The 44569-nt window shown below is 36.9% G+C and carries 39 protein-coding genes; 15 read left to right on the top strand and 24 right to left on the bottom strand.

Going from position 1 to position 44569, the window contains the following annotated elements:
• Positions 1 to 425: 425 nt before the first annotated feature.
• Both CUN59_RS16540 and CUN59_RS16535 read right to left on the bottom strand, forming a co-directional pair.
• Positions 426 to 1646: a HetZ-related protein gene (locus CUN59_RS16540; RefSeq protein WP_104388874.1), complete on the bottom strand. Its 1221-nt coding sequence runs from the start codon at positions 1644 to 1646 to the stop codon at positions 426 to 428.
• A 383-nt stretch (positions 1647 to 2029) separates the two neighbouring features.
• Complete coding sequence (locus CUN59_RS16535; RefSeq protein ID WP_104388871.1) at positions 2030 to 2689, bottom strand: L-threonylcarbamoyladenylate synthase; 660 nt, start codon at positions 2687 to 2689, stop codon at positions 2030 to 2032.
• Between the two features lie 65 nt (positions 2690 to 2754).
• Here CUN59_RS16535 and larC point away from each other — a divergent pair, with 65 nt between their 5' ends.
• Positions 2755 to 4035, top strand: a complete 1281-nt coding sequence (gene larC / locus CUN59_RS16530; protein WP_104388870.1) for a nickel pincer cofactor biosynthesis protein LarC — start codon at positions 2755 to 2757, stop codon at positions 4033 to 4035.
• Positions 4036 to 4091: 56 nt separating this feature from the next.
• A complete protein-coding gene (locus tag CUN59_RS16525; RefSeq protein ID WP_104388869.1) occupies positions 4092 to 5000 on the top strand; it encodes a lysylphosphatidylglycerol synthase domain-containing protein in 909 nt (302 codons plus the stop codon).
• A gap of 208 nt (positions 5001 to 5208) precedes the next feature.
• Here the strand turns inward: CUN59_RS16525 and CUN59_RS16520 are convergent, their stop codons facing one another.
• Positions 5209 to 5643 (bottom strand): hypothetical protein, encoded by a 435-nt coding sequence (locus tag CUN59_RS16520; RefSeq protein ID WP_104388868.1) that lies wholly within the window; start codon positions 5641 to 5643, stop codon positions 5209 to 5211.
• An 80-nt stretch (positions 5644 to 5723) separates the two neighbouring features.
• Here CUN59_RS16520 and CUN59_RS16515 point away from each other — a divergent pair, with 80 nt between their 5' ends.
• Positions 5724 to 5954 carry a hypothetical protein gene (locus tag CUN59_RS16515; RefSeq protein WP_104388867.1) on the top strand — a complete coding sequence of 77 codons (231 nt, stop codon included), beginning with the start codon at positions 5724 to 5726 and terminating at the stop codon, positions 5952 to 5954.
• A 63-nt stretch (positions 5955 to 6017) separates the two neighbouring features.
• On the opposite strand, the gene CUN59_RS16510 is transcribed toward CUN59_RS16515, so the two are convergent.
• The 3 genes from CUN59_RS16510 to CUN59_RS16500 form a co-directional block, all read right to left on the bottom strand.
• Entirely contained in the window at positions 6018 to 6353 is a 336-nt protein-coding gene (locus CUN59_RS16510; protein WP_104388866.1) for a DUF5615 family PIN-like protein, read from the bottom strand.
• Positions 6337 to 6663 carry a DUF433 domain-containing protein gene (locus CUN59_RS16505; RefSeq protein WP_104388865.1) on the bottom strand — a complete coding sequence of 109 codons (327 nt, stop codon included), beginning with the start codon at positions 6661 to 6663 and terminating at the stop codon, positions 6337 to 6339. The genes CUN59_RS16510 and CUN59_RS16505 overlap by 17 nt, the downstream gene beginning before the upstream one ends.
• Before the next feature lie 163 nt (positions 6664 to 6826).
• A complete protein-coding gene (locus CUN59_RS16500) occupies positions 6827 to 8299 on the bottom strand; it encodes a leucyl aminopeptidase (protein WP_104388864.1) in 1473 nt (490 codons plus the stop codon).
• Between the two features lie 176 nt (positions 8300 to 8475).
• Between CUN59_RS16500 and CUN59_RS16495 the strand changes: the two genes are divergently transcribed.
• Complete coding sequence (locus CUN59_RS16495) at positions 8476 to 8976, top strand: acyl-CoA thioesterase (RefSeq protein ID WP_104388863.1); 501 nt, start codon at positions 8476 to 8478, stop codon at positions 8974 to 8976.
• Positions 8977 to 9720: 744 nt separating this feature from the next.
• Here the strand turns inward: CUN59_RS16495 and CUN59_RS16490 are convergent.
• The 9 genes from CUN59_RS16490 to leuS all read right to left on the bottom strand — a co-directional run bounded on the left by CUN59_RS16490 (position 9721) and on the right by leuS (position 17424).
• Entirely contained in the window at positions 9721 to 10122 is a 402-nt protein-coding gene (locus CUN59_RS16490; RefSeq protein ID WP_104388862.1) for an HNH endonuclease, read from the bottom strand.
• A complete protein-coding gene (locus CUN59_RS16485; RefSeq protein WP_104388861.1) occupies positions 10119 to 10481 on the bottom strand; it encodes a hypothetical protein in 363 nt (120 codons plus the stop codon). Before CUN59_RS16485 ends, CUN59_RS16490 begins: the two co-directional genes overlap by 4 nt.
• A gap of 123 nt (positions 10482 to 10604) precedes the next feature.
• Positions 10605 to 11174, bottom strand: coding sequence for a PIN domain-containing protein (locus CUN59_RS16480; RefSeq protein ID WP_104388860.1), 570 nt, complete (start codon positions 11172 to 11174; stop codon positions 10605 to 10607).
• Positions 11175 to 11429: an excisionase family DNA-binding protein gene (locus tag CUN59_RS16475; protein ID WP_104388859.1), complete on the bottom strand. Its 255-nt coding sequence runs from the start codon at positions 11427 to 11429 to the stop codon at positions 11175 to 11177.
• 21 nt (positions 11430 to 11450) lie between these two features.
• Positions 11451 to 12119 carry an MAE_28990/MAE_18760 family HEPN-like nuclease gene (locus CUN59_RS16470; protein WP_104388858.1) on the bottom strand — a complete coding sequence of 223 codons (669 nt, stop codon included), beginning with the start codon at positions 12117 to 12119 and terminating at the stop codon, positions 11451 to 11453.
• Positions 12119 to 13198 carry a GmrSD restriction endonuclease domain-containing protein gene (locus CUN59_RS16465; protein ID WP_104388857.1) on the bottom strand — a complete coding sequence of 360 codons (1080 nt, stop codon included), beginning with the start codon at positions 13196 to 13198 and terminating at the stop codon, positions 12119 to 12121. The genes CUN59_RS16470 and CUN59_RS16465 overlap by 1 nt, the downstream gene beginning before the upstream one ends.
• 136 nt (positions 13199 to 13334) lie before the next feature.
• Positions 13335 to 14132 (bottom strand): hypothetical protein, encoded by a 798-nt coding sequence (locus tag CUN59_RS16460; protein WP_104388856.1) that lies wholly within the window; start codon positions 14130 to 14132, stop codon positions 13335 to 13337.
• 21 nt (positions 14133 to 14153) lie between these two features.
• Positions 14154 to 14678 (bottom strand): hypothetical protein, encoded by a 525-nt coding sequence (locus CUN59_RS16455; protein ID WP_104388855.1) that lies wholly within the window; start codon positions 14676 to 14678, stop codon positions 14154 to 14156.
• A gap of 166 nt (positions 14679 to 14844) precedes the next feature.
• Positions 14845 to 17424: a leucine--tRNA ligase gene (leuS, locus tag CUN59_RS16450; RefSeq protein WP_104388854.1), complete on the bottom strand. Its 2580-nt coding sequence runs from the start codon at positions 17422 to 17424 to the stop codon at positions 14845 to 14847.
• A 583-nt stretch (positions 17425 to 18007) separates the two neighbouring features.
• On the opposite strand from leuS, the gene CUN59_RS16445 reads away from it, so the two are divergent.
• A complete protein-coding gene (locus tag CUN59_RS16445; RefSeq protein WP_104388853.1) occupies positions 18008 to 19243 on the top strand; it encodes an LL-diaminopimelate aminotransferase in 1236 nt (411 codons plus the stop codon).
• Positions 19244 to 19428: 185 nt separating this feature from the next.
• On the opposite strand, the gene CUN59_RS16440 is transcribed toward CUN59_RS16445, so the two are convergent.
• Positions 19429 to 20175: an ABC transporter permease gene (locus CUN59_RS16440; RefSeq protein ID WP_306460521.1), complete on the bottom strand. Its 747-nt coding sequence runs from the start codon at positions 20173 to 20175 to the stop codon at positions 19429 to 19431.
• A gap of 352 nt (positions 20176 to 20527) precedes the next feature.
• On the opposite strand from CUN59_RS16440, the gene CUN59_RS16435 reads away from it, so the two are divergent.
• Both CUN59_RS16435 and CUN59_RS16430 read left to right on the top strand, forming a co-directional pair.
• Complete coding sequence (locus CUN59_RS16435; protein WP_104388851.1) at positions 20528 to 21601, top strand: glycosyltransferase family 4 protein; 1074 nt, start codon at positions 20528 to 20530, stop codon at positions 21599 to 21601.
• Between the two features lie 374 nt (positions 21602 to 21975).
• Positions 21976 to 22671 (top strand): response regulator transcription factor, encoded by a 696-nt coding sequence (locus CUN59_RS16430; RefSeq protein ID WP_104388850.1) that lies wholly within the window; start codon positions 21976 to 21978, stop codon positions 22669 to 22671.
• Between the two features lie 198 nt (positions 22672 to 22869).
• Here the strand turns inward: CUN59_RS16430 and CUN59_RS16425 are convergent, their stop codons facing one another.
• The gene (locus CUN59_RS16425) at positions 22870 to 23151 is read right to left on the bottom strand and encodes an Npun_R1517 family heterocyst differentiation transcriptional regulator (RefSeq protein ID WP_104388849.1); all 282 of its coding nucleotides are present in this window, start codon (positions 23149 to 23151) and stop codon (positions 22870 to 22872) included.
• A 642-nt stretch (positions 23152 to 23793) separates the two neighbouring features.
• Here CUN59_RS16425 and CUN59_RS16420 point away from each other — a divergent pair.
• The 4 genes from CUN59_RS16420 (at position 23794) to CUN59_RS16405 (ending at position 29205) form a co-directional block, all read left to right on the top strand.
• A complete protein-coding gene (locus CUN59_RS16420) occupies positions 23794 to 24147 on the top strand; it encodes an NAD(P)H-quinone oxidoreductase subunit M (protein ID WP_104388848.1) in 354 nt (117 codons plus the stop codon).
• Positions 24148 to 24428: 281 nt separating this feature from the next.
• A complete protein-coding gene (locus CUN59_RS16415) occupies positions 24429 to 26594 on the top strand; it encodes a PP2C family protein-serine/threonine phosphatase (RefSeq protein ID WP_104388873.1) in 2166 nt (721 codons plus the stop codon).
• A 162-nt stretch (positions 26595 to 26756) separates the two neighbouring features.
• On the top strand, positions 26757 to 28370 hold the full coding sequence (locus tag CUN59_RS16410) for a CHAT domain-containing protein (RefSeq protein WP_104388847.1): 1614 nt from the start codon (positions 26757 to 26759) through the stop codon (positions 28368 to 28370).
• A 196-nt stretch (positions 28371 to 28566) separates the two neighbouring features.
• Entirely contained in the window at positions 28567 to 29205 is a 639-nt protein-coding gene (locus tag CUN59_RS16405; protein ID WP_104388846.1) for a hypothetical protein, read from the top strand.
• 216 nt (positions 29206 to 29421) lie between these two features.
• On the opposite strand, the gene CUN59_RS16400 is transcribed toward CUN59_RS16405, so the two are convergent.
• Positions 29422 to 30771: a PrsW family glutamic-type intramembrane protease gene (locus CUN59_RS16400; RefSeq protein ID WP_104388845.1), complete on the bottom strand. Its 1350-nt coding sequence runs from the start codon at positions 30769 to 30771 to the stop codon at positions 29422 to 29424.
• Positions 30772 to 30922: 151 nt separating this feature from the next.
• Between CUN59_RS16400 and CUN59_RS16395 the strand changes: the two genes are divergently transcribed.
• The gene (locus CUN59_RS16395) at positions 30923 to 31183 is read left to right on the top strand and encodes a hypothetical protein (RefSeq protein ID WP_104388844.1); all 261 of its coding nucleotides are present in this window, start codon (positions 30923 to 30925) and stop codon (positions 31181 to 31183) included.
• A 72-nt stretch (positions 31184 to 31255) separates the two neighbouring features.
• Here the strand turns inward: CUN59_RS16395 and cysH are convergent, their stop codons facing one another.
• Complete coding sequence (gene cysH, locus CUN59_RS16390) at positions 31256 to 31960, bottom strand: phosphoadenosine phosphosulfate reductase (protein WP_104388843.1); 705 nt, start codon at positions 31958 to 31960, stop codon at positions 31256 to 31258.
• 156 nt (positions 31961 to 32116) lie between these two features.
• On the opposite strand from cysH, the gene psb32 reads away from it, so the two are divergent.
• Positions 32117 to 32857, top strand: coding sequence for a photosystem II repair protein Psb32 (gene psb32 / locus CUN59_RS16385; protein ID WP_104388842.1), 741 nt, complete (start codon positions 32117 to 32119; stop codon positions 32855 to 32857).
• 140 nt (positions 32858 to 32997) lie between these two features.
• Here the strand turns inward: psb32 and CUN59_RS16380 are convergent, their stop codons facing one another.
• The 4 genes from CUN59_RS16380 to CUN59_RS16365 form a co-directional block, all read right to left on the bottom strand.
• Positions 32998 to 37959: a response regulator gene (locus CUN59_RS16380; RefSeq protein ID WP_104388841.1), complete on the bottom strand. Its 4962-nt coding sequence runs from the start codon at positions 37957 to 37959 to the stop codon at positions 32998 to 33000.
• A 286-nt stretch (positions 37960 to 38245) separates the two neighbouring features.
• Positions 38246 to 38629, bottom strand: coding sequence for a DUF4346 domain-containing protein (locus tag CUN59_RS16375; protein ID WP_104388840.1), 384 nt, complete (start codon positions 38627 to 38629; stop codon positions 38246 to 38248).
• A 100-nt stretch (positions 38630 to 38729) separates the two neighbouring features.
• Entirely contained in the window at positions 38730 to 39905 is a 1176-nt protein-coding gene (locus CUN59_RS16370; protein ID WP_438501825.1) for a GNAT family N-acetyltransferase, read from the bottom strand.
• Between the two features lie 14 nt (positions 39906 to 39919).
• The gene (locus CUN59_RS16365) at positions 39920 to 40603 is read right to left on the bottom strand and encodes a RibD family protein (RefSeq protein ID WP_104388839.1); all 684 of its coding nucleotides are present in this window, start codon (positions 40601 to 40603) and stop codon (positions 39920 to 39922) included.
• 443 nt (positions 40604 to 41046) lie between these two features.
• Here CUN59_RS16365 and CUN59_RS16360 point away from each other — a divergent pair, with 443 nt between their 5' ends.
• Positions 41047 to 42957, top strand: coding sequence for a sensor histidine kinase (locus CUN59_RS16360; RefSeq protein WP_104388838.1), 1911 nt, complete (start codon positions 41047 to 41049; stop codon positions 42955 to 42957).
• A gap of 209 nt (positions 42958 to 43166) precedes the next feature.
• The gene (locus CUN59_RS16355; RefSeq protein WP_104388837.1) at positions 43167 to 44027 is read left to right on the top strand and encodes a DUF8832 domain-containing protein; all 861 of its coding nucleotides are present in this window, start codon (positions 43167 to 43169) and stop codon (positions 44025 to 44027) included.
• Positions 44028 to 44103: 76 nt separating this feature from the next.
• On the opposite strand, the gene CUN59_RS16350 is transcribed toward CUN59_RS16355, so the two are convergent.
• Positions 44104 to 44481, bottom strand: a complete 378-nt coding sequence (locus CUN59_RS16350) for a hypothetical protein (protein ID WP_104388836.1) — start codon at positions 44479 to 44481, stop codon at positions 44104 to 44106.
• Positions 44482 to 44569 lie beyond the last annotated feature (88 nt).

Here is a 44569-nt window from a genome sequence, read left to right as displayed (position 1 = left end):
TTGAGGATATCCAGATAGTTGAAACTGTTCCCTGCGATGCACTGAGCTTGTCGAAGTGTTCCCTATTCCCTATTCCCTATTCCCTGTTCCCTGTTCCCTATTCCCTATTCCCTGTTCCCTATTCCCTCTCCTCACAGACAACTTTTTCAGCAAACCCCAAATAGAGTTTGATTTTCCCCATTAGACGCAGTGGCAAGAGATAAGTTTTCAACAATGATAGGAACAGATAAACAACTGTGAATTACAAACGGTAAACTTCTGACAATCTAGAAACAAAATGGTATTATTGTAACTCTTCAGCTATGGCAACCTTTAACACCTAGATCCCCGACTTCTGGTGATCAATTTATAATTTATGGACACAATAAATAAAAGAAGTCGGGGATTTTATCACCTGATCTGAACTCTTAGGTATTATTTTATGTCTAACTGTTCTTAGATCCACCATGACCGTTGCGAATATCCCAGGCTAATTCTAACATTTGTGTCCAGCGTTTTTGTAGTTGTTTCGGGGTACATTGCACAGCTTTAGAAATTAGTACATCACTTTGACAAGCAGTTTTTAACTCAAAAATTTGCTGTTGTTGTGGTGTGAGTTGATTCCAGAAAATATCCCATTGTTGGGAAGATAAACCTAACTTATGTTCTAAACCAGCACCTAACCATTGATGAACTAATTGCCATTGATGCTGTTTGGCAAATTTCTCAACGTGATATTTAAATCTTTGTTGTAAATAATCTCTTTGACGACTGGTTAAACCGAGAATTTGGTCAATTTCTGGGGCAGAAAGGTCTTGAAGTTTGAGAGTCAAGTAATCCATGCAATCAGATTGTCCTTGGGACTCTAAATATTTCATCAATTCGGTAATCACACGATTGCGTTCTGATTCCTCCGAGGGGTCAAAACCTGGTTTAGCAATCATTTGTGAGCGAATTTGCTGCACTGCCACATTGCGTTGATAGGATTCGGCTTCTTCTGTTTTGGCAGAATCTACCGCCATTTCAATATCTACAGTCGTTTCTTGGGGTTGACGACGGGCAAAACCTTGAGCGCGGAGAACGATTAATTGCTGATTAGCACCACCAGGTAAATTAATCCGGCGTTTGGCATATTGTTCTGTAAACGCCATATACTCAGCTACTTGTAACTGAGTCCGGGGAGTGTAATCTTCTGGTAATTCGGTTTCTCGACGGAAAGCTTTAATGGCTTCGATATAAAAAGCCTGTAAAAAATCTTCAATCAGATTATAACGAGCCTCAAAGCCCAAATCTGAGCCGGCAACTGTCACGTGACGATAAACAATTGCCCCCAAACTGCTGTGTAACTCCACCCGACCTTGTTTAGAACCAAGTTGGTAGTAACGCAAACACTTTTGTAAACGATGTCTTCCTAAAGTAATTTGCCAAGACTGAATTTGTCCTGAATTTTGGATGCGGGAGCTTTTATCACATATCCGTTCTACTTCTTTGGCTATGCGCTGGGCTACAGCTTGTACATCCCCAGATGTAGCTTTAACTTGAGATTGCATCTCATGGGATAAAAGTTGCACCAATGTGTCGGTATTGGCGGTAGATAATTCTTCCAGAGAAATATAGCTATTAAAAGCAGATGTAGAATTAGGCAGATTGGCGATGTTAGCTTTCATGACTTTTCTATCAAATTGGTATTGCACCTTAACTCAAACGCAGATACAGCATTTAAGAGCTGTCATATCAGTGAGCATCTTTAGGAATTTATGCCTCAAGACTCATAATTCTGACTGCTGATATGTAAACACTGTAGGAAATTTCCAAAGTTAAGGGCTTGTTACTTATGTCGCTTTTTTTTTAGCAACTAAATCAACGATGACATAATAAATATTTACTCTCAAGGCAAAATGCCAAAACCTAACCATGACAACGTTTGCGCCAGTTTCATGATTGAGGATGACAACACCTGTGACTATGACAATTTCAAAATTGACGTAGGGTAATCAAAATTAGTACAACCGAGTCCAAAATCAAGGGTTGCACTTGTAAAGCTTTATTCTTAAACCCAAGCAGTTAGAGCTTCCCAACCTAAACCCCTCCGTATAATGACTGGTTCTTCATCTGTTAGATCTAAAATGGTAGACACTTGATATGTAGGTTCTTCATCGGTGTCAATGATGATATCTACCAGCTTGTCAAAATGGTCATATAAATCTACTTGTGACAACATTGGTTGTTGTCCGTCCTCAACTATTTCCTCATCTTCGTCATTGACTCTGACATGAGCGGAAGTGGAAATAATTGGGTTTCCTAACGCTTCGAGTAATGCCAAGCAAACGTGATGATTGGGGACTCGAATACCTGTGGTTTTACGTTTGGGATTTTGGACTAGTCGCGGTACTAATTTGGTCGCAGGAAGCAAAAATGTGTAGGGTCCTGGTATTAGCCGCTTCATTATCCGGTAGGCTGTATCACTTACGAAAGCATAAGTTGCCACATTGGAAAGTGAGGGACATAAAAATGTCAGAGGTTTATCGTTTGCTAACTGCTTGATTTGCCGGACTCTTTCTACCGCTGATTTGGCATTTAAGTCACAACCAATTGCATACACTGTATCAGTAGGGTAGAGCATGATAGCGCCACTTAATAGCGCTGACTTTACTTCCTCTATTCGGCGGCTTTGAGGATTATCAGGATGAATAGTGAAAATTTTGGCCATAATGATGATTGGTAATGGGTAATGGGTAATTGGGTAATGACAACCGACAATTAACAAATAAATTTATGAATAAAATCGCTTATCTTCAATGTCCAACAGGAATTTCTGGTGATATGTGTCTAGGGGCGTTAGTTAGTCTAGGCGTGCCTGTGGAATATTTGACAGAAAAACTCAATGGTTTGGGAATTGAGAAAGAATACCGCTTGCGGGCAGAGTTTGTCCATCGTCAAACGCAACAAGCAACTAAGGTTCATGTGGATTTGGTTGAACATCACCATCACCATCACCATGAACATGATCACTACCATGGCCGTCATTTGCCAGAAATAGAGGCGATGATTCTTCAGGGGAATTTGCCAAAACAGGCGGAAGCTTGGAGTTTAGCTGTTTTCCGACGGTTGGCGGTAGCAGAGGGGGCTGTTCATGGCATCGCACCGGAAAAAGTTCATTTTCATGAGGTGGGGGCTGTAGATGCGATTGTGGATGTTGTGGGTACTTGTTTAGGTTTGGATTGGTTGGGTATTGACAGCGATCGCTCAGGGTTGCCTTTGCTATACTGTTCTGCATTTCCCACTGGAGGTGGTACTGTTCATGCTGCACACGGAAGAATGGCAGTACCAGTACCGGCGGTGTTAAAGTTGTGGGAAATGCGGGGTTGTCCAGTTTATAGTAATGGTATTGACAGAGAATTGGTAACACCAACGGGGGCAGCGATCGCTACTACCTTAGTTCAAGACTTTGGTTCACCACCACCAATGACTATCAAACAAGTAGGATTAGGAGCGGGTTCTCTAGATTTACCCATTCCTAATATACTACGGTTATGGCTAGGTGAAAGCGAATCTTTACAGACTGATAACTCTAATTTAGGGGCATATTCCCCAAATTTAGAATCCATTACTGTATTAGAAACTCAAATAGATGACTTAAATCCCCAAGTATTCGGTTATGTATTTGAGGCGTTATTCGCTGCGGGTGCGGTGGATGTGTTTACCCAACCCATAGGGATGAAAAAGTCTCGTCCTGGAGTTTTATTAACTGTGATTTGTCATCCTGAAAAGTTGGCTAGTTGTGAAGGGGTGTTATTTCGAGAAACTAGCACTTTAGGCATTCGTCGCACTACTCAACAACGATCAATTCTACAACGGGAAATGCAAAAAGTAGACACTATTTATGGAACAGTAGCGGTAAAGGTCGCATGGACAGGAACAGCTACGGAAAAGATAATTACTAATATTCAACCTGAATATGAAGATTGTGCAGAATTAGCGCGGAAAAATAATATCCCTTGGCGAGAAATTCACAGATTGGCCTTAGAAAGTTGGTATTTACAATTTCACAGTTAACAAGATCCCCGACTTCTTAAAGAAGTCGGGGATCTGAATATTTACAATATTCAAAAATGAAGAAAATTTTGCGGTGGTTGATTTTAGGTGGAACGCTGTTTTTTTTGCTGAAGGCATTAAAAGATAATTGGTTGGGAGTTAGTGCTATTCGGATTAATATTACCGGATGGCTAATATTAGCAACTGCTACAATTGTAACTTTATTGGCTCATATTTGGGCGGGTTGGATTTGGGCTTGGGTACTCAGGGAGTTAAATCAATCTGTATCTGCTATTGAGTTTATTCAAGTTTATTTAAAAACGAATATTGCTAAATATTTACCTGGGAATGTATGGCATTATTATGGGAGAATTATGGCGGCTAAAAATGCTAACATTCCCACTCATGTTGCTACATTAAGTGTTTTATTAGAACCGCTATTAATGTTAGCAGCAGCTTTAATTATCATTGTTTTATTTGGTAGTCAACTTATTGTTAATAATCTGAATTTTAATTTAATTATTCTGCAATTTTTAGCTTTAATAATTGTTTTAGGTGTGCTTGATCCCCGATTTTTAAACCCAGTAATTCAACTTTTAGATCGGTGGAAAAATAAAAAATCTAATGGAGAAAATCAGTTAACTGATATTTTTATAATTAAACGCTATCCGGTAAAACCCTTATTAGGAGAATTAGTATTTTTAGGGTTGCGTGCTTCTGGATTTATTTTAACTATGTTGGCTGTAAATTCTTTAAATTGGGAGCAAATACCCTTATTAGTGGGGGCTTTTAGTTGTGCTTGGGTATTGGGGTTAGTTGTTCCTGGTGCGCCTGGTGGTTTGGGCGTGTTTGAAACCACAGCCATTTTACTCTTACAATATCATTTTCCGGCGGCTTTAGTGATTAGTGCGATCGCTCTTTATCGTCTCATTAGTATCTTAGCAGAAACCGCCGGAGCAGCCTTAGCTTGGTTATTAGAAAAGTAGGGGCGAACGGCCGTTAGCCCCTACTCCTCTGTAGTTCGTTATTCCCCAACTTGTGCGTACGTTCTAAAAAAATCCCAGTGCTGCTGTAGCCATTTTCCTTATAGTCATTCCTATTCAAGTGAGGTACAAGTAGTAATAATTGAACGCAGATGGACGCAGATAAACGCAGATAATTTTGTAGTTCATTAGACTGGGAAACGCTATATTTTCAAGAAAGAAGTTTTAAATATTCTCTCCATACAGATGAAAGATGAAATGATTTTTGATGATGTTCTAATTTGATTAATAAATATCTTCTAGTTAATGATTGTAACCCGTTAATTATTTCCATTGATGATAGGGATAAAGATTCTTTTATCTCATCTCTTGATAGAGGTTGCTGATTTTGAACTATTTTCAATAAAATTTGTTTTTCTACATCAGTTAATTTATTCCAAGTTAAATCAAATTGACTTTTAATATTTTCTGTTAAAATCAAACAATTTTCTTGCATAAATTCAGAAGTTTCACCATGAAATATATCTTTAATTAAAATACTGATATGTTGTAAATATCTAGGATGTGTTTCGTATAGGTTTATTAGGTCTAACCAAACTTCCTCATGTATGTCAGAGGAAGATTTTGCTAAATTTGCAAATAACAAAGAAGCATTTTTAGCCTGGTTAAAACAAAAAGAAAATAACTAACTAATCTATTTAGGATATAATTAGGAGATGGATAATTATGGATGATTCCCAGGAAATAGCTAAAATTAGAGCTAAACTAATCGCAGAAATAGAAGCTATGGACGCTGCTGAACTAAAAATTAAAGCTAAATCGGAAAAAAGTCTAAAGAAACTGATTTCTGATTTATTAGTTTCGGCTGCTAAAGGTTTTGGCTATATGTTAACAAAAGCTGCTGCTGACAAGTTAATTGAAGTTATCTTCAACTGGGTTGTTGCAGGTTTTTGTTAGTAAGTAGGTTGGGTTGAGGTAACGAAACCCAACAAATATTTTCTGACAATATTGATAGGGGTTTTACAAAAATTCAATATTATTGTACATATATTCAGGTTCTAAACATTCCCAAATTAAAACTAAATCACTAATAACTTTTCCAATTGACTGACGTTTTTGGCGAGCATAAATAATACCACAATGTTCAATTCCTGTAGCAGTTAAACTTAGAAAATCATCATCAAAGGTAAAAATGACTCGTTTTTGAGAAACAGCAAAAGCTAATTGTTGTTCATCAGATTCACCAATTAACTCTTCTTCTGGGGAAGTTGTCACATCAACTCCTCTCATTCTTAAACCGTTTGCTATAGCATTACCAACATTTTCATCAAGGTGAAACTTAATCTTGTTTGACATTTTCACCCTTTAATATTTTTTCAACTAAAGAAGGTTTATTACCTTGTAATTGTTTAGCAAAAGCTTCTCCCTCTTCAATGTGCTGTCTAATTTCTTCTCTGTGATCATGATAATAAGCCAAAGCTGCATAAACATCTGCGAGAGAAATACTAGGATATTGATAAACAATTTCATCAGGTGACATTCCCATCCTTTCATGCCAAATGACAATATCTTGAACCTTAATTCGATGTCCAGCAATACGCGGTTTTCCTCCACATACTCTCGGAGTAATAACTATGTGTTCTTTGCTAACAGATAGAGTAGTCATAAACTGTGATTTTCATGAGTTGGTAAAATTATCTCATATTTTATTATATAAAAATTAATATTTTCGCTGCAATTATTCAACAGAAATTACCTGAACTAAAAAAAGGTTCTACCTTGGATATCACCCAAAGCAGAACCTTGAAGAATTTATAAACCCGAAAAAACTAACTCAATACCCAGCTAACCAAAGTTCTCACACCATAACCAGTCGCCCCAGCACTGTTATAGCCACTTTCCTTATCAGCCCAAACAGGTCCGGCAATATCTAAATGCGCCCAAGGGGTATCCTTAACGAACTGCTTCAGGAATAAAGCCGCAGTAATAGAACCGCCATAACGGGGTCCAGTATTTTTCATGTCGGCAATACCTGATTTCATCCCTTCAAAATACTTCTCTTCCATCGGCATCCGCCAAATTTTCTCACCTGCGGCTTCTGAGGCTGTTTGCAGTTGGGAAGCTACAGTATCATCAGGTGTAAATAAACCGGCGATATCATCACCCAAGGCCACCACACAAGCACCTGTAAGAGTTGCTAAATCAACGATCGCATCTACACCCAATTTATCAGCATAGACTAAGGCATCAGCCAAGGTTAAACGCCCTTCAGCATCGGTGTTATTAACTTCGATGGTTTTGCCATTTGATGCGGTTAAGATGTCTCCTGGGTGCATAGCCTTACCGCTAATCATGTTTTCGGTAACAGCAGAGATAAAGTGAACCTCTACATCTGGCTTTAATTGGCCGATAGCTTTAGCAGCGCCTAAAGTAGCCGCAGCACCACCCATATCTATTTTCATGGTTTCAATGCCGCTACCAGCACCTTTAATATTCAAACCACCGGAATCAAAAGTTAAACCTTTACCAATAATTGCTAGTTTCCGTCTAGGTGTGGTAGCTGGTTTATAGATGAGATGAATGAATTTAGGTGGTAATTCTGAAGCTTGGGCAACTCCTAAAAATGCCCCCATGCCTAGTTTTTCACATTCTTCCTGTTCTAAAATTTCCAGTTCTAAACCGTGTTCGTGAGCGATCGCTTGGGCGGTTTCTGCCATAGTGATGGGTGTAACCGCATTTGCTGGTGCTGCTACTAACTCCCTCGCCAAAATCACACCGGAAACAATTTGATTAGCGCGGGTAATAGCGGTTTCTTGTCCTGCTAAACCGAGTAAATCAATAGTTTCAATTTGGGGATTTTTATCTTCTGGTTCGGATTTAAAGCGAATATCTTGGTAAAGTGCTAATTTCACACCTTCAGTAATAGCTTGGGCTGTAGCGGCTGGGTCATTATCCCACAGTGGTAAACTGATGGCTAGAGTTTTAGTTTTTTGCTTTTTAGCAGTTCGGGCGACAGTGGCCGCAACACGGCGTAAACTTTCTAATTTCAGCGCGTCCGGTTTTCCTAAACCGACTAAAATCACCTTGCGTACTGGATGGGTCGCGCCTACACGAATGACGACGGTGCTATTTGCCTTACCTGTAAATTCTTCTTCGGCAATAATTTCTTTGAAAATTCCCGCACATTTATCATCTAAGGTGGCCAGATCACCCGTTAACTCTACTGCGTCTTCAAACACGCCGACGGCTAAGGTGTCACCAGTCCAATCTAATAATGCTGTATTTGTAGGTTGAATCGTCATTTTTGTAAGTTATGTCTATCGTCCTTCTTGTACCAGTATTGCTTAAATTTTCACAAATCATGGGCTTTTTATGCAACGTCTTGACAATCTGGTAAGATCACAGAATAGTTGATAAATGTTCAATTTACAAAGTTTTATCAGTTTCTTGCTAGTCTGTTGCCCAAAAAATTATTATTATGCCTAAAGAAATTAATCAACCCCAACTACCACCCACCAGCGCCATTGAAGCTGTAACTAATGTTGCCTTTGAAAATTGGTTTGAATATCCCGTCAGAGCCCAACCTCATCATACTGACTATGCGGGTATAGTTTGGCATGGTACATATCTGACCTGGATGGAGGAAGCACGGGTAGAATGTTTGCGTTCTATTGGCATTGAATTTGCTGATTTAGTGGCTTTAGGCTGTGATTTGCCTGTTGTGGAGTTATCAGTCCGTTATCATCGGTCGGTGCAGTTAGGAATGTCAGTCTTAGTAAGAACACGGATGTCTGAGGTGACAGGAGTGCGGATGAATTGGGATTATAAAATTATTTCTCCTGATACTCAGGATTTATATTTAACTGCTCAGGTGACGTTAGTGGCGCTAGATCGGGAAAAGGGTAAAATTATGCGTCAGTTACCACCTGCGGTTCAAGATGCTTTAGCGAAGATTTCCGGTTCTCGCAAGATGGGGTAAAAAATACAGGACTTACTGTTGTAGGTTAGTAGGACTTACGCAAGATATGGTTGAAACCCCGATTTTTCCGTAGGGGTAATTCATGAATTACCCCTACTTTCGTTGTGTTTTGCGTAAGTCCTGGTTAGGTTGACGGAAGGAAACCCAACATTAACTAATAATAAATGTGTTGGGTTGCATTTTATTTAACCTAACCTACAAACTAAAACAAAGGTTATGCTTGTCTTAGGTCTGTGATCCTACATATATTGCAAACGAGAGCGTTCCTAACCCAATTACCATAACAACAGGATTTCCTGAAAAAATTCCAGCAAGACCGATGATACCGAAAACAACAAGAATACCAATTATAACTTTCTCAATAGCCAATCTCCCTGAGAGATAAGATGAAATTATATAGCCATTCCCATGCTAGTGAGGTACAAAGTTTTTTCGTTGTAGGAAGAAGGATCAGGGAACAGTGAATAAATTGGTGTGTACTTCATTAGACTGGGAAACACTATATACGATATAATACAAGATTTTTGCAAGGATTTACATAATTTTGTAACTCAATAACAGACTTTTTGGTGTTTAAGTATATACAACGGCTTTCAATGTAATACTAAAATATAAATTTTTTATTTTACCTCAATATATCTACTTAAAATAGGTGAATAAGAATACAAAATTTGTAGGTTAGGTTAAGTTGCATTTCATTTAAGCTAACCTACAACTTAAAATGAGTTTATATAATTGCCAAGTTTACGGAAATAATCCCAACCGAATCCATAATTTTCTTGCTATCACTTGTGATTGACTATTTAAATCTAAACTGTTTACAGTTACTCTTCCGATAGGTGTTATACCTATAATCAAACCCGTTTCAGAATAAACTTGAAAATGCTCTTCCCATATATCTTCTCTAGGATGAAAAAGACATACTTCTGTATTAGATTCGGGATCTATTTCACTAAGACGAGAACCTTTACGCAAATTACAAGAACGACAAGCAAGGGCTAAATTACTTTCAACATTAGCACCTCCACGAGAAGTAGGAATAATATGTTCAACTTCAAAGGGAAAATTAAATACTAATTCCGGTGCATGACAATATTCACAACGATGAAAAGCGCGATCTGCTACCAGATGATAAAATGGATTCATTGACTCAACTTTTGTGCTAAAGATGCAGTTCTGGCTGTAGCAGCATTGAGTTCAGCATCAACAAGATTATCTAATTCAAGTTGGATTTCTGGGGGAAGAGTTTGTCCTTCATCTCTTGCTGTTCTCCACATACTCATTAAGTCGGATAAACGTTGTTTTTGCTCATTAGTGAAAAATTGATCAGGATGAAAGTTATCTATAATTAATAATGCTCGAAATTCAACTTCACCTAACTGTATAGTCAAAGCATCTAAAGCTTGACCGGCAGTTTTGCCAACAGACTGTTTATTTCCAGCAATAGCGCGATAAGACCTTTCTCCATTGGCATTTGATATAGGTACAATAGCAACTGTAGTCATAATGCTAATTAAGGATATCTGTTATTTATCAATTATACTATTAAGTAGGTTGGGTTGACGCAAGGAAACCCAACATCAACCAAAAATAATAAATATGTTGGGTTGCATTTCATTTAACCTAACCTACAAGAGTAATTCTTGCAAAATCGCCATAGATTTAGTAAGTTGTTGTTTAATTAAAATATCTAATAATTGATCTGATGTCATTGGCGGATTTTTTAAAGTATTCAATTGATTTTTAAATGCTTGACAAAAAAGCTCAGAATTAAGATTAATTAAATTCAAAATAAAATCATCTGGATGTTGTGCTTTAATACCATATCTTCCAATATATTCAGATGGAAAATCTTTCAAATTAAAAGTAACAATTACTTCAGCATCACTTTTAATAGCTGCTGCTAAAACATGACGATCATCTGCATCTGGAAGTTCTAATTCAGCAATTAATTGTTCATATCCTGTTACTAAACAATCCCGAACATTTTGATTCATTAACTGTTTCGTTCTTTCTAACTGTTTATAAGTCAGATCAGGACGATTTTTTAAAACATTATTCATCCATTCCTCATGGATTTTATCAGTCCATTTCGCCTGAAATAAATCAGTTAAAGCTAACCACATCAAAAAATCTCTGAGGGGTGCAGGATATAAAACACAAGCATCATAAACAACGATTAAACCAATTGCTTGCATTTAATATCCCATATTTAATTCTTGAGCTTGCTTTGCTAATTCTGCTAAAGTTTCCTGACGTTTAGCATCAATTATATTTTTATAATCTATTAAATCTTGATAGAATATTCTGCGAGTATTTCCTACTTTATGATCAGGAATTTCACCAGATTCTAATAATTGGGTCAGATAAGCATGGGAAACATTGAGAATTTTAGCTGCTTCTTGTATAGTTAATTGATCGGAAGTAATAAGATTCACTTTTCTGGTTTGCATTTTATTAACCCAACTTACAAACTATTTAAGATATGACCGATTGATAAACCCAGTTTTAATTCTATCAAACACTAAATCCATAAGTTTATCAACCAGTTTAATTGCTCTTTCTAAATCTTCTCTCTTGACTACTATAGAACTTTGTTGTCCATGAGCAACTGTATTTCTAATTTTGAGGAGAAATTTATCGAGTTCTTCTTCTAATGAATATCTAGGTTCTGGATATTCTGGAATTTTATCTAAATTGAAATCAGTTAGTATTCTATTTAAAACCTTAAAACCAACATTGCTTTCTGTATTTATATTTGGATTAATTTCCAGTGGATTAGTTTTATAAAACACCCCCAACTTATTAAAGAAATTTACTTTTTTCTTAAATTTCTCTGCATCTGGATATTGTTTAAATTGGGGAAATTTAGATTCAATATGATATATTATTATTGAGTCACACACTTGATCAATAGTAAGTTCTAATTTATTTAATTCTCGAACATATATTTGAAAAGAGGTTTGAATAAAACCTTCCCAAGTAGCATAAACTATGGGTATTGAATAATAAAGAAATAATTCCTCATCTGTGTTTGAAAATCCATATCTAGCGCACAGCAATTTTAACCATGACATTAACTCTCTTCTTTCCTCAATGTCTGACATTATTTCTTGTTCTAAAAGAGTGATCTGATTAGTCATTATTTATTGATGTTTCCAAATATTCTCTTTGCTTCTGTCAGACGATTGATAATTCTGTCTTTTTGATTATTTCCTCCTCTTCGGGAAAACTTGATTAAAACAGAGTCTTTATCAACTTCTTTAAGTTTATTCCGTATTATTTCTAAATCTTGAGATTTGTAATAATCATAATTTTCACCTACACCAATCGTAATCACATCATAAAGAGCAGTGGCAAAATTTCCATCTTTTTGACGAAAAATTTCTCTTCCTAACGGTTTCAGCAATGCAAATACTTGAGTAAATATCTTTCTGTAACCTTCATAATCAAAATTCTCATTTTCTAAAGCATCTTTCATAAATTTAGTCATGTGTTGTGAAATACTGGTGCGGACTTTTTTGATATTTTTGTAAAGAGAAATAAATCTCAAAGCCAATTCTTCATCATATAATTGCTCATATTGCTCATGACTTAAATCAATTAATGTCCGAAAATCTTGATTAGCTGCAAGTTCTTTAAGAAAATCATTAAACTTAGGTGAAATATCCCTGTAAATACAATTTCTAATCTCCTGAGTAGTCAACGGAGAACCACCAGTATTCAATCTATTAAAAAGTTCAAAACGCATATCATAATTACTATTGGTTCTGAGAATTTCTACTCTACAATTAGCTCTTTTTAAATTTAATCGAAATTTATTTGGTATACTTTCATAAGTGAATCCTTCCAAAGATTCAACTTTTTCACCTGCTGTTAACATCCAATTGTTATTTTTCCTAATACCTTCATCTTCGCTTTTCAAAACTCCAAAAAAGGAAAGTACAGTAGAAATTCTTTGCAAACCGTCCACTAATTCCCATACTCCTTCACTGTCTTCAGCTACAAATATGGGAGGAATGGGAATACCTAAAAGTATAGATTCAATAAAGCGTGTTCTCTGTTCTATATCCCAACGAAAATATCTTTGAAATGCAGGTTTAATAACTATTTCCTGGCGTTCATACATACCCATTATTTCACCGAAAGATACATCAAGTCTATCGGTGTGTAATAAATTTCTCTGTTCTTCGATTTGTATTGTTAGTTTTTCAGTATCCATGTTATTTACCGTTAACTATGGGTAATTGTCATTATTTGATTATATCAATCTGTAGGTTGGGTTGAGGAACGAAACCCAACATCAACTAATAATTATAAATGTGTTGGGTTGCATTTCATTTAACTTAACCTACAAACTAAAAAATTTGATCCTCTTTATCTTGGATTTCTTTCAAAGACTCAAAATAGTCAACAATCGGACTTTTAATTGATCGATCTAATTTTCGAGTATCTCTAATTGATTCAATCATTCTGTAAGCATTTCTAATATTTTTTCTAAATTTATTAATTTGATATTGACGCATAACAGAGTCAGTTATAGCAAAGATATCTTCCACTCCAACAAAAGCACCGACTGTATGAACAATAACTTCATCATCCAAGAAAAAACTTTCAGAATCCGCCAATTTAGCAATTTCTAAACCGACCTTAAAAGCTATTGCTTCCTTATTTTCATTTGATAACTCTTCTATCTCAAAAAGATCGATAATGATGCTAGAAGCTTTTTTTACAGCATAAAATAACTTCTGATAAGCTTCTATCTTTTTCTCAAATAGATGATCTGAAACAACTACTTTAGTAGATTTACCTTCAATTTCAAGTTTTGCTTCAGCTTCAGCTTCTTGCTTCCAGCGATTTAGCTCTTCTATAGTGTAGCGATCTCGATCATTGTCCACAAGTGTGGAGCAGGTTCCACATAACCAAACTCCATTATTTATTGATTTGCGCTGTTCACAAGACAATGATTTATCATAACGGGGACCTTTAGGTGATGCTGCTGTGATGTGTGCAGCAACTCCAACATTGACTGCCTTTTCTGAATCTTTGTGAGGACCACTGGTAAGCTTACGGCAGGAGGGGTTAGAACAGCGATAACCAACACGTTTCGCAAGCAAATCTTTAATTCTTTTAGGAAAATCGTCGCGTGAATCCATTTATTTAACACAATTTACAAACTACTTGATTGCTCCATCCTTCTTAGCTCTGCCAATAGCAATTTCCAGAATAAATTTGTGATGAGCGTCATTTTTGCCGAGTAGTCCAATAATTTCATCAATAGTAGCCAATATATTTTCATCACTATCAGTATATCCATTACTAACTAACATTTCTGCTATATTGTCTTTTGTCCAAACTGACATCGCTATAATTTCATCAGACTTCTTTAATAATTCAATCTGTTCCAAATAATTTACAGTTTTATTCATTTCTTTTTCAGCATTATTTTCTAGTCCATATTGAATTAACATCTCCGCAGATGGAAAGAATTTTTCACCACAGGCATGATTATTTATACACTTAGTTACAGCTATTTGCAGAGATTTATCATCCATTTCTTGACACTGACTAATCCTTTCTCGGTATACGTTTATAGCAAAGTTAGTTAACTTTTTCTCGTAGTAATCCTCTAATTCCGCAATATATTTCTGAAATTCTATTTCTGTAACAAGCGAATTACCAATTGTTTGTATATTTTCCATTTTTAAACTCTACTTCATGATATTGTTTATACCTTGTTGTACGTAGGTTGGGTTGACGTAAGGAAACCCAACATTAACAATAATAACAAATAGATTGGGTTAAATGAAATGCAACCCAACCTTGTATATTAGAGAAAGTGGTAGTCCATCCCAACCTACAAAAAACCTAACCCAAAACGAAATTCACCAACTTACCAGGAACAACAATCGCCTTCTTAATTTCCTTCCCTTCAATATAACGCTTCGCCACCTCAGACTCCCTTGCATACTTCTCCAACTCAGCCTTATCTAACTGGGAAGGAACTTGAATAGAACCGCGAGTTTTACCCATAATTTGAATTACCAAAGTAATCTCATCAGCTATCAAAGCCACAGGATCAAAACTCGGCCAAACTTGTGTATGTACCGTCCCCTTATTCCCCAACAAATGCCATAATTCATCAGCAATATGGGGAGCAAAAGGTGCTAACATAATCACCAAAGTTAGAATCCCTTCCGCATAAATTGGGGAATTATTACACTTAGCATCAGTCAGGGCATTACTTAACTTCATTAATTCCGAAATTGCGGTATTGAATTGATATTCATCTTCCACATCTTCCGTAATTGCTTGAATTGCTAAATGAATCGCTCTCCTTAAATCTTTTTCCTCTTTACTTAACTTATCAATTTCAGCTTTCTGTTTACAAACTCCCGCCGCAGCATAATCTGTAACCAACCGCCAAACGCGATTTAAAAAGCGGAATTGTCCCTCAACATCTGCCTCATCCCATTCTAAATCTTTTTCTGGAGGTGCTTTAAATAAAATGAACATTCGCGCCGTATCAATGCCATATTTATTAATCACATCTTCCGGTGCAACACCATTGCCTTTTGATTTAGACATGGTAGCATAGAGACGTTGTAAAGGTTCTCCAGTTTGGGGATCTATAGGATTATTAGCATCAACTAAATGAGAAGGAATCCATTTATCCTTACCACTTTTTTTTGGGTTCATGTAAGTTAAACCCTGTACCATTCCCTGAGTTAATAACTTTTGAAATGGTTCATCGAAGTTAAATAAACCTCTATCTCTTAATACTTTGGTGAAGAACCGCGAATACAATAAATGCAAAATTGCGTGTTCAATTCCTCCTACATATTGATCTACAGGCATCCAGTCATTTACTTTACCAGAATTAAAAATCTTTTCTTCATTTTTGGCATCAGAATAACGCAAGAAATACCAAGAAGAATCAATAAATGTATCCATTGTATCGGTTTCCCGTTTCGCAGGAGTGCCGCAAGTTGGACAAGGCACATTTACCCAACTTTCTAATTGTGCTAAAGGTGAACCACCACGGCCACTTAATTCAATATCTTCCGGTAATTGTACAGGTAAATCTTTTTCTGGTACTGGCACAATTCCACAATTAGGACAATGAATAACAGGGATAGGTGCGCCCCAATAACGTTGTCGAGAAATTAACCAATCTCTGAGGCGATATTGTATTCTTAATTTACCAAAATTTTGTTTTTGGGCAAATTCGATAATTGCCTTTTTCCCATCTACAGAATTCATCCCATTGAAGTCACCAGAATTAACTAAAATTCCCGCTTCTGTATAGGCTGATTTTAAAGTTTCTTCTGCACCAATTTCCGGGACAATTACTACTTTAATTGCTAAATTCTGTTCTTTGGCAAACTTGAAATCTCGCACATCATGGGCAGGTACACCCATCACCGCACCTGTACCATATTCATAGAGTACATAATCTGCAATCCAAATCGGTACTTCTTCACCGGTGAAGGGGTTAATAGCTTTTCCCCCGGTAGGAATACCCCGTTTTGGTTTGTCTTCTGCGGTTCTTTCTAACTCGCTTTGGTTGCTAACTTCTTTAATAAAGGCTTCTACGGCTGCTTTTTGTTCGGAAGTGGTGACAACTTGAGTTAAGGGGTGTTCTGGGGCTAAAACGACGTAACTTACACCATAAACGGTGTCTGGACGGGTGGTATAAACGCCAATTTTTTCCTCTGCACCAACAATAGGAAATTCTAAATATGCACCTGTGGATTTTCCGATCCAGTTGGCTTGCATTAACTTAACTCGTTCTGGCCAACCTGCGAGTTTATCTAAGTCATTTAATAATTCTTCGGCGTAGTCAGTAATTTTGAAAAACCATTGACGCAGTAATTTACGTTCTACTATTGCACCACTGCGCCAAGAACGTCCTTCATTATCAACTTGTTCGTTTGCTAATACAGTTTGGTCAATAGGATCCCAATTAACTGCAGCTTCTCTTTGATATGCTAAACCTGCTTGTAAAAATTGTAGAAATATCCATTGCGTCCATTTGTAATAATCGGGGGAACAGGTAGCAAGTTCAGTTTCCCAATCTAAGGATAAACCCAGACGTTGTAATTGTTGCCGCATTTGGGCAATATTTTGATATGTCCATTTAGCAGGGGGTACACCTCGATCAATGGCGGCGTTTTCTGCGGGTAGTCCGAAAGCATCCCAACCCATTGGATGTAATACCCGATACCCTTGCATCCGTTTGAGGCGGGCGATCACATCTGTAATTGTATAGTTACGGACGTGACCCATGTGCAAGCTACCGGACGGGTAGGGAAACATGGAAAGCGCGTAGAATTTGGGCTTGTTTTGGTCTTGAGGCGTTTTATCTAAGCCAAGTTCTAACCATGTTTGTTGCCATTTTTCCTCAATTGTAGCCGGTTGGTATGACGTTTTTTCGGGGGACTCCACAACTAAAACTCCTAATGCTTTTACCTAATTTCGCTATTGTGGCATAATCTAGACTATATCTACATCTATTAGACCTCTAGGGAAAGTCAACCACCCATCACTTACCCTTCGGGTAAGTGAGGGCTTGTAAAAGCCTAGTTGGACTTAGTTCTTAACCGAACTAGCTTAGAGGTAAGAGTCAAAGACCTACCAGAGAATGCGTAGCTAGTTCCCTGTTCTAGAACTTAAAAGTTAAACAGGCTTAAGGGTTAAACCAGTGCTTTTAAGATAGTTACCGACCTCTAACATTGTCAAAGCTAACATTACTCCAAAATGGGAGGCTCTTCGGAGCAAAATATTATGTCTAAAGTATTAGTTTTAGACACTGAAAAAGTTTCAATATCTCAACAATATCTGAACTGATTCAAGGTATCTCTTACAAATACTGTAAATCAATTCATAAAAAGGGGGGATCTTATCCTCTCAACTGAATATTTGCTTTTTGTAAAATCTTTAGTGATTCCTGGATCTTGAATTCTGACTCTTTTTATGATCATCCTCAAAGTAAGATGGTGTATCATTGTCTTTTTTCTCAAAATTTACCATGGCTACGATTAACGACAACTACCTGAAACTGAAAGCTGGTTATCTGTTTCCTGAAATTGCACGACGGGTAAATGCTTTCGCCCAAGCTAACCCCGATGCTAAAATCATTCGCTTGGGTATTGGTGATGTCACCGAACCTTTACCAGAAGCTTGTCGGACAGCGATGATTAAAGCTGTGGAAGATATGGGCGATCGCTCATCTTTTAAAGGATATGGACCAGAACAAGGTTATGCTTGGTTAAGGGAGAAAATTGCCACCCATGACTTTCAAGCCAGGGGCGCAGCCATAGAAGCCGATGAAATCTTTATTTCCGACGGTTCTAAATGCGATACAGGCAACATTTTAGATATTTTTGGCAAAAATAATATCATCGCCGTTACTGACCCCGTATACCCCGTTTACGTAGATACCAACGTCATGGCGGGTAATACAGGAGATGCGAATGAAAAAGGCGAATATGGTGGTTTAGTTTATTTACCTGTCACCGCCGAAAACAACTTTACAGCCGAAATTCCCAGCCAAAAAGTTGATTTAATTTATCTTTGCTTTCCTAATAATCCCACCGGTGCAACTGCAACTAAAGAACATTTGCAAGCATGGGTAAATTATGCTAAAGCTAACGGTTCAATTATCTTCTTTGATGCTGCTTACGAAGCATTTATTACTGATCCTACCTTACCCCATTCTATTTTTGAAATCGAAGGTGCAAGAGATTGTGCCATTGAATTCCGTTCTTTCTCTAAAAATGCCGGTTTTACGGGAACTCGTTGCGCTTTAACTGTTGTTCCCAAAAACCTCACAGCTAAAGCTGCTGATGGTTCTAATGTTGAACTGTGGAAACTCTGGAATCGTCGTCAGTCTACCAAATTTAATGGTGTTTCTTACATTATTCAAAGAGGTGCAGAAGCAGTTTATTCAGAAGCAGGACAATCACAAATTAAAGCTTTGATCAATTTCTATTTAGACAACGCCAAAATTATCCGCCAAGAACTCACAAACGCAGGTTTAAGTGTTTATGGTGGCGTAAATGCACCCTATGTATGGGTAAAAACTCCTCATGGTTTATCTAGTTGGGAATTTTTCGATAAGTTATTAGAAACTGTGAATGTTGTGGGTACTCCTGGTTCTGGTTTTGGTGCTGCTGGTGAAGGTTATTTCCGTATTTCTGCGTTTAATAGTCGGGAAAATGTGGAAGAAGCCATGAAACGGATCACAGCTAAGTTTAAGGTGTAATTCAAGTTTAATTATTCGTGGTGGGTAATGCCCACCCTACTTTTGTAAAATGAAACTTCCCAAGTCATCTTTATCTCGGAAATTTAATTACACAAATGGGGATTTTTCCTAAATAAAACTTGTTATACTATTTCTTTGTAAGTCTGCGATTTTTGAACTTTTCTCTCCCTGGTATCAATCACCTGTTATTCTCTCTTTTCCCCCGCATTTCTCATCAATTCCCCGATCAAACCCACAATAGCAGTCATAGAAATTAACATTACACTTAAAGCATTAATATCCGGTTTGACTCCGGTTCTAATGCGGCTAAAAATTTCTATGGGTAAGGTATTAGTGCCACTTCCAGCAGTGAAACTAGCAATTAAAAAATCATCTAAACTCAACACAAAAGCCAATAAACAACCAGAAATAATTGCTGGCATTAATTGAGGTAATAAAACCAAAATAAAAGCTTGTACTGGTGTCGCACCTAAATCTAAAGCTGCTTCCTCTAAATGGGGGTTGATATTATTCATTCGTGAAGAAACTACCAAACCAATATAGGATAGACAAAAAACAATATGGGCAGCAATAATAGTCCAGATACTCAAGGGAATGGCAAAAGCTGCTAAACATACTAGAGTGGAAACAGCGATCGCAATGTCAGGAATTAATAAAGGTAAATAAGCAATTCCCTGATATAATTTTTTACCAGGAAAATCATAGCGTGCCAACCCCACAGCCATTAATGTTCCCAACACTGCGGCCACAGTTACGGCAGAAAAAGCTACCAACAAACTATTATATAAGCCTGATAAAATCCGCTCATCAGTAAATAATTTTCCATACCATTCTAAAGTAAATCCCTGCCATTTAGCGCTGTAAGGTGACTGATTAAAGCTATAAAAAGCCAGTACCAAAATAGGCAGGTACATAAACACAAATATGACCATGGCAAAAACTCCCTGCCATGAAACACGGGATTTGTTAATCTGTTTGTATATATTCATACTTTTTAATATATGCAAGGATTGACAATTAGTATTATACGATACTTGCTGTTGTATTTGCAGTCAAGTTAAAAATTCTCAATATAACTAAGATATTATATCTAATTTATTTCTGAAGTATCAGATATTTACATTACCTAAGATAGACAAAAAATATCAAATATAAAACATAAGATTTGGTGGTAATCAATCATAGAGCAGGATAACTTAGAAATTTTTAGCTATTTCTGTGTTAGTTACTACATTTATTTTTCCCTAACTAGAAATAGAAATTTGATATTTTAGGAGATTGATGATGAAAATTGCTCAAATTGCTCCACTATGGGAGAGAGTTCCACCACCAGCTTATGGTGGCATAGAATTGGTAGTGGGGTTATTAACTGATGAACTAGTTCGTCGGGGACACGAAGTGACATTATTTGCATCAGGAGATTCTTTAACTTTAGCTAAGTTAATCTCCGTTCATCCCCGCGCTTTAAGGCTAGATTCTAGCATCAGAGATGCGAGTATTTACGAATTGCTGCAATTAGCATCAGTCTATGAAAAAGCCGCAGATTTTGATATTATTCATTCCCACATGGGAGTTGCAACATTGACATCTGCCAACTTAGTAAAAACTCCTACAGTACATACTTTACATGGCATTTTTACACCAGATAATGAAAAAATCTTTAAACATTGCCGACAACAGCCTTATATTACTATTTCTAATTCTCAACGAGAAAACCGGTTAGGATTAAACTATGTAAAAACTGTTTATAATGGGATAGATGTCAGCAGTTATGAATTTTATCCTCAACCACAAGAACCACCTTATTTAGCTTTTTTAGGCAGAATGTCACCGGAAAAAGGACCACATTTAGCCATTGAAATTGCTAAAAAAACAGGGTGGAAATTAAAAATGGCAGGTAAGGTAGATTTAGTAGATTTAGACTATTTTGAAGCCAGGATTAAACCATATATTGATGGTAAGCAAATTGAATATTTAGGTGAAGCCAATCATCTCCAAAAAAATGCACTTATGGGAGGTGCTTATGCAACTTTATTCCCCATTACTTGGCGAGAACCTTTTGGTTTAGTTATGATAGAATCCATGGCATCAGGTACACCTGTAATTGGAATGCGAATGGGTTCAACAGAGGAAATAATTGTAGATGGAGAAACTGGTTTTCTTTGTCGTAATGTAGAAGAATGTATTAATTCTCTTGGCAAAATAGAACAATTAAATCGTGATGCTTGTCGTCAATATGTGGAAAACAATTTTAGTATTCAACAAATGACTGATGGTTATGAAGCAGTTTATCAACGGATAATTGCAGAAAAATTAGAACAACAAAATGGTTATTTATACAATGCTTTAGTTACTTAATAGTGGTAGGGGAACAGGCGAAAATTGCAAAATTTAGTTCCCCGACTTATTAAATAAGTTGGGGATATTATTGTTAATAAGCGTGCTGATTTTCTATTGTATTCCTATAAAACATTTAAGATATTCTCGTAAGCAATCAGTAATCAGCAAAAGCTGGAATTTATGAGCATTTTAATTGGAAAACATTGATGAAAAAACTTGCTGATAGATGATTCCTTCTAAAAACAAATATTCTCACTTCTGTACGGGCGAATGGCCGTTCGCCCCTGCTGACTCCTGAATTCTGACAATTTGTCCAATCTCCCCTTCCCCAGTAGCCAAGACTAACCAAATTTCGCTACATTAGAAAAATGTACACCTAATAGGAATTTTCAATGTCAGCACAACTGTTACTGGTAGATGATGAACCGGGATTACGGGAAGCTGTGAAAGAATACTTACAAGAAAGCGGTTTTAGGGTTCAAACTGCCAGTAATGCCCGTGAAGGTTGGGACTGGATGCAACAGAACACCCCCGATTTAGTCATTTCTGATATTATGATGCCCCAGGTGGATGGCTATCAGTTCCTCAAACAACTGCGAGATGACCCCCGCTTTCAAGCTTTACCAGTGGTATTTTTAACAGCTAAAGGCATGACAGGCGATCGCATTCAAGGCTATCATGCCGGAGTGGACTCTTATCTACCCAAACCATTTGACCCCGATGAATTAGTAGCCATAATTGAAAACTTACTAGCACGTCGCACCGCCCAAACCTCCCCTAGTGGTGAAGATAGCCAAACCCCAAATCTTGCCGATTTGGCGAATCAAATCGCTCAAATTAGAATACTATTAACTCATAGAAATTCCATATCCCCATCCCCAGCCCCCTTTAAAATAGATTTGACTCCTAGGGAGCAAAGTGTTTTAAACCTAGTTGCAGAAGGATTAATGAACAAGGAAATTGCCCGTCGTTTAGAAACAAGCGTCCGCAATGTAGAAAAATATGTCAGTCGTTTATTTAGTAAAACTGGTACTAATAGCCGCACAGAGTTAGTTCGTTTTGCGTTAGAACATGGTCTAGCCAAGTAAACTACCCCTATCGGTAATTAGGATATGTGGTATAAAAATGGTAAAATGCACCTGGATGAGGACAAAAATATCGTAGACGTAATTGCACGTTTACAAACAAATTAGTGATTGAGATAGAACAGGTAGAAGCAGAACTTAAAAACTTAATCTTCTCAATGGTAAATGGGATTTCCCAACGGAGGCAATGACACAGAATAACTACTGAATAGTATCCGCAAAATTGCGTAAGCGCATGAGTTGACGGCGCATCTGGGGAGAGGCTTTAAACTCAGAAATCTCTTGAGCTTTAACAGAAGCCTGTAAAGTTTCTAAAAAGTCATCCGATCCTTCAGTTAAAGCCTCTAGTAAAACTTGTAACAGTTGATCACGATCACCTAACAGACTTTTTTCCTCAATCAACCGGAATTTGAGGTGAATTTCGCATTCATAAACACCGACTTCAGGATTATTTATTTGACGCGGTAATGCTTTGGAGTTCATAGTTTTGAGGATTCCTTTAATTAGTGGTCATACGGGTGAGAGACCTGAATCTCTGTCAAAAATTGCTTATACCTTCCTTATTCTTTTGTAAATCCAAAGTTTTTCGAGATAAGAATTTTTCCCCATCCATAAAACTGGCATTTTATTTTACTCCCCCTGGATTTTTTTAGTCAGATTTTACTCTTTTTTGATGTTTCTTTACCAACTATGTCTTATGCAAGCCATAAACTATTATTCAGTTTTTGAGATGTTATACCATGAAGTTTTTGTAAAAAATTGATTAGACCTTTTTAAAGCTTTTTACATCAACTTGTTCCAAACGTCAAGAAATATTATTTTTTTTACTTTTTCGCCAGGATAATACTTAAGCATTTATACTGAACACGCTCCTTTGATCAATGCAACTTATAGTTTTATAAAAACTCACTAATTGCAGAAAACTTCCGTGAAGCCACCACAATATAAGTATATTTACATCAGAAAAAATCATCATCAGTCAAAAAATCAGAAAATTTTGGAGGAATAATCACATACATGAGGGAAAATCAACTCCAAAAATTCTCAACTCCTGAACTCCTTAACTTCTGTATTGTTGTTAAAATGATGGCAGTGTAATTCAGCCAAACTCTTACACCTAAATTTATGGATAACCCAATGCTGCTTAAGTCCACAACCCGTCATATTCGCATTTTTGCTGCGGAAATGGACAGGGATGAACTGATTCCCAGTAATCAAGTCTTGACATTAGATGTTGATCCAGACAACGAATTTAACTGGAATGAAGACGCTCTACAAAAAGTTTATCGCCAGTTTGATCAGCTTGTAGAAGCATCTAGTGGCGCAGATCTAACCGATTATAACTTACGCCGCATTGGTTCAGACTTAGAACATTATCTGCGATCGCTTTTGCAAAAAGGCGAAATTAGCTACAATCTCTCTAGTCGTGTCCCTAACTACAGTATGGGATTACCCCAAGTAGTAACAAAAGACAATTAATCGGCCTCTGGCAAAAGCAATGTTGACAAGGGTTGGGAGCAGGTGAAAAGGTCAGGGGCAAAGTTTAATTCTTTCCTCTATCCCTTTTTACTCTCTGGTGTAATTGACTAAGTATGTTAAGTTTTAATGACAAGTGATAAATTAGTCCCGCTATGACTACATATTCCCATAAAAATAAAAGTTATGATTAGGCTGTGGATTGCCCAAACTAGGCACAGTGGCCAGTGCTGCTACCAAATACTGTTGAAAAAAATGCCAATTGCAGAATCGGTGGGAAAATTATGGAAAATGATGCGGTAAGGCTTTACTGCCCAAAGGAATCTTGTCAATTTGCTAATCCTCTCACCCACAAATTTTGCCAGGATTGTTCCACGCCTTTACCCAAGCGTTACCTCTGGGCTGTTGGTAGTGATCTCCATGACTGTCATTCTGGAACTATCTTAGGCGATCGCTATTTAGTTATTCATAAATCCATTCTTTTAGACATTAAACCTGGGTTATTACCCGAAATACCCGAATCAGATAATTTAGGATCAATCAAACCTTATCTCAAACTCATTCCCCATCGTCTGCATATCCCACAAGTTTATGGCATTCTCAATTTAGAGCATCACCAGCGCCACAAAAAGATCCTTCTCCTAGAAAGACCACCGTTAATCACTGATGCAACTGTCAACGAAGTACATCTATGTAATAGTTTAGACACTGCTTGGACAGAAGCTTCATCAATCCGCCAAATCCATTGGTTGTGGCAATTAGCTAATTTATGGCAACCTCTAGCTATGGAAGGCGCAACCTCTACCCTACTTGACCTAGATTGCATCAGAGTAGAAGGAGTATTAATTCGATTATTAGAATTACGGCTTGATATAGACCACAGCCCCAAATTATGCCAATTGGGGGAATTTTGGCAACAATTGCTTAAAAATGCTAAACCCAGCATTGCCGCCTTTCTGCAAGAACTCTGTGATCTGCTGATTCAGGGAGAAATTAAATCATCGGAACAATTAATCAAGGTTTTAGATGAAGGGTTAAGTCAATTAAAAGGATCTCAAACTTCCACAATTAAAATCTACACGAAAACAGACCCAGGTCCTAGTCGGCCACGGAACGAAGATGCCTGTTATCCCCCCAGCGATACCTTAATTAGTCAACCACCCGATCATAATGTCCTCGCCATTGTTTGTGATGGTATTGGTGGACATGAGGGGGGAAATGTCGCCTCTAACCTCGCCATTGAAACCATTGAGCAAGAAGTCAGAGAATTAACCTCACTTGCCTACAATAAGATAGATCCCTCTTTGCTGCTGTTAGATTTAGAAGGAGCAGTAGCCAATGCCAACGACAAAATCAGTCAGCGCAACGATAGCGAAAATCGTCAAGGACGACAACGCATGGGTACAACCATTGTCATGGCTTTACCTATTGCCCATGAAATGTATATTACTCATGTGGGTGATAGTCGTGCCTACTGGATTACTCGCCATAACTGCTATCAAGTCACCTTAGATGATGATGTGGCCTCCCGTGAAGTTCGTTTGGGCTATGCTTTATATCGGGAAGCATTGCAACATAGTGGTTCTGGCTCATTGGTACAAGCCTTGGGTATGAGTAAAAGCAACCTCCTACATCCTACTTCTCAACGCTTTATTATTGATGAAGACGCGGTTTTCTTGCTCACGTCCGATGGATTAAGTGATTTTGACCGGGTAGAAGAATATTGGGAAGCAGAAATATTACCCCTACTATCAGGTCAAACCACTATAGATAATGTGGCAGAAAAATTAATCAACATTGCCAATACTAAAAATGGCCATGATAATGTGACTATTGCTTTAGTGCATTATGATGTTAAATACTCTGAACCAGATCAAAATATTGCAGTAGACATTGTTAATATTCTCACCAACACACAGGCACTAACATTCAATTATACCGTTAATGATGAAAGTGAGATTAGCGCTCAGAAAACTCAAGTCATTAAGGAAAACAAATCTGTTACACCTGCTTCTGTACCACTACAGTTAGTGGTAATTTTGGGCTTAATGCTATTAGTTGGTTTATTAGGATATTGGTTTAAATCGCAAATTAAATCATCAACAACTATTTCCCCACCGTCACCCTCTGCTAGTAAACTCCCAACTAATTCTACAGATAGAAATTTAGAGAATTTATCTCGTAATTGGGTAATTCAGATAAATAAGCCTTTCAATACTAAGAATCAATCCTTTCGGGCGCGAAGTTTTTTCCGGGTGATAGACAAAACACCTAATCGTCAAGCAGCAGATAATCCAGATTTTTGGTTGCGGTTATGTACAACAAGTAATTCCCTATCTACCACAATTAAACTGAATTTTTCCCAACTCCAAGATTTAAACATCTCTGTTTTACCATCGGATCAACCGAGTCCCTGTGGAGTAGGCACAAGGTCAGAAGGCACGAAGTAGGGGGTTAATTACCCATTACCAATTACCATTGGCGCTAAATTGTAAAAAACCTGAAATAATACAAATATTATAGACAAAAGCAAAAATGCTGAATTGTCCGAATTTTCTTTACCTGTAATTTTCTGTATATCCATATTTTGAACGTTTAACTTTCACTAATCCATGTCTTGCCTAAATTTGGCGATCGCCCGTCTAGTAAATACTGGTACTGATAATTTCGCCATTTGGGTAGTCAAAGCGCCCTATCCCAGTGGCTACGTACTTCGTGATTGTGTTTTCCCTGTTGAACTTAACCAGGTTTGGGGAGAATGGCAACAAATGTTTGCTGGTCATACTCCTGTAAATATCACTTCCTTACCTACTTCTGGATCAGTGGGTTTACCCTCATCTGTGATGTCGCCGACTGAAGGTCAACATCCCAGTCCTTACAGTAGTCGTCTCATGCAATCTTTAGGCATCCATTTATGGCAATGGGTATTTGATGGCGCGATTTTGAGTAGTTGGGAACGCAGTCGGGGTATGGCCATGGGTCAGCATACCCAATTACAGTTTCGTCTAGAAATTCGTGATCCCGATCTGATCGCCTTACCTTGGGAAATTATGCAAAGGGAAGCTGGCCAAGCTGCCATCTCTCTTTCCCAGGATGTTTTATTTAGTCGTACTATTAGTCAAGTTGAACCCCTGCCAGAATTGCGAACTGATCGGGGGGTAAATATCTTACTGGTGTTAGGACATGATCATCAATTACAACTAGATCAGGAAGCGTCCTTATTAAAAAAAGTTCTGTTAGAAGGTCGTCCTGGAGGAGCAACCCATCTAGGATATGCACCTTGTACAGTAAAAACACTAATGCAGCCTACCGGTGCGGAGTTAATTGACGAGTTAGAAACTAAAGCCTATAATGTTTTATTCTATGCTGGCCATGGGCTACCAGACCCGGATGGAGGCTCATTATTTTTAGGCAATGGACTGAAAATTAATGGTATAGAATTAGCTCAAGTTCTCACTCGTACAGGGGTAAAATTAGCTGTTTTTAATGCTTGTTGGGGAGCGCAACCAGCAGTAATTAATCACCAAGCTATACCTGTCAGCAGTTTGGCCGAGGTGCTGATTGGTCATGGGGTGCCGGCGGTTTTGGCAATGCGTGATGAAATTGCGGATGCAGAAAGTCATAGTTTTATCCAAACGTTTGCTTTAAGCTTGCGATCGCGCAAATCCATTGGTGAAGCTGTAGCTGTGGCCAGGCAAGAACTATTAACTCTGTATAAATTCAATCAACCAGCTTGGACTCTGCCGGTGCTGTACCTGCATCCAGATTTTGATGGGGAACTGATTAAAACCGTAGATGAAGGGATTACAGAACTACCAGATACGGCAGTTTTTGAGGTGGCTACCCCAGACAAGAAGGCATATTTGCGATCGCTTTCACCGGGAGGCAAAACTTGGTTATTGCGTTCTGCCGTTACCCGCATCGGACGCACGAAAGATAATGATATTGTCATCCCGGAAATTTATATTTCCAAACGCCACGCAGAAATTCTCTGCCGTAATATTCTCAATGGCAACACATCCAACATAGCCTATTACCTACAAGACTTCTCCACCTATGGGACTACCTGGTATTTAAGCCCCAATGGTTGGCAACAGATCCTCCGGGAAGAAGTGTCTCTAACATCAGGAATGCAGTTAATGTTTGGTAGTTCTAAAGGAGAAATTTGGGAATTTATTCGGGAAGAAGATTCAGATTCGATGAACTACAGGACTTACGCAAAATAGAACGAAAGTAGGGGTAATACCCTTCGGGAAGCAAGCTACATGAATTACCCCTACAAAATAATCAGGGTTGCAGTTACATCTTGCGTAAGTCCTAAACTAAACAAGTAGAAATCATCGAGTTAATTTTTTTACGGAAATCTCATCCTTGAGGTTGTAGCTGTCAACAAGACCAATAAATTTAAATAGTGAGAGAAAAATGAAAAACCAAATCAATAACATAAATACTTGTAATCTGATGCCATCATCCCTAGAACTAGAATTACTAGAATCCCTACTAGAATCTGAAGATACTACTTACCCGTGGAATTTGGCTGATACTGCCTCAGACGATTATTTCCATCATCTAGAAGAAAAGTTTGATTGGCAGGATTTTCTTGAAGGAGAATTAATTGGCAGTGCAGATAATTTTTATCAAAATTTAGATATTATTTGGGATAAAGTGGACGAGGTTCAACAACATAACTTTTATAAAAATACAGTTAATTCTCTCCAAAAAGCCTTAGAAAATACTTTTTCTACCATTCCTGGGTTTTTACTTACAGCTATCGCTCAAAAAGCTACTGAAGTTGTTAAAATAGAACAATTAGCCAGTGAAAAACTTGTGCAATGTGTAGAAGCTTTATTACCTGGTTGGCAAATAGATGATTTATTAGTGTTAGCCCGTCCTTTTGCTCACTCGATGCGAAGTAGTGAACCCCAAACATTAACAAATTTGAGCAGAGATTTTCATCAGCAAGATTGGGCAAACTTATCAGAAATAGAACAGGCAAAAATTACTTTAGCGATCGCTAATTATGCCCTCCAATATTTAGATCAATCCCAGTTGCAATCTTAATTTTTACAGTTGAGCAATATTTAGATTTATCGACAATAGCAGAATTAGGTTAAAAGCCATATAGTCAGATACTTCTACTCCTTTTTTATCCTGACTGGGTGACTCCTAGTAGCGCAGGGCGGAAGTCAAAAGTCAAAAAGAAGACAGTATAGGCTTTTGGGAGACTTATAATTGTTGGTTCATTTATGCCGTGCTGTACTAGATTCCATGAATATTCTATTTTGGATCAAGAAAGCGAGTAGCGAAGTTTTGCGATCGCGTTGGTGATAATACTCTCGCCTTGAGGATAGCCGCCATCAAAAAGGCATAGGATAAAACACCAACTACAACTAACAAAAAAGCATTAATAGAACCTGTAGCATTCCATAAAGCGTGCAGTGCTGAAGCACTCAGATAACCGACAGTTAAAATCTCCTTACCCCTGCCTGGTTTTAACACAGCCAAGCCAACAAAATAGCCTAAATATCCACTGTAAGCCATGTGTCCCGCCACAGAACCTAAAATCCGGGGAATAAGTAGCTGTAAACCTACTAATTGACCAGAATTTTGGGAAATTAAAGGTACATATTGGCCTAGGGTTTCTAATAAAGTAAAACCCACAGCAGAAGCTGTACCCAAAAGAATACCATCCAAAGGTTCCCATACGCCAATCCGTTCTCGCCAAGGTGAGGGGAGAGAATTACCCAGCCAATAAGCTCCTAAGACTGGTAATATTTTCAGCAATTCCTCCATTAAACCCGCCCCAAAAAACATCCGCACCAATAATTCTGTAAAGGTAATACCATTTTGGGATGCAGTATCCAACCTTCCCGGTAAAATATCGCGGAATATTTTGATAAATACATCTAAAAGCGGACTGAGTAAAATTAACATTGTACTCAATGCCATAGCTATCAGTACCCACCAAGGCTTAGATTTACCACATAATTGATAAACAAAATAGTAAGCCGCAAAGGCGATATAAGAACCGACAATGACCTGATTTGCTTGGGGATGACCTACGGTAGTAAACATTAACACCACAAATACTACTGTCAGTATTCCCGGTACTAAATAAGCCTTACGAGTTAAATCTTTACCAGTAGAGATAATGGGAAACAATTGCGTAAAGCTTACAGAATCTTGCTTAGATGATAATTGATGGTGACTGAGAGATGATAACACTGTAGCTTTATTAACAGATATTATCGTTGGTTGAGTAACAACTTCATATTCAAAAATAAATTCTGGGCCATCAGCACCAAGGGAAATGCGATCGCCCAAATGCAACTCTTGACATCCTTGTAAGGATTTTCCATTCAAAAAAGTGCCATTAGCGCTATTTAAATCGCAAAGTATCCAACTGTATCCGCTATTAGGAGACAAAGAAAGGGGACGAACCACAGCATGACGACGAGATACCATTCGGTAGATCATGGCATCCAAGACAATTTGGCAGCTAGGGTCACGTCCAATGACCATTTCTTTCCCAGGAAGCAACGAGTAGCGAGATGCTGACTCAGAAACTTCAACCTTACTAGACACCAGCCGCAGAAAAGCATTCTGTCTTGCGTTTTTGCCTGTCATCGAGTTAGTAAATGTGTCTAAATAAATTCTATCGCTTACGCCACACTATCAAACTTTATGGTAGTAGAGTTAACTTTTAGCTATATTCACAGCCGCGCCATTGATAACTATACTATAACTTCATTGTTCCCCAATCAGGAGTTATCAGCAAATGGGACGTTTAAATCCTTATAATCTGCAAATGCAAATTACCCAGATGTTTACCCAAGGGCAATCATTTTTCGCCTTGACTAAAGTTCAAGATTGGTTAAAAGAACATAATCAAAATCCTTTAGAATATGAGGTTATTTTCCATCAAAAACCAGCACCTCCTGGATCAAAAGAAGTCATGGTTATAGAAATAGAATTAAAACGTAAAGATGGACAACCTGTAGATCCTTGGTTACAAGGACAAATCAACGTACAAAAATAATCTACCATCAGATCCCGGACTTCTTCAAGAAGTCCGGGATCTCAAATAGCATATTAGTAGAGTGCGTCAGATTTAAATGTGAATTCCACACTCAGTTTTACCAGTTCCGCGCCAACGTCCAGCGCGTTCGTCTTCACCTTCACCTACTTTAGTAGTAATAGGTTCATCACCAATACTAGGATAACCTTGATCATGGAGAGGATTATAAATTACCTGATGTTGAGCTACATAAGCCCAGCTTTGTTGGCGTGTCCAAGTTGCAAGAGGGTTAATTTTTAATCTACCTTTACCATCTAATTCAAATACAGGCATGGTGGCACGAGTAACCGCTTGATCGCGACGACGACCTGTAATCCAAGCTACTGTATTAAGTTCATCCAAGCCCCGTAGAAGTGGTTCAATTTTGGTAACGTCGTGGAATTTAGCAATATCTGTATCCCAAAGGGCTTCACCAAATTTAGCCGCAAAGGCTTCACGACTATCTACATCTGGTGTTTTATAGGTTTTTAAATCTAGGTTATAGATGTCTTTGACTTTAGCAACCAATTCTAGAGTTTGGGGGAAGTGATAAAGGGTATCAAGGAAAATTACAGGAACGGGATGATTAAGCACGGTATAGAGGATATGCGTCAAAATGATATCATCTACGTTGAAGGCACTGGTTTGTACCAGTCCTGTGGGGATATTCTCAACAGACCAAGCTAGGATTTCTGTAGGAGTTGCGGTTTCAAATTGCTCATTTAGTTTTACTAAGTCAAAAGCGGTAGAAGCTGTCATGATATTTCTCTAAACAAAGATTTTTTTAGTTTTATTAACTTTAATATTACCTTAATCAAGACACATATCTTTTCTGCTCCCCTGTTCCCTCGCCCCTCTTCCCTGTTCCCTAATTCTGTAGTATTTTGATTGCAAGTCTGTTTAAGGATTTACCCCATGCAACAGTTACTACAGAAATTATTTAGTATGCAAAAATACTTAACTCGTCTACTTTTATCTGTATTGGTAATGATGATGGCCAGTTCAGTATTTATTTTACCTGCTTCAGCTACGGGTGTATATGAAATACCCAATTTAACAGCAAATACTTGGATTTTAGATCAAGGTGATGTGATTAGCCGCTTGAATGAAGGTGAAATTAGCAAGGCTTTTCAGGATTTGGCACAGGAAACTGGTAATGAAACTAGAATCGTGACTATTCGCCGCCTTGACTATGGGGAAACACCGGAAAGTTTTGCCCAAGGACTATTTAGTAAATGGTTTCCCACAGCAGCAGAGCGAGCTAATCAAGTATTATTACTGCTTGATACCGTTACTAATGGAACTGCTTTGGTTGTTGGCGATCAGGCTAAGTCTTTGCTGACTGATTCTATTGCCCAAAGTGTCACAGATGAAACATTAGGTACAGCATTACGTGGCGGTAATAAATACAATCAAGGATTTTTAGATGTGAGCGATCGCTTGGTAGCAGTTCTATCTGGTAAGCCCGATCCAGGGCCACCAGAGGTAACAGAAACTGTCAAGGTAGAAGGAACTTTCACTAAAGCCGAAGAAACTGATCAAGGTAATGCTACTGCTTGGGTGGTAGGGTTATTAATTGCAGCTACTGTCATCCCAATGGCAACATATTACATTTACCAAGTGTTTCAACCATCAAGTCGGGAAACTGGGGAATAGGGAATTGGGGATTAGGTGTTAGACATAGGAGTAAAAATCATCGTAGGGAGAATTCATGAATTGTCCCTACAAGGATTTAATTACCACCAGATGTCTATTGGGGAAAATATTGACCTTTTAGTAGTTTTTCTCAAGAAATACTAAGAATTTCTTTTTAAAAACTCTTGAATTTGAGTGATAAATTCTGCTAATTCTGTTAATAAATCAGATGCATCTTGACTTTGACAATTCTGTTCTCGACTAAGTTGTTCTAATTTTTCTGCTGCTCGCTGCATGGTTGTAGCTCCAACATTAGCACTAGAACCTTTGATAGAATGGGCTTCCCAAGCAATTTTTTGATAATTATTAGCAGCAATGGCATTTTTAAGTGCTTCTAGATGAGATTGACTAGTTTCTGCAAACATTTTTAATAGTTCTAGTTCAAATTCTATATTATGGTCTGATAGATGATGTAGATGTTCCCAATCAATGGGGAGATCAAAGTTAGTTTTATCTTTGGAAGAATCTGTTTTTTCCATCATGAATATTATCTCAGTATTAAGAAGATTTTGACTCCAACGTTCTAACATAGAGGCTAATTTATCTTTAGCTACAGGTTTACTTAAATAGTCATCCATCCCCGCATCTAAACATCGTTTTTGGTCTTCTTTCATGGCATTAGCGGTAATTGCAATTATAATAGGTTGCTGATTTTTAGCCAATGTATTTAAAGGACGACGGCGAATTTCTTTTGTTGTTTCTATGCCGTCAAGAACTGGCATTTGGCAATCCATAAAAATTAAGTCGTAGGGAATTTTATCCAATAATTCTAATACTTCTTGACCATTGGCTACTGCATCGGCTTGATATCCTAAGCTTTGAATTTGCTTAATAAATACTTTCTGATTGACTAAATTATCTTCTGCTAACAACAATTTTAATTTAGATTTATGAGAGATATTTTCTTCTAGGGGTTTATCTATAAAAATGGGATAATTATTTATTTTGAATTGATTACTGAGGATATTAATAATAGTATCTAAGAGTCGGGAAGGCTTGACAGGTTTAACTAAATAACTAATAAATCCAATGTCTAATGATCTTTTTACTTCATCTCGTTGGTTAGTTGAGGTGAGCATAATTAAGGGTACATTAGCAATATCTAGATTTTCCTTAATTTGTTTTCCCAGAGTGATGCCATCTACAAGAGGCATTTGCATATCAATAATGGCAATATCATAGGGAATTTCTTGTTGTGCGGCTGTTTTTAAAGCGTCTAGTCCTGTCATTGCTGAATCCGCTTCATCTACCTGCATTCCCCAGCGTGTAGCTTGATGGCGGATAATTTTCCGATTCGTAGCATTATCATCAACTACTAATAAGCGGCGCTGATGGAGAATATGATAATCTTGATAGTCACAAACAAATTTTGACTGCTTAGTAAAAGTTAGTGCAAACCAGAATTTTGATCCTTTGCCAATCTCACTTTCGATGTGAATTTGCCCTCCCATTAAATTAACTAATTGTTGACAAATTGCCAATCCTAAACCTGTACCACCATATTTACGAGTAATGGAAGCATCAACTTGAGTGAAGGGTTGAAAAAGTTTATTTTTATCTTCAGGACTAATACCAATACCTGTATCTGTAACCGCAAATTTAATAGTAGCTTTAGTCTCATTTTCTGAGATTAATTGGACGCTAATAACTACCTCTCCTTGTCTAGTAAACTTAATGGCATTGCCCATTAAATTCATAATAATTTGCCGTAGACGACTAGCATCTCCTTGGATATAAATGGGAACATGAGGAGCAATAAAAGCAGCTATTTCTAATCCTTTATTATGAGCTTGGGGTGCTAGGAGTTCTACAATTTCTTGAATGGAAGTTGATAGGTTAAAATCCAATTTTTCCAGCATCATTTCTCCAGATTCTAGCTTGGATAAATCCAAAATTTCATTAATTAGGGATAAAAGAGCATCACCACTAATTCTGACGGTTTCTACAAAATCTCTTTGTTCTGGATTAAGGGGTGTTTCTAATAATAGTCCAGTCATGCCCAAAACTGCGTTCATGGGGGTGCGAATTTCATGACTCATATTTGCTAAAAAGTTGCTTTTAGCTTGTGAGGCTAATTCAGCTTGTTGTCGAGCTTTTTCTAGTTCTTGACGCTGAATAATTTCAGCTTCTAATAGTTTAGCCTGGGTTAAAGCAATACCTATTTGATCAGCAAGCGATCGCAATAATTCTGTTTCCCAACTATTCCAATTTCGGCTCTGACTGCATTGATGCGTAATTAATAGTCCCCAAAGTTGCTTTTTGAGAAAAATGGGAATTACAAGATTAGCTTTAACCTCAAATCTATCTAGTAGTTGACGATGACAAGGTTGAATATTAACTTTTTCAACATCGTCAATACTGGTAATCCAACCTTGACGGTATTTCTGGACATGAGTTTGTGAAAAGCAAGGATCAATAATATTTTCACCTAATACCCTAGTAAACCCAGGAATTAATGCTTCTTTTCTTGCAGTTAATGAGCCATTTGCTTCTAATTCTAAAATGAGTACACGATCAGCTTTAAGAATTTTTTGAACTTCGGTAACGCTAGTATCGAGAATGTCGTCAATTTTTAAAGATTCACGGATTTTCAGCGTAACATCAGCTAATAATTGCGATCGCAAGGTTTGCAGATTTAATTCTTCTTCTGCCTGTTTGCGCTTAATAAATTGACCAATTTGATTACCAAGAGACATCATCCCTTTGAGTAAATATGCATTTTCTGGCTGCATATTTCTGCTGAAGAAAATCAGCACTCCCATAGTTGTATTACCTCCATGAATGGGAAAACCAAAGGCAGTTTTTAATCCTAATTTCAGGGCAATATCTATTCGCAGAAAATTTTCACAATTAGCAATATTAGTCAGCCATACTGGCTCAAATTGCGACCAAATCTGTCCAGGTAGGTCAATTTCTGGAGAAAAAGTCATTTGTCTGGTAATCTCTTCTAAACTCTTAAATTCTGAAGATGATCCACACCAAATATCTAGACACCGCAACACATTTTCTGATTTGTCCATAATCCAGATTTCACCCCAATCCCAACCTAAAGTTTGACAAATTCCTTTTAAGGTGCGATGGGTAGCATTGTGAATATTTTTTGCTCCTGCTAAGGCACTAGTTACTGTATATTGTAAAGTCAAATATTGTTCAGATTGTTTGCGAATGGTAATATCACGACAAACACAAATTATACCGTTAGATTTAAGCAATGTTAAAGAAATTTCTTGGTCAAATGTTGAGCCATCTTTCCTTTTAGCGATTGATTCTCCATGCCAATAACCATTTTTCATCAGCAGGGGAAAGATATGATTTTCAAACAAGATAATTTCTTTTTCATGGTAAAAGTATTTCCATGTTTTGCCGATAATTTCATCAGGTTTATCATATCCAAATATCTTGACGTGAGAACTATTGAGATAGATATACTTGCCTTGAGTATCTACAATACCAATACCATCACTAGCTGATTCTATGGCTGTTAGTTGTTGTTGTAGAGAATCTTCTGATTGTTTACGTTCAGTAATATCTACACCTGTACTAACGATATATTCTATTTCATTTTCATTATCAAAAAGAATAGTATTTGACCAAACGATTAATCTTGGTTCACCATTTCTGGTAAGCCAAGTTGTTTCATATTCTTGAGGTCGTTTATTTAAAACTATTTGGTGAAAAATATCTTGAATTAATGGCTGATCCTGTGCAGATAAAAATATATTCCAAAAACATCGCTGAATTACTTCATCATAGTTGTAACCAGTAATTTTTTCACAAGCTCGATTAAACCGGACAATCTGCCCTTGGGTATCAAGCACCATGACTAAAACACTGGCTGTATCTAGAATACTAGAAATAAAGTTACGCTCGGTTCTCAGTGATTCTTCTACAGATTTACGCCCACTAATTTCTCGATATATTAAATAGTAAATCATCACAAAAATAATGATACATATAGTAATAGCAGTTACCATAGCCATCATCATATTATGTGTGTTTGTTTTTAATTTATTAGCTTGTTCTGTAAGTAATAATTGATCATTTTGAGAAATTTTATCTATTTTTTCATATATAGACTTGCTAGATAATTTTTTTTGATTTTTCAGAAAAATCTCTAAGGCTCTTTCTGGACTATTGCGTTGACGCAAATCAATATTCTCTTTGATTCTATATATTTTTGTGGCTATTTGTGATTCTAATCTCGCCAGTTCTTGCTTAAATTCGGGGATCATTACCTCTGATTTTTTCAGATTAGCAATTTCCTGGTTAATTTTCATCACTGATTTTTGATAATTTTGTAAATGAACTTGCTCGCCACTGAGCATATAATTACTTTGTTCATTTTCAGCTTGCTTAATATACAATACTAATTCTGACTGAGTATTAATCTTTTCTAAAGTTTGGTATTGCTGAGTATTGGTTTTGATAAAATTTTGCAAATTTTGGTAAGAGAAGATGCCAATCATGGCGAGAATTGAAGATGTTATACCAAACCAACTGGTAATTCTAATTAAGAACAGTTTATGAGTTTTCTTTTGTTGTTTACTTTTTTTATTTATCAACAGTAATCCGTCTAAATTGCGGCGCAGTTCTAACTGCTTCATCACTTGCTGGGCAATAATTTGCAAAGCTTCCAATTGTTTAGGTGAAAGTTGCCTTGGCACATCATCAATTACACACAATGTTCCTAAACCATAACCTTCAGCATTAATTAGAGGTACACCTGCATAAAATCGGATATTTGGTTCAGATGTGACTAAAGGGTTATTAACAAATCTTTCATCTTGTGTGGCATCGGGAACAAGAAAAACATCTGTTTGGCAAATGGCGTGAGTACAGAATGCAATATCACGAGGTGTTTCTACAGTTTCTAATCCAACTTTAGACTTAAACCATTGCCTGTTGCTATCAACTAAACTTATTAAAGCTATGGGAGTGCCACAAATATAAGCTGCTAACCGAGTCAAATCATCAAAAACGGTTTCTGGTGCAGTATCCAGAATTTTGTATTGTAAAAGGGCTTCTATTCTAGCAACTTCATCATCATGTACTGATTTTTTCATATTAAAATTTCGTAATTTGATAAAAATTGATTTACTGGTAAGAATACAGAAGTATGGCTAACGCGACGCTTTGCTATCAGGAGTTCAGGATGAAGAATGAAGAAAATTTTTCTTTCCTATTCTCTGAATTCTTACATTTATTGGTTTAATAATTCCTCTTAAATAAGATAGGCTAATACCAATCTTATGTGATGATTAAAATCCTTTTGCCTGTTACGAATCTACACAAGTCTGTATAGTTGTAGCAGGCCAGTAATCCAACCCCGGTTTGATCAGTGGGTTGGTGTTAATCTTGAATGTACTCTTGTCCTGAGACCAAAGCCATTTCAGCGCGAACAAATTCTCTACCTAAATAGGCTGCATGATCTAAGAAAGTTACTAGAGATTCTTGATTTTCTTCAAAAACCTTTACACATAGTTCTTTAGCTGTGCGGCCGCTAAATACAGTTGTGTGGGTTCTTTCCACTTTACCCCGTGCGGGAATTACCTTCCCTGTTTCCGGATCTACTGCTAAACCCCGTTCATCAATAATATTAGTAAAGTGCTTGGCATAAATTAATTTTTGATTGGGGTCTATATAGATAATAAAATAGCCTTTGGGGTCGAGATCAATATGACGCTGGGAAAGTTTATTATCAATTGCTGTCAAATCTTCAAGTAGTAAATCCATAGCTGTTGTTAAAAGTAAATTGATGGAGACGTATTTTTAGATTACATCTTTAGTGTAATTATTGTGTGAAATTTTTCTATTCAGATCCCACACTGCTTACCTAATTAAAAGGTAATTCTGCATTAATAGCATCTATTTCTTGTTGTTCCATTTGATTTACTTGACGTACCCACGGGAGAATAATTTGTCCTAAACGGTTGTTATAAAAGCGGTGGAGACTGTGATTAGGGGTAGCTGGAAAACCTCGGCGTTTTTTATGTCTACCACCAGCACCGGGATCAAAACTTTGGATACCACGAGCGATCGCCCATTCAATTGGTGTATAATAACAAGCATCAAAATGTAAGCAATCTATTTGTTGAAAACTACCCCAATAACGTCCATATAGTTGATCTTCTTTAAATAAACAAAAGGACATTCCCACAGGATGGCGCGGATCTTGCTGATTATAAGCGGCAAAAAATACGACCCGATGACGATAATTATGACATAACTGTTCAAAAAATTTCTTGGTTAAATATTTACTGCCCCACCAACCAAACTTATCACAGGTATCAGCATAGAAATCATACATTAAAGGAAACAAAGAATTAGGAATTTCCTCACCTGTCAAAGCTTGTAGTTTTAAACCTGCTTTTTCTACAGCTTTGCGTTCGCGCTTAATATTCCGTCTTTGATTAGCATTGAATACAGTTAAATAATCATCAAAAGTTTGGAAACCAGTGTTTCCCCAAATATAACTATGATGTAACCAAGTTGTAAAACCCTGTCGTTCTAAAAGCGGTCGCCATTGGGGATCAACATAGAGAAAATGACAGCCAGAAATGCCATGTTTAACACAAAAATTATCAATTTCATGGAGCATTAAAGCTGTAATTTCTTCTTCATTTTCTCCAGAAGCAATTAAAAAGCGATAACCTTCTGCTGGGGTAAATGGTGTCATTCCTAGCAGTTTTGGATAATATTCTATTCCTAACCGAGAGGCTAATTCTGCCCACTGATGATCAAAGACAAATTCCCCTTGGCTATGTCCTTTTAAATATAATGGTGCAGCAGCAATTAAAGTTCGATCTCGCCAGACAATTAAATGATTTGGCAACCAACCAGCATTAGCTGTTGCACTGTGGGATATTTCCAAATTATTCAACCAATGCCATTCTAAAAAAGGGGTTTTTAAGGGTAGGGCTAAAGCGTCCCAAGCTGATTGGGGAATATCAGCAATGGTTTGTGTCCAGACAAAAGAATATTTAGGTTTGTGTTCTTTAAAAATTGCCATTTTAGATTGTGAATTTAGTTCTCAATTTTCCGATAGTGAAGAAAAACTTCTTGGTCAATTCTAGATACTTCTAGTAATTCTAACTTAGGCGCAAGATCCGCTAAAAATCCTATACCGCCAACAGGTGAAGGGGCAATACTACCACCTAAAATTAAGGGGCAAATAGTCAGCCAAATTTCATCAATTAAATTAGATGCGAAAAAAGATGCTACTAATTGTCCTCCTCCCAAGATAGCGAGACGGTGAATTTTTAAACCTGCTAAATATTTTAAAGCAGCCAGAATGTCAATTTCTCCTGTGGGAGTTTCAAACACTAAAACTTGCTCAAATCCAGGATTTTCTTGCCAAACATTAGCACCTAAAGAGGTTGTGAGTAACCAACGTCTTACGGGTTGTTGAAAAAATTTAATGTCCGGATTCAGATTGCCTGAAGGGGAAATCACTATATGAACTGGTTGGGTATGCTTCTTGGCATTGATTCTTTGTTGCAAGAGTATTGTCTCAGATATGGTAATTGTAGTACCGTAAGCACGAAGAGTGCCAGCACCAAATAAAACGGCATCAGAGGCAGCAATTTGTTTTTCTAGGTGTGCTTTATCAGCCTTTGAGCCAAATCGGGCAGGCGATCGCCTAAAGTCTGCTATTTTACCATCAGCACTCATGGCTAAAACTACTGTGGTATGAGGACGATGTTCCATATAAATTTTTTGTTGAGATTTACCAACAATCTATAGTATATACAACACATTTTTGATGAATTTTACACCATTAATATTACTATGCAACACTATTCACTATTTAACCTACATTTAATACTTTTTCATATATCATGTTTATGCTTACTGCTAATCAATCAATCAAATAATTATAGGTTATATTCAACAAAGCAAAACTGAAATAACAACCAAAAATTTTGTTTTTGCCTGATCTGGCTTGTTTTTATTCGCTAATTAAGTACAGCAACATAAATAATTAAAGGTTTTTAGTCATAGCTTCAGCCCTGCCTCCTGCTGTATAGTTTGATTTTTTGCGCCACTTATATTAACCAGCAATGTATTATCAATTTATAAATTGTCTCCTTTAATTTCTGCAATTTCATGTTTTGATTTTAATGTTTTGAAGATGCAAAGTGAGACAAATAATGGCTAAATCTCGACAATCATCATTTCGACGCATTTTAGTAACCAGAATTCTGTTAGTATTTGTTCCAGTATTATTAATTGGGGAAATAGTCGCCCTGAATAAAGCCCGTTCTAGTTTATTAAATACAGCTCGACAAAATTTAACCGAAAGTGCAGTCAATAAAGGAGAAAAAATTAGTGATGATATTGCAGCTTTACGCTCAAATTTAATTACAGCTAGTCAAACAAAAGTAATTCGTTCTGGTTCATCTTCAGAAATTCAAAAATTTCTCCAACAATTAAAACAACAACTACCAACTAAAATTGATTGTCTGCAACTTACCAGACTGCAAAAAGCTGACATTATTGCTAGTAGTTGTGGTAATAAAGACATTGTTCCATCAGGATTATCGCCTAGTAACAATGATGTTGATATTAAATTTCTCCTACCACCTCAAGCGGGAAAAACTGGTAACTTAGACAAACAAAGTCAATTACAATTATTTTTATCAATTCCTGTTGCTAATCAACGGGGAAATTTAGCTTACAGATTAGGTCTTAAAACTACATTATACCAACAAAATCCTAACCATCCTGGTTCACTAACTGGTTTTTTAGTCGTCATTTCTGAAGATGGTAGAGTTTTAGCACATCCATTAACAGAAAGAATTGGTACTAATATCAAAAATTATTCTGATGTAAACAGAATTAAAGAGATCATGAAAAGTGCATTAGCTGGACATGATAATTCCAGTAATTTGTCTTTTGTGGAAGGTAAAGAATTGATTTCAGGTTATACAGCTACTGCTAAACCCATCACCACTAAACCGTCACAAAGATGGGTTGTCCTGGCGGTAACAACCGTAGAAAATGCCCTATTTGGGTTAGAAGAAATCAAACTTATTCTCATTGTTTTAACTGTAGGTTTAATTGGGGCAAGTTTATTTGCATCATTATATTTAGTTCCTTACCTAGCAGATCCTATTGAAGAACTCCGCGATTATGCTGTTAATTTGCATAGTCATCACGCCGCACAACCTATTCCCCGCAATTTCAAAATTCGAGAATTTAATCAATTAGCACAAGCATTGGATCAAATGGTAGAAAGACTAAAAGATTGGGCGGAAGAATTGGAAATTGCTTGGAAAGAAGCCAAGTCAGCAAATCATATCAAAAGTCAGTTTTTAGCTACAACTTCCCATGAATTAAGAAATCCCTTAAATATTATTATTAACTGTATTCGTTTAGTGCGTGATGATTTATGTGATTCTAGAGAAGAAGAATTGGAATTTCTCAAAAAAGCCGATGATACAGCCATTCATCTATTAGGTTTAATTAATGATTTACTGGATATTTCTAAAATAGAAGCTGGGAAACTTTCTGTAACTCTAGTACCCCTAGATTTACGACAATTATTATTAGAGGTAATTAATTTACAATCAGTAAATGTTCAACATAAAGGACTGCAATTAATTTGTGATATAGGTGATAAACCTATTCCCATTAAAGCTGATGTTATCAAACTCAAACAAGTGCTAATTAATGTGATTGGTAATGCTACTAAATTTACCGATGCAGGTAGTATTCAAGTTAGCACAAATATTAACTTAAATAATTATCAGCCTTGTGTGATCGTATCTGTTAAAGATACAGGAATTGGTATTGATCCGGGAGAACAAGGTAAACTATTTCGTCCTTTTGTGATGGTTGATGGTACAACTACCCGCAAATTTGAAGGAACTGGATTAGGTTTAGCTATTTCTCGTAATTTAATTGAACTCATGGGTGGTAAAATCACCTTAGAAAGTTTGGGTTTAAATCAAGGGACAACAGTAATGATCAAATTACCTTTGATTGATTTAGCCTTATTACCTAATCCCGAAAAAAAAGATGTTATGAATAAAGTAGTTAAAAGTCAATCTTTGCGGTAAATTGTCAGGAGTCACCGAGTCACCGAGTCAGAAGTCAGAATATTTGTTGGTAGCAATAATTCTCCAGAAGTCTGTTTTTAGCTCAATTATCAATAATGACTCTAAAACTATGATTCATTCTGTATCCTCAATTCCTACATATTCAGCTACAGTAATTGTATTTTACCTACTGCCTTCTGCTGCATCAATTAACACAGGACAACATCACAATGAAACGATTGGTTTATAGTGTTTTCACCCTCACATTTTTATTATTAACTCCTGCTTGTTCATCTACGGTTCAATCTCCCCAAACCCCAGTTTCATCTACACCGAGTCAGATGAATCATGATGGACATAATATGGAACATACAAACCATGAAAATCATTCACCAGTCAATACTAAAGCTAAATTAACTCCTCCCGAAAAGTTAGTACCTAATCAACCTCTGAATTTAGCCATAGATATTCAAGATTTTACAGGAAAACCTGTGACTAAATTTGATATTTTTCAAGAAAAAATCATGCACCTGATAGTTGTCAGTGATGATTTACGTAATTTTGATCATATCCATCCAGAATATAAAGAAAATGGACGTTTTGAAGTCAGTGCAACTTTTCCTGAATCTGGAAGTTATATTATGTTTAGTGATTATAAACCTACTGGAAAAAAGGAAACTGTTTCATTAACAAATATCACCATTCCTGGTGCAGTTCCCATGCCCAAAAACTTAGAAAAATTTACAAAAACTAAAACTTTATCAGATACTAAAGTTAACTTAAATGTTTCCGAAAAAACTATTAAAGCAGGTGCAGATATAACTTTAACTTTTGATGTCAAGGATAATAAAAATCAACCAGTTACAGACCTCCAGCCCTACTTAGGTGAAAAAGGACATTTAGTAATTATCAAAAGTTCATCGCCCCTGACGGTAGCTGATTATATTCATGCACACGCCATGAAAAATACTACCAATGGAAAAATAGAGTTTCATACTAAATTCCCCAAATCAGGAACATATAAAATGTGGACGCAATTTAACCGCAATGGCAAAATTAAAACCGCAGATTTTTGGGTAAATGTAGAATAGGGAATATTTTGAATATTTCTCAAAATTGTAGGTTGGGTTAAGCGATAGCGAACCCAACAAAATCAATAATTTTTCCCTATTCTTCCCCGTGTTTGCGTCCTAGTTCATACACACCAGCACCCATACAAGCAAGTATACCCGTACTAATTCCCCAGCTATTACCTAAACTGATATCTAAAATCCAGTTAGATACACCACCAAAGATCAAAAAGGGAAAAACACTAAATAGTGAAGCATAGAAAGAATTTTGGGATTCTCTAGCTTTGCGTGTTTTTTCAAATTCTGCTTGACTGGTGTAGAGGGAACGTTCAGCAAAATTAAACCAGCGATTGAGTTGTATCGTTACCCATTCTCGAAGTTGGGAAAAAGCCAAATACAAGGCTAAAGCCCATAAACAACCTCCAGCGATCGCATTTTTATCTAATTCAAAGCTAAAAGGCAATATATCAAACATGACATTGGGTAACTCTTCAATTGCTAATTTTAGCTCTTATCTCGCCATAAATCTCACTCTAGATAGACTTGTGAACTACCACACACTG

This window comes from Cuspidothrix issatschenkoi CHARLIE-1, from assembly GCF_002934005.1.
Taxonomy (GTDB): domain Bacteria; phylum Cyanobacteriota; class Cyanobacteriia; order Cyanobacteriales; family Nostocaceae; genus Cuspidothrix; species Cuspidothrix issatschenkoi.
The sequence above is the reverse complement of the archived record's forward strand: the minus strand, read 5'-3'. Positions and strand labels throughout refer to the sequence as shown.

Excerpts from the sequence above, each read along its gene's own strand:
- CUN59_RS16395 (WP_104388844.1), top strand. The coding sequence starts at position 30,923 with ATGGGACGTTTAAATCCTTATAATCTGCAAATGCAAATTACCCAGATG.
- CUN59_RS16430 (WP_104388850.1), top strand. The coding sequence starts at position 21,976 with ATGTCAGCACAACTGTTACTGGTAGATGATGAACCGGGATTACGGGAA.
- CUN59_RS16420 (WP_104388848.1), top strand. The coding sequence starts at position 23,794 with ATGGATAACCCAATGCTGCTTAAGTCCACAACCCGTCATATTCGCATT.
- CUN59_RS16355 (WP_104388837.1), top strand. The coding sequence starts at position 43,167 with ATGAAACGATTGGTTTATAGTGTTTTCACCCTCACATTTTTATTATTA.
- CUN59_RS16540 (WP_104388874.1), bottom strand. The coding sequence starts at position 1,646 with ATGAAAGCTAACATCGCCAATCTGCCTAATTCTACATCTGCTTTTAAT.
- CUN59_RS16380 (WP_104388841.1), bottom strand. The coding sequence starts at position 37,959 with ATGAAAAAATCAGTACATGATGATGAAGTTGCTAGAATAGAAGCCCTT.
- CUN59_RS16515 (WP_104388867.1), top strand. The coding sequence starts at position 5,724 with ATGGATGATTCCCAGGAAATAGCTAAAATTAGAGCTAAACTAATCGCA.
- CUN59_RS16490 (WP_104388862.1), bottom strand. The coding sequence starts at position 10,122 with ATGAATCCATTTTATCATCTGGTAGCAGATCGCGCTTTTCATCGTTGT.
- CUN59_RS16435 (WP_104388851.1), top strand. The coding sequence starts at position 20,528 with ATGAAAATTGCTCAAATTGCTCCACTATGGGAGAGAGTTCCACCACCA.
- CUN59_RS16360 (WP_104388838.1), top strand. The coding sequence starts at position 41,047 with ATGGCTAAATCTCGACAATCATCATTTCGACGCATTTTAGTAACCAGA.
- CUN59_RS16500 (WP_104388864.1), bottom strand. The coding sequence starts at position 8,299 with ATGACGATTCAACCTACAAATACAGCATTATTAGATTGGACTGGTGAC.
- larC (WP_104388870.1), top strand. The coding sequence starts at position 2,755 with ATGAATAAAATCGCTTATCTTCAATGTCCAACAGGAATTTCTGGTGAT.
- CUN59_RS16475 (WP_104388859.1), bottom strand. The coding sequence starts at position 11,429 with ATGCAAACCAGAAAAGTGAATCTTATTACTTCCGATCAATTAACTATA.
- CUN59_RS16440 (WP_306460521.1), bottom strand. The coding sequence starts at position 20,175 with ATGGTCATATTTGTGTTTATGTACCTGCCTATTTTGGTACTGGCTTTT.
- CUN59_RS16410 (WP_104388847.1), top strand. The coding sequence starts at position 26,757 with ATGTCTTGCCTAAATTTGGCGATCGCCCGTCTAGTAAATACTGGTACT.
- CUN59_RS16425 (WP_104388849.1), bottom strand. The coding sequence starts at position 23,151 with ATGAACTCCAAAGCATTACCGCGTCAAATAAATAATCCTGAAGTCGGT.
- CUN59_RS16370 (WP_438501825.1), bottom strand. The coding sequence starts at position 39,905 with ATGGCAATTTTTAAAGAACACAAACCTAAATATTCTTTTGTCTGGACA.
- CUN59_RS16405 (WP_104388846.1), top strand. The coding sequence starts at position 28,567 with ATGAAAAACCAAATCAATAACATAAATACTTGTAATCTGATGCCATCA.
- psb32 (WP_104388842.1), top strand. The coding sequence starts at position 32,117 with ATGCAACAGTTACTACAGAAATTATTTAGTATGCAAAAATACTTAACT.
- CUN59_RS16350 (WP_104388836.1), bottom strand. The coding sequence starts at position 44,481 with ATGTTTGATATATTGCCTTTTAGCTTTGAATTAGATAAAAATGCGATC.
- CUN59_RS16510 (WP_104388866.1), bottom strand. The coding sequence starts at position 6,353 with ATGTCAAACAAGATTAAGTTTCACCTTGATGAAAATGTTGGTAATGCT.
- CUN59_RS16535 (WP_104388871.1), bottom strand. The coding sequence starts at position 2,689 with ATGGCCAAAATTTTCACTATTCATCCTGATAATCCTCAAAGCCGCCGA.
- CUN59_RS16505 (WP_104388865.1), bottom strand. The coding sequence starts at position 6,663 with ATGACTACTCTATCTGTTAGCAAAGAACACATAGTTATTACTCCGAGA.
- CUN59_RS16460 (WP_104388856.1), bottom strand. The coding sequence starts at position 14,132 with ATGGATTCACGCGACGATTTTCCTAAAAGAATTAAAGATTTGCTTGCG.
- CUN59_RS16480 (WP_104388860.1), bottom strand. The coding sequence starts at position 11,174 with ATGCAAGCAATTGGTTTAATCGTTGTTTATGATGCTTGTGTTTTATAT.
- cysH (WP_104388843.1), bottom strand. The coding sequence starts at position 31,960 with ATGACAGCTTCTACCGCTTTTGACTTAGTAAAACTAAATGAGCAATTT.
- CUN59_RS16415 (WP_104388873.1), top strand. The coding sequence starts at position 24,429 with ATGGAAAATGATGCGGTAAGGCTTTACTGCCCAAAGGAATCTTGTCAA.
- CUN59_RS16465 (WP_104388857.1), bottom strand. The coding sequence starts at position 13,198 with ATGGATACTGAAAAACTAACAATACAAATCGAAGAACAGAGAAATTTA.
- CUN59_RS16495 (WP_104388863.1), top strand. The coding sequence starts at position 8,476 with ATGCCTAAAGAAATTAATCAACCCCAACTACCACCCACCAGCGCCATT.
- CUN59_RS16525 (WP_104388869.1), top strand. The coding sequence starts at position 4,092 with ATGAAGAAAATTTTGCGGTGGTTGATTTTAGGTGGAACGCTGTTTTTT.
- CUN59_RS16365 (WP_104388839.1), bottom strand. The coding sequence starts at position 40,603 with ATGGAACATCGTCCTCATACCACAGTAGTTTTAGCCATGAGTGCTGAT.
- CUN59_RS16485 (WP_104388861.1), bottom strand. The coding sequence starts at position 10,481 with ATGACTACAGTTGCTATTGTACCTATATCAAATGCCAATGGAGAAAGG.
- CUN59_RS16375 (WP_104388840.1), bottom strand. The coding sequence starts at position 38,629 with ATGGATTTACTACTTGAAGATTTGACAGCAATTGATAATAAACTTTCC.
- CUN59_RS16470 (WP_104388858.1), bottom strand. The coding sequence starts at position 12,119 with ATGACTAATCAGATCACTCTTTTAGAACAAGAAATAATGTCAGACATT.
- CUN59_RS16455 (WP_104388855.1), bottom strand. The coding sequence starts at position 14,678 with ATGGAAAATATACAAACAATTGGTAATTCGCTTGTTACAGAAATAGAA.
- CUN59_RS16400 (WP_104388845.1), bottom strand. The coding sequence starts at position 30,771 with ATGACAGGCAAAAACGCAAGACAGAATGCTTTTCTGCGGCTGGTGTCT.
- CUN59_RS16445 (WP_104388853.1), top strand. The coding sequence starts at position 18,008 with ATGGCTACGATTAACGACAACTACCTGAAACTGAAAGCTGGTTATCTG.